Source organism: Rarobacter incanus, assembly GCF_006715765.1.
Lineage (GTDB): Bacteria > Actinomycetota > Actinomycetes > Actinomycetales > Cellulomonadaceae > Rarobacter > Rarobacter incanus.
Map to the genome: position 1 here is coordinate 1325820 of NZ_VFNV01000001.1, position 57671 is coordinate 1383490.

40 protein-coding genes, 2 tRNA genes, 2 pseudogenes and 2 riboswitches (2 of these 46 cut by a window edge) are annotated in these 57671 nt (G+C 63.6%); of the genes and pseudogenes, 16 read left to right on the top strand and 28 right to left on the bottom strand.

Translation table 11 applies throughout. The annotated features are described in order from the left end of the window. On the top strand, positions 1 to 157 hold the end of the coding sequence (locus FB389_RS05685) for a DEAD/DEAH box helicase (protein ID WP_142111794.1). Its footprint begins 3209 nt before the window's first position; the window shows 157 of its 3366 coding nt (coding positions 3210-3366); the start codon falls outside the window, past its left edge; the stop codon is at positions 155 to 157. A gap of 149 nt (positions 158 to 306) precedes the next feature. On the opposite strand, the gene FB389_RS05690 is transcribed toward FB389_RS05685, so the two are convergent. The 5 genes from FB389_RS05690 to FB389_RS05710 all read right to left on the bottom strand — a co-directional run bounded on the left by FB389_RS05690 (position 307) and on the right by FB389_RS05710 (position 6990). Further along, on the bottom strand, positions 307 to 1464 hold the full coding sequence (locus FB389_RS05690; RefSeq protein ID WP_142111796.1) for a hypothetical protein: 1158 nt from the start codon (positions 1462 to 1464) through the stop codon (positions 307 to 309). Continuing rightward, the gene (locus tag FB389_RS05695) at positions 1451 to 2986 is read right to left on the bottom strand and encodes a glycosyltransferase family 2 protein (protein WP_246043540.1); all 1536 of its coding nucleotides are present in this window, start codon (positions 2984 to 2986) and stop codon (positions 1451 to 1453) included. Before FB389_RS05695 ends, FB389_RS05690 begins: the two co-directional genes overlap by 14 nt. Before the next feature lie 122 nt (positions 2987 to 3108). Next, a complete protein-coding gene (locus FB389_RS05700; RefSeq protein WP_142111798.1) occupies positions 3109 to 5010 on the bottom strand; it encodes a DUF4914 family protein in 1902 nt (633 codons plus the stop codon). Between the two features lie 268 nt (positions 5011 to 5278). Next, positions 5279 to 6505 (bottom strand): L,D-transpeptidase family protein, encoded by a 1227-nt coding sequence (locus FB389_RS05705; RefSeq protein WP_246043674.1) that lies wholly within the window; start codon positions 6503 to 6505, stop codon positions 5279 to 5281. Positions 6506 to 6609: 104 nt separating this feature from the next. Then, positions 6610 to 6990, bottom strand: a complete 381-nt coding sequence (locus FB389_RS05710) for an RNA-binding S4 domain-containing protein (RefSeq protein WP_142111802.1) — start codon at positions 6988 to 6990, stop codon at positions 6610 to 6612. A gap of 353 nt (positions 6991 to 7343) precedes the next feature. Here FB389_RS05710 and ddaH point away from each other — a divergent pair, with 353 nt between their 5' ends. Continuing rightward, positions 7344 to 8165 (top strand): dimethylargininase, encoded by an 822-nt coding sequence (ddaH, locus tag FB389_RS05715; protein WP_246043541.1) that lies wholly within the window; start codon positions 7344 to 7346, stop codon positions 8163 to 8165. Here ddaH and FB389_RS05720 read toward each other — a convergent pair. The 3 genes from FB389_RS05720 to FB389_RS05730 are packed head-to-tail and all read right to left on the bottom strand — an operon-like array spanning position 8162 to position 11698. Further along, positions 8162 to 8938 (bottom strand): ABC transporter ATP-binding protein, encoded by a 777-nt coding sequence (locus FB389_RS05720; protein ID WP_142111806.1) that lies wholly within the window; start codon positions 8936 to 8938, stop codon positions 8162 to 8164. The two genes, ddaH and FB389_RS05720, sit on opposite strands and share 4 nt — an antisense overlap. Continuing rightward, a complete protein-coding gene (locus tag FB389_RS05725) occupies positions 8938 to 10620 on the bottom strand; it encodes an ABC transporter permease (protein ID WP_142111808.1) in 1683 nt (560 codons plus the stop codon). Before FB389_RS05725 ends, FB389_RS05720 begins: the two co-directional genes overlap by 1 nt. A gap of 16 nt (positions 10621 to 10636) precedes the next feature. Then, entirely contained in the window at positions 10637 to 11698 is a 1062-nt protein-coding gene (locus FB389_RS05730; protein WP_142111810.1) for a thiamine ABC transporter substrate-binding protein, read from the bottom strand. 65 nt (positions 11699 to 11763) lie between these two features. Next, a riboswitch (TPP riboswitch) is annotated at positions 11764 to 11868 on the bottom strand. 65 nt (positions 11869 to 11933) lie between these two features. On the opposite strand from FB389_RS05730, the gene FB389_RS05735 reads away from it, so the two are divergent. Next, entirely contained in the window at positions 11934 to 12221 is a 288-nt protein-coding gene (locus FB389_RS05735) for a DUF4235 domain-containing protein (RefSeq protein ID WP_246043542.1), read from the top strand. A 721-nt stretch (positions 12222 to 12942) separates the two neighbouring features. On the opposite strand, the gene FB389_RS05740 is transcribed toward FB389_RS05735, so the two are convergent. Then, positions 12943 to 14268, bottom strand: coding sequence for an NAD(P)/FAD-dependent oxidoreductase (locus tag FB389_RS05740; RefSeq protein ID WP_246043543.1), 1326 nt, complete (start codon positions 14266 to 14268; stop codon positions 12943 to 12945). A gap of 267 nt (positions 14269 to 14535) precedes the next feature. On the opposite strand from FB389_RS05740, the gene FB389_RS05745 reads away from it, so the two are divergent. After that, the gene (locus FB389_RS05745) at positions 14536 to 14739 is read left to right on the top strand and encodes a cold-shock protein (RefSeq protein WP_142111812.1); all 204 of its coding nucleotides are present in this window, start codon (positions 14536 to 14538) and stop codon (positions 14737 to 14739) included. Between the two features lie 84 nt (positions 14740 to 14823). Here FB389_RS05745 and ppdK read toward each other — a convergent pair whose 3' ends face one another. Beyond that, positions 14824 to 17538 carry a pyruvate, phosphate dikinase gene (ppdK, locus tag FB389_RS05750; protein WP_142111814.1) on the bottom strand — a complete coding sequence of 905 codons (2715 nt, stop codon included), beginning with the start codon at positions 17536 to 17538 and terminating at the stop codon, positions 14824 to 14826. Between the two features lie 161 nt (positions 17539 to 17699). On the opposite strand from ppdK, the gene FB389_RS05755 reads away from it, so the two are divergent. The 6 genes from FB389_RS05755 (at position 17700) to FB389_RS05780 (ending at position 29630) form a co-directional block, all read left to right on the top strand. Further along, positions 17700 to 20315, top strand: coding sequence for a sodium-translocating pyrophosphatase (locus FB389_RS05755; RefSeq protein ID WP_344296085.1), 2616 nt, complete (start codon positions 17700 to 17702; stop codon positions 20313 to 20315). Positions 20316 to 20319: 4 nt separating this feature from the next. Further along, positions 20320 to 21399, top strand: coding sequence for a glycosyltransferase family protein (locus tag FB389_RS05760; protein WP_142111818.1), 1080 nt, complete (start codon positions 20320 to 20322; stop codon positions 21397 to 21399). Between the two features lie 194 nt (positions 21400 to 21593). Continuing rightward, a riboswitch (SAM riboswitch) is annotated at positions 21594 to 21734 on the top strand. Positions 21735 to 21768: 34 nt separating this feature from the next. After that, entirely contained in the window at positions 21769 to 23244 is a 1476-nt protein-coding gene (locus FB389_RS05765) for an aminotransferase class V-fold PLP-dependent enzyme (protein WP_425467246.1), read from the top strand. Between the two features lie 293 nt (positions 23245 to 23537). Further along, complete coding sequence (locus FB389_RS05770; RefSeq protein WP_170207893.1) at positions 23538 to 25016, top strand: dicarboxylate/amino acid:cation symporter; 1479 nt, start codon at positions 23538 to 23540, stop codon at positions 25014 to 25016. Between the two features lie 49 nt (positions 25017 to 25065). Continuing rightward, positions 25066 to 26733: a fibronectin type III domain-containing protein gene (locus FB389_RS05775; protein ID WP_170207894.1), complete on the top strand. Its 1668-nt coding sequence runs from the start codon at positions 25066 to 25068 to the stop codon at positions 26731 to 26733. Positions 26734 to 26864: 131 nt separating this feature from the next. Further along, entirely contained in the window at positions 26865 to 29630 is a 2766-nt protein-coding gene (locus FB389_RS05780; RefSeq protein WP_142111824.1) for an Ig-like domain-containing protein, read from the top strand. Positions 29631 to 29703: 73 nt separating this feature from the next. Here FB389_RS05780 and FB389_RS05785 read toward each other — a convergent pair whose 3' ends face one another. From FB389_RS05785 to FB389_RS05815, 7 genes are all read right to left on the bottom strand, one after another. Continuing rightward, positions 29704 to 30798 (bottom strand): glycoside hydrolase family 130 protein, encoded by a 1095-nt coding sequence (locus tag FB389_RS05785; protein WP_142111826.1) that lies wholly within the window; start codon positions 30796 to 30798, stop codon positions 29704 to 29706. Positions 30799 to 30837: 39 nt separating this feature from the next. Continuing rightward, positions 30838 to 31728 (bottom strand): carbohydrate ABC transporter permease, encoded by an 891-nt coding sequence (locus FB389_RS05790; RefSeq protein ID WP_246043545.1) that lies wholly within the window; start codon positions 31726 to 31728, stop codon positions 30838 to 30840. A gap of 5 nt (positions 31729 to 31733) precedes the next feature. Beyond that, the gene (locus FB389_RS05795; protein WP_142111828.1) at positions 31734 to 32654 is read right to left on the bottom strand and encodes a carbohydrate ABC transporter permease; all 921 of its coding nucleotides are present in this window, start codon (positions 32652 to 32654) and stop codon (positions 31734 to 31736) included. Between the two features lie 137 nt (positions 32655 to 32791). Then, positions 32792 to 34153, bottom strand: a complete 1362-nt coding sequence (locus FB389_RS05800) for an ABC transporter substrate-binding protein (protein ID WP_142111831.1) — start codon at positions 34151 to 34153, stop codon at positions 32792 to 32794. A 172-nt stretch (positions 34154 to 34325) separates the two neighbouring features. After that, positions 34326 to 35357, bottom strand: a complete 1032-nt coding sequence (locus tag FB389_RS05805) for a LacI family DNA-binding transcriptional regulator (RefSeq protein ID WP_142111833.1) — start codon at positions 35355 to 35357, stop codon at positions 34326 to 34328. 143 nt (positions 35358 to 35500) lie between these two features. After that, complete coding sequence (manA, locus tag FB389_RS05810) at positions 35501 to 36739, bottom strand: mannose-6-phosphate isomerase, class I (RefSeq protein ID WP_142111835.1); 1239 nt, start codon at positions 36737 to 36739, stop codon at positions 35501 to 35503. Between the two features lie 144 nt (positions 36740 to 36883). Beyond that, positions 36884 to 38086, bottom strand: a complete 1203-nt coding sequence (locus FB389_RS05815; protein ID WP_142111837.1) for an ROK family transcriptional regulator — start codon at positions 38084 to 38086, stop codon at positions 36884 to 36886. Positions 38087 to 38724: 638 nt separating this feature from the next. Here FB389_RS05815 and FB389_RS05820 point away from each other — a divergent pair. Further along, positions 38725 to 39917: pseudogene (locus tag FB389_RS05820) on the top strand (IS3 family transposase). A gap of 183 nt (positions 39918 to 40100) precedes the next feature. Here the strand turns inward: FB389_RS05820 and FB389_RS05825 are convergent. From FB389_RS05825 to FB389_RS05835, 3 genes are all read right to left on the bottom strand, one after another. Then, positions 40101 to 44042 carry an alpha-L-rhamnosidase-related protein gene (locus tag FB389_RS05825; RefSeq protein ID WP_142111839.1) on the bottom strand — a complete coding sequence of 1314 codons (3942 nt, stop codon included), beginning with the start codon at positions 44040 to 44042 and terminating at the stop codon, positions 40101 to 40103. 366 nt (positions 44043 to 44408) lie between these two features. Continuing rightward, positions 44409 to 44481 (bottom strand) — tRNA-Arg (locus tag FB389_RS05830). A gap of 275 nt (positions 44482 to 44756) precedes the next feature. Then, positions 44757 to 44845: transfer RNA gene (locus tag FB389_RS05835), tRNA-Ser, on the bottom strand. Between the two features lie 164 nt (positions 44846 to 45009). On the opposite strand from FB389_RS05835, the gene FB389_RS05840 reads away from it, so the two are divergent. Continuing rightward, positions 45010 to 46362 carry a lactate/malate family dehydrogenase gene (locus FB389_RS05840; protein WP_142111841.1) on the top strand — a complete coding sequence of 451 codons (1353 nt, stop codon included), beginning with the start codon at positions 45010 to 45012 and terminating at the stop codon, positions 46360 to 46362. 166 nt (positions 46363 to 46528) lie between these two features. On the opposite strand, the gene FB389_RS05845 is transcribed toward FB389_RS05840, so the two are convergent. The 6 genes from FB389_RS05845 to FB389_RS05870 form a co-directional block, all read right to left on the bottom strand. Further along, complete coding sequence (locus FB389_RS05845; protein WP_246043546.1) at positions 46529 to 47959, bottom strand: threonine/serine exporter family protein; 1431 nt, start codon at positions 47957 to 47959, stop codon at positions 46529 to 46531. A gap of 60 nt (positions 47960 to 48019) precedes the next feature. Further along, on the bottom strand, positions 48020 to 48940 hold the full coding sequence (locus FB389_RS05850) for a SipW-dependent-type signal peptide-containing protein (RefSeq protein WP_170207895.1): 921 nt from the start codon (positions 48938 to 48940) through the stop codon (positions 48020 to 48022). A gap of 40 nt (positions 48941 to 48980) precedes the next feature. After that, the gene (locus FB389_RS05855; protein WP_170207896.1) at positions 48981 to 49688 is read right to left on the bottom strand and encodes a signal peptidase I; all 708 of its coding nucleotides are present in this window, start codon (positions 49686 to 49688) and stop codon (positions 48981 to 48983) included. A gap of 154 nt (positions 49689 to 49842) precedes the next feature. Then, on the bottom strand, positions 49843 to 50385 hold the full coding sequence (locus FB389_RS05860; protein WP_142111847.1) for a hypothetical protein: 543 nt from the start codon (positions 50383 to 50385) through the stop codon (positions 49843 to 49845). Between the two features lie 378 nt (positions 50386 to 50763). Continuing rightward, positions 50764 to 51438, bottom strand: a complete 675-nt coding sequence (locus FB389_RS05865) for a hypothetical protein (protein ID WP_142111848.1) — start codon at positions 51436 to 51438, stop codon at positions 50764 to 50766. A 111-nt stretch (positions 51439 to 51549) separates the two neighbouring features. Beyond that, positions 51550 to 52053, bottom strand: a complete 504-nt coding sequence (locus FB389_RS05870; RefSeq protein WP_142111850.1) for a hypothetical protein — start codon at positions 52051 to 52053, stop codon at positions 51550 to 51552. Between the two features lie 258 nt (positions 52054 to 52311). Here FB389_RS05870 and FB389_RS05875 point away from each other — a divergent pair, with 258 nt between their 5' ends. The 4 genes from FB389_RS05875 (at position 52312) to FB389_RS05890 (ending at position 55774) form a co-directional block, all read left to right on the top strand. Further along, positions 52312 to 52695 carry a hypothetical protein gene (locus tag FB389_RS05875; RefSeq protein ID WP_142111852.1) on the top strand — a complete coding sequence of 128 codons (384 nt, stop codon included), beginning with the start codon at positions 52312 to 52314 and terminating at the stop codon, positions 52693 to 52695. 247 nt (positions 52696 to 52942) lie between these two features. Next, on the top strand, positions 52943 to 54115 hold the full coding sequence (locus FB389_RS05880; RefSeq protein ID WP_142111854.1) for an efflux RND transporter periplasmic adaptor subunit: 1173 nt from the start codon (positions 52943 to 52945) through the stop codon (positions 54113 to 54115). Continuing rightward, positions 54106 to 54738: an ATP-binding cassette domain-containing protein gene (locus FB389_RS05885; RefSeq protein ID WP_142111856.1), complete on the top strand. Its 633-nt coding sequence runs from the start codon at positions 54106 to 54108 to the stop codon at positions 54736 to 54738. The genes FB389_RS05880 and FB389_RS05885 overlap by 10 nt, the downstream gene beginning before the upstream one ends. Then, a complete protein-coding gene (locus FB389_RS05890; protein ID WP_142111858.1) occupies positions 54728 to 55774 on the top strand; it encodes a hypothetical protein in 1047 nt (348 codons plus the stop codon). The genes FB389_RS05885 and FB389_RS05890 overlap by 11 nt, the downstream gene beginning before the upstream one ends. A gap of 131 nt (positions 55775 to 55905) precedes the next feature. On the opposite strand, the pseudogene FB389_RS05895 reads toward FB389_RS05890, so the two are convergent. Beyond that, a pseudogene (locus tag FB389_RS05895) lies at positions 55906 to 56382 on the bottom strand (transposase); the annotation flags it as partial. A 107-nt stretch (positions 56383 to 56489) separates the two neighbouring features. After that, a protein-coding gene (gene ltrA, locus FB389_RS05900) for a group II intron reverse transcriptase/maturase (RefSeq protein WP_142111860.1) crosses the window boundary here: on the bottom strand, positions 56490 to 57671 show its 3' portion. The gene runs 303 nt beyond the window's last position; the window shows 1182 of its 1485 coding nt (coding positions 304-1485); the start codon falls outside the window, past its right edge; it ends in the stop codon at positions 56490 to 56492.

Genomic DNA, 57671 nt, shown 5'->3' on the forward strand with positions numbered 1-57671 from the left:
CTATCGTCTTGTTTCGGTGGGGACGATCGAACAGAAGGTCATGGCGCTGAAGGCCGACAAATCGGCTCTGTTTTCGGCGGTTGTGGACGGCGGCGATCCGGGGGAGCAGAGCAAGGTTGCGCTGAGCAAGGACGATATCCGGGCGCTGATCGAGTAGCGCCGCGCACCCGCCGATCGAGTAGCGCCGCAGGCGCATATCGCTGATCGAGTAGCGCCAAAGGCGCATATCGAGATCACCAACCGAATAGCGCCGCGCACCCGCCGATCGAGTAGCGCCAAAGGCGCATATCGAGATCACCGGCCCGATCAGACCAAGGCCCGCGTCATGGTGATGATCCACTGGCCAATGATCGACCCCTCGCGCAGCAGCGGGATGGCCCATGCAAGCACAAGTTGGATCGCTGCCGCCGTGCATATGACGACCCGGCGCCGCTTGGACGGCGATTGCGGCCCCATCATGACCAAGTACAGCAGGATCGCAACGATGTACGAGTGACCGCTTGCCGTCCGCACACCTAGCCACACTGAGACCGCCATGCCGGTCATGGCAATAGTCGGGGCGATCAGTCGGCGAACTTGGCCCCCAATCACCCGGATGACGTACGCCGATACGAACAGCGGTGAAGCCAGCAAGGTGAGCGCCACCGAAATCAGGGCAGCCCGCCCGGACTCGACAACACCCCCCGGGAACCATGGGTTCGCAAACCCAGTCACGACCGATACGGGATCGGCCGTGAACCACCACGAGACGAATATCCAAAAAAGCAGGGCTGCCGCGGCGGGGAACGCCAAGACCACGGCGGTAGCCGTGTGGGCGCCGCGCCCCAGGTGCCCCGAGCGATCCGCGATGAAGGGACCGACCGCGGCGATGATCAGCGCGTAGATCCACATCGAGGGATCGACCATCACCGCAACGCCCAGTGAAATTCCCGCCAAAAATCCTTGCTCGGTCGCCCGCTTGACGACAAATGTCTCCAAGCTATCGAGGGCAAGCATCAGCAGCGCCAAACCGAGAATCGACTGCAAGTCGCGGGACGCAAGGAAGAACAGCTGCGGGCTCAGCAGGTAGGTTCCCATGACCAATGCGGTCGCAAGGTTGCCGAATTTACGGCGATGCAGAACGCCTAGTGCACGCTGCCCGGTCATTCCAATAACGGCCGCCGCAATGGCTATGAAGGCGACCTGATGTCCGCCTACCAACGCCGACAGAGCTGCCGATAGGGGTGGGTACACGCCAGCGATCCAGGACAGGTCGCTGGAGCCCCAGTCGATCAGAGCACCCCGGGCGGCCAGAGCGGTGTTGCTGGTTGCGGCGTCCGGATCGTAAATGTGAATCAGCCACAGACCCACGAATACGGGGACCGCAATGGCGAGCCTCAGCAGCCACCGTTCGGTGGAGGTGGGTGGCCAGCTATCGATCGGTTGCAGTTTGCGCGGCCTGGCGGCGTGCTTAGCTATTGTCACCGGCCGGCCCCTCACTCCCGTGCGCCGACGCGGCGGTTAGTCCGTGCTCGGTTTTCTCCCAATAGTGCGGTTTCGTGATGAGTTGCCACAGGGCCTTGTACGCGGCAATCGAATGCAGCAGCCAATACAGCGGATTCAGGATCGCCCACGGGACCAGGCTGTAGCGGTGGCGCCGAAATGCCCCCATCATAGACACGTAGACCATCATGGCGCTGCCGAATCCCAGGTTGAACAGGTTGAGCCACAGCAGCCACCCCGGGAAAAATGCCTCGAGCACATCGGGACCAACGCATAGTGAGATGAGGAAGGCCAGATACAGGATCGGGACCGTAAGGAACGTTGCCGGCGTGCCCGCAACCAAGAAAAGGAAAGAAATTGCCTGACGAGGCCCCGCAACCCGAACCAGGTCGGCTGGATGGCGGATGTGAACCAAGACGGTTTGCAGGTAGCCCTTGATCCACCGCGATCGCTGACGCACAAAGTTCGGTATGGAGGTGTTGGCCTCTTCCATTGTGGTGGAGTCAATGACACCAACCCGCATCCCTTCCGCCGACGTCCTAATGCCCAGGTCCGCATCCTCCGTGACGTTGAACGGATCCCAACCACCGAGCTTGCGCAATCCGGACATCCGGAAATGGTTGGATGTTCCGCCAAGCGGGATGGGGAGTCGTTCGAAGTCGAGCCCGGGCAGCATGTAGTCGAACCAGAATGAGTATTCCAGCGTGAACATTCGGGTCAGCACGTTTTCGGAGGAGTTGAAGTAGTTAAGCGCGGCCTGCACGCACACTAGGTCGTCTCCGTGCGCGCGGAAGGCGGAGACGGCTTTGCGTAGCTGGTCAGGATCCGGCTTGTCTTCGGCATCGTAAATGACCAAGAATTCGCCCGTCGCAAGCTGCAATCCGACGTTGCACGCCTTCGGCTTGGTCTGCGGTTGCGACGCCGGCACCACGACGAACGAGAAGTTGGTCGGCGGGTCCGCGCGCAACGCCGCCTGGAGCGTTTCGGGGTCGGCTTCTTCGACAAGGACCAGGATCTCGAGTTTGTCGGCCGGGTAATCGATGCCTCCCAGGTTGTCGACAAGTTGCCCGACGATGTTTGCTTCCTTGAATACCGGGACCAAGACCGTGTACTTCGGTAATTCGCAATCCGGCATTCGCGCGGGTTGAACTGCCGTGCGGAAGTGAGATTCGACCCGCGCGCCGCGCATGGAGCTCCAGAATTTGAAGCCGACCGAAACAAGGAAGCTGAGCCCAACTGCCCCGAACGCGGCAATCGCCACCGGCCTGGGCCACACGATCACGACGACGACGGCGACGACCAGCATCAGCGTACCGACGACCTTTTGCCGCTTGTCCAGCACGACCCTTGCGGAAAGCGAGGGGTTCTTGCGCCACAGCCCATAGATTGCCTCGTCAACAAGTCCGTCGCGATAGGAGCGACCGGAGGCGGGCTCCATGTCCTCACCGAGCCTGATGACGCGGGCGCTGCCGGCGGTACGCCCGTGATCGGTGAATTCGGTCAAGGTCGCACTCCTAGCATGCCTGCCACAACGGAACGGCACACAGGAAGGGCCGCTGGGTAAACATTATCCCAGCGGCCCTTCTCGCCACCCCGCAGGCGGGGCGCTCGTCCTTGTTGTTTGCTCTACTCGTGCAACGGGGTCAGCGCGAGGTAGTCCTCCAGGGTGCCGTCGTTCAGGCAGACCTCGATGATTGCGCGTCCGCGCGGATCCAGCTCCGGTGTCAGGAACTGCTTGAGCTCCGACTTGAAGAATTCGGTGAGGATCTTGGCGCCCTTGTCGTATGCCTCGACGCCGACCTTCGACTGGAACTCGGGCGTGAGCAGTGTCGGACGCACCTGCTGCCCGTCGATCTTGAGTTCCTTGAGCGCGTAACCGAACAGCGGGCAGCGCGCGGGGGTCAACAGGTCGTCGCGGATCTTGCCCTGCCCGCGGCGGGCCAGGTATTCGCGCGTGAGCCATTCGGCGGCAAAGCCGACCTTGTAGGCGCCGATGTGCTGGTTCGGGGTCAGCACGTAGCGGGTGCGCGGCGCGTTGAGGATCTGCTCAAGCTGCAGGTTGGCTGCCCGCACCTTGGTCCCGGTCGAGAACGGCCAGAACGAACCGACACCCTCCGCGACCATGCCGCCGCTCTTGATCGTTTCGGCCTCGGCAGCGGTTGCGCCGATCGACGGGTTCTTGTCGCCGCGGGGCGCGATGAGCCGCCACAGCCAGGCCAGCGCCGGCGGGATCACGTGGCAGATGCCCATGATGCCGTAGCTCGGGTTGTCGGTGGTGCAGGCGGGCATCCGCACGCCGAAGGTGCGCACGTCAACCTGCTGCGGCTCGTTGATGATGTTCTGGATCTGGTTGCGCGGGATGACGACGCGCGGGTTGGAGCAAGGCTTGCCATTGGAGTCCGGGGTGTGTTCCCACGGCAGGCAGGTTGCGCCCGGAACGCCGTGGATGTTGAAGAACACCAGCGGTTCGGCCGGGTGGATGCATTCGCGCTCGAAGGTGGGGTCTTCGCCGTACTGCGTGAGCCCATCGACGCGCACGAACCAACCTTCTTCGGCGTCCGCGACCGTGAGCAGGCCGTCGGATCGCTGCAGGTCGCGGTGGCACAGCGTCATGTCGTCGGTGATCGGGGCCAGTTTCGAGGTTTCCGACAAGGTGATCGCGTACGGCTCGTCGGTGACGATGTTGTATCCGAGCAGGACACGCCCGTCGTCTTCGCGCCGAATCTCCTGGCACATTTCCGACTTACCGCCGCCGGAAGCGCCCTCGTGCATGATGACGGTTTCGTTTTCGTACGGCGTCGTAACGCGCACCGAGGACGCGTGGGCCGTCAGCCAACCCTCTTGGTCGCCGATGTCGAGCAGGGCCGAGAAAACGCCCTTCTTCGCGCTGGGTCCGGGGTAAAGGTTGTAGGCAAAGATCTCGTGCAGCGACTCTGTGCGGTCGTGCACCACGATCTGCTTGCCGTCGAAGTGCGTGTGGCGGAAGGGCGGCGCGACGTACAGGATCGAACGCGGCGAGAATTCCGGCAGTTCATCCAGCGTGACAAAACCCTGCAGGTCAACCAGCGCGGTCGCGAAGAATGCAGCGTTGCGGGGCATGACGGCAAGCGAGGCGTAGCCAAACCGCAGCGAGCCGGCCTTGAAGGGGACAACCAGCAGTTCCTGCTCGGACAGCCATGCGAGCGTCTCCGCCTTGGTCTGCGCGAATTCCTCGCCGTGGCGGTCCTTGAACCGGGGCTTGTCGCTGGGCAGGTTGTCGGCGATCCGCATGCAGTCGGGATCGCGGCGGCGAATGTAGTCTTCGGGGTAGTTGACGGCGATGCCGTTGGTGCAACGCACTACGTCGGCTTCCTTGACCAGTCCCTTGCCTGGCACTTCGTATTCGACGTCGAACCGGTCGACCCCGGGTGCGCCGAGGCTGAGCTCGTAAAGGTCGCGGCGGGTGGCGGGGATGGTGATGCTGTTACAAGCCTCCAGCGCAGCGGCCAGGTCGGCCGGCAGGTGCACCTTCTTCAGCAGATCGTTCATGAGGGCTCCTTTGGAAACGATCGTTGTCGGTCGTTATCAACCGGAAGCGGCATCGTGCCAAAGTCGTGTTCCTTCGGCGCACGTTTTCCTGACCGCTTCTTTACCAAAAGACTAGGACGCATAGGACTCGCGAACTAGGACCTTTGGCCAAAAGTGGCCGAATTGCAACCTTCTCAAAAGCGGATAGGGGGACGAGGCCCCCGTTCCCGGCCGCCCCACTTGCCCTAAATGCGCGGTTTGCCGCTTATGTCCCTAGGACCTTCATCCCTTACTTGTGAATCACAATGGTGGAACCTTTACCTAGTCCGCCTCCGGCCCACAGGTAGTCCATCGCGGTGTTCGCGATCCGGATGCACCCGTGCGAAGCGGGGTAGGCGGGGATGCTCGACGAACCGTGAATTGCCCATCCCCCGGCCCGGAAATACTGCGGGCGGTACATCGGGCCCAGCGCGCCGATGTGCAGGCCGTTTGTCTTCATGAAGACGCTGAAGGTGCCCTTCGGCGTGTATGCCAGGATCCGGCGACCGTTGTGGGTGTAGTACCTATTGGATCCTGAGGAAATGTTGAACGTCCACAACACCTTGCCGTTCTTGACGATGTTGAGGGTCTGTTTGGACAAATCAATCTCGTAAACGCGCTTCCCACGCGATTTCTTCGCCGAGACTTCGGTGGTGACGGGGCTGCCGAGGTACAACTGATACCAAACGCCCTGGGTTGCTCTCCCGGTGCGCGAAATTCCGGTGGTCTTCTGCACTGCCATGACCGCTTGCTGGGTCGACTGGCCATACTTTCCATCTATCTTGCTCACCCAGTAGCCGCGCGAGCGCAGGAGCGTTTGCAGGCGCTTGACCGCGGTGCCACTCGATCCTGCACCGAGCGTGGGCTGCCCCGCGGCTTTCTTCTTGGCGCGCGCCTTCTTCGCCTTCAGCTTCTTTGCGGCCTTGGCTTTCGCCGCCTTAAGCTTCGCCGCCTTCGCGGCCTTCGCAGCCTTGCGCTTTTTCGCCTTGCTGAGCTTGGCGCGCTTCTTGGCCTTTTTCTTCTTTGCGGCCTGCGCCTTCGTGGAAGAGTTACTGGCCGTCTCAGCGGAGCCGCCGCTGTTCTGCTGCGTCGGCGTCGTGCCGGTGCCCGAACCAGAGCCCGTGCCCGAACCGGAGCCCGTACCCGTGTCGGAGCCCGCGCCAGAACCAGAACCCGTGCCCGAACCGGAGCCCGTACCGGTGCCAGAACCCGACCCCGTGCCCGTATCGGAGCCCGCGCCAGAACCAGAACCCGTACCCGTGCCGGTACCCGCATCCGAACCCGGGCCAGTACCCGCATCCGACCCCGTGCCCGTACCCGCATCAGGCGCAGACCCCGAGTTCCCCGCATCCGCGGCATCCAATGCGACAACTGCTGCGGTACGCGGCGCCGCCGTTGGCGCCGCCTGCGCGGGGAGCGCAGATACCGCCCCCGCCACTAGAACCGCAGTAATTGACAGCGCGCAGTGTCGCAACATTCGCACAGGTACATGCCCTTCGGAAGAGTTGAGATTGAAGATTTACACCAGTATTACAGAAACGGCTAACACGGATTGTGCCGCGGTGAGGCCGCAAACGTGCTTCACGCCCGTCCACGCAGCCTGTCGATCTCGCGCCGCTCGCGCTTCGTTGGCCTACCCGCGCCGCGATCCCGCAGGCCTGCCGGGGCGATGAATTCGCGCGGCGGCGGAGGCGGGCTGTGATCCTCGTAACAAGCCACGGCGATGGGCGCGCCGACCCGTTTCGCAATGACGCGCACCACGACCACGACTCTCTTGTCTCCCAACCCCGTAATTTCGACGGTTGCGCCGGGCTTGACCGGCGTTGCGGGCTTCGCGCGCACGCCCCCCACGGTGACGTGTCCGGCGTTACACGCAGCGGCCGCCGCCGCGCGAGTCTTGAGGAGCCGCACGGCCCACAACCAAGCATCGACCCGCCCGCTAGTTTTCCCGCTGGACTCCATACGCCTCCTCCTGCCCACGTTCCTCCCCATCACGGTACTCAACGCGGCCGCCACGGTGCCGATCGCCACAGCGCCCAACCCCGCACTCGCCCCCCGCGGTTACGCGGCCGCCACGGTGCCGATCGCCACAGCGCCCAACCCCGCACTCGCCCCCCGCGGTTACGCGGCCGCCACGGTGCCGATCGCCACAGCGCCCAACCCCGCACTCGCCCCCCGCGGTTACGCGGCATCCGCCGGCCCCGCCCCAAACCGACCGACATGCGCCGCGCCCCATTCGCACTGTCGCCGAGTTGTAACAAATGCGGCGTACCGTTGGACCGTACTATCACCCACCCACATCAGGGAGACGCTCCGTGACGCAACCCCAGTCGCAGTTCAAACCACGCCACTACTTGATGGCTCGGCCCACCTATTACACGGTCACCTACCAAATCAATCCGTGGATGCACCCCGAGATCCAGACCGACGGCGCGCTAGCGCTGGCGCAGTGGCAAGAACTCCACGACGTCTACGTCGAATTGGGGCACAGGGTGGATGTCATCGACGGTGCACCCGGCCTGCCCGACATGGTTTATGCCGCAAACGGTGGCCTCGTCGTTGATGGAAAGGCTATCGGCGCGAACTTCACCTATCCGCAAAGGCAACCAGAAACCCCGCTCTACAACGCCTGGTTCGAGCAGGCCGGTTTCCCCGTCTTCGAGACAAAGGCCCGCAACGAGGGCGAGGGCGACATCTTGACGGTCGGCGACACGATCCTCGCGGGAACCGGATTCCGCACGGACATCGCCGCGCACAAGGAAATCGCCGAGATCACCGGGTACCCCGTGGTTTCGCTGGAACTGGTGGACCCGCACTACTACCACCTCGACACGGCACTGTCGGTGTTCACGCCCGATTTGATTGCGTATTATCCGCCGGCGTTCTCCGCGGCCGCGCAGTCCGAACTGCGCGAACGTTTCCCCGACGCCATGATCGCGTCGGACAGCGACGCCGCCGCCCTGGGCCTCAACCTGGTCAGCGACGGAACGAATGCGATCATGGCCCCGCAGGCCACCGGTTTGGTGGCGCAGGCCCGCGAGCGCGGGTTCAACGTCATCACGGTTGACACATCGGAGCTCCTCAAGGGCGGCGGCGGCATCAAGTGCTGCACCCTCGAGTTGCGCCACGCGGCCTAAATCAGTCGCCCGTTTTCGATCAGCACGGTCGCGTCGGCCACCAAGTCGGCTTCGGCGCGATCGTGTGTGACGAAAACGGCCGTGGTGCCAGTGGCCCGCAAAATGTCGCGCAGTTCCGCGGCCAGGCGGCCCCGCAGGTCGGCGTCGAGCGCGGACAGCGGTTCGTCCAGGAGCAACAGTCGCGGAGTCGGGGCGAGCGACCGCGCCAAGGCGACCCGCTGGCGCTGCCCCCCGGACAGCGTGGCAACGTCCCGGTCGGCATACCCGGCCAGACCCACCAGGTCAAGAAGTTCATCGACGCGGCGGGCCCGCGCGCCCCGGGGAACTCGCCGCGCGACCAGGCCGTATTCGATGTTTCCGCGGACGTTCAGGTGCGCAAAGAGTTGCCCGTCTTGGAACATCAGCCCGAAGTTGCGGCGGTGGACCGGCACCCTTGTAATGTCCTCGCCGTCGAAGGTTATGGTGCCTGCGCGCAGCGGCTCTAACCCGGCGATGGCCCGCAGCAGGGTGGACTTGCCGCTGCCGCTCGCGCCCAGCAGGGCGGTGGTGGTGCCGCGGGGAACGTGCAGCGACACCGCGTCCACGGCCCGCACGGCGGGGGCCCCGCGCGTGCCGGGATAGTTAACCGTGACACCACGCAGGACCAAACCCGCGGGGTCTTTCGCTTCACACCCCGCGTTCGGGCCTCGGCTGCTGCCGCGAGGACGCTCGTTTCCGCCCCCGGCGGCGTTTGCGCTGCCGGACCCGCCGCCCGACACGCTACGCTCCGCCATCAAAATTCCCCCGCCCCGGGCGGACGGATCCGTTCAACCGCCACCACGATCATCGTCGTAACCAGCCCCAGCACCACCGCCGCGGCCATCGCCATTCCGAAGTGCTCTGCGCCCTGTTTCCCCAACAGTTGGTAGATGGCCACCGGAAGCGTCACTACCCCCGGGCGCACCAAGAACGAGCTCGCCCCGAACTCCCCCAGCGACGCCGCAAAGGCGAACCCCATCCCCAGCCCGATGGAGCGCGCCGCTATGGGAACGTCAATGGTGCGCAGGATGCGCCAAGGCCCCGCCCCCAGCACCGCAGCCGATTGCCGCAGCCTTGGATCGATTGCGCGCACCACCGGGGAAATGACGCGGACCACGAGCGGTAGTGCAACCAACCCCTGCGCTATCGCGATGAGCACCCCGCTAGAGCGCAGATCCACGTTGAGGCCAAGCGGGTTGTTCATCGTAATGAGGAGCCCGAAGCCGACAGTGACCGCCGAAACCCCGAGCGGCAACATCACGGCCCCGTCCACCACGGCGCCAATTCGGCGCCCTAGTCGGCTCTTGATGGGGCGGGCCAGCGTGCACACCAGCAGCAGCGCCACCACCATCGCGATGACGGTGGCGAACGTCGCAAGGCGCGCGGAGGTGGCCAACGCCTGCCACAGGGTCACGTTGAGTCCGCCGCGACCGCCCGTCGTTGCCAGCGCCGCGTAGTTTCCCCATCCCCAGCCGTCCTCCGTCCGGAAGGACCGCACCACCAGGGAACCAAGGGGTAAAACGTGCACCAGGCCGATCACGATGGCCGTGACCGCCAGCGCAAAAGCATCGGCCCGCCGCGGGCGGTGAGTGCCTGCCCCCGCGGCGGTGATGTTCAGGGCCCGCTCGCTGCGGCGGCGCAACCGCGCCACGGCCAGCAACGCCGCGGCGATCACCACCAGTTGCACCACCGACAAAACCGCCGCCACCCGCAGGTCCAAGAGTTGAGTGGTTTGCCGGTAAATCTCGGCCTCAAGATTGGCGTGGCGGCGCCCGCCTAACACCATGACCACGCCGAATGCGGTCGAACAGAACAGGAACACGATCCCGCCGGCCGCGGCGATCGACGGCCCAAGTTGCGGAAGCGTCACAGTGAAGAAGGCACGGGCCGGTGACGCGCCGAGCGTCCTGGCGGCCTGCACGGATCGAGGGTCCAGCCTCTCCCACATCGCACCCACAATGCGCACGACGACCGCGTAATTGAAGAACACCAGTCCCACCAACACCGCGATCGCGGTGCGGTCCCAACCCAGGAACCCGAGCGGCCCACCGGCCCCCAGCAAGGACCGAAATGCCGCACCCACCACCACTGTTGGCAGAACAAAGGGGACGGTCATCCAGGCGCGGAGCAGGCCTCGTCCCTGAAATTGCAAACGAGAGACCACGTACGCACCCGGCAAACCCACTACGATCGAGGCGATCGTGCCGGCGCCCGCCTGCGCAAACGTGCGGCCGATGACGGTCCACGTCGCGGGCCGCGAGAGCACGTCGGAAAACCCGCTCAGATCAAGCTGGCCGGCGGGGTCGACGAACCCTCGCCCGACCAGCGCAGCAACCGGCCAGGCGAAGAACACCCCAACAAATCCCGCGCCGGCCGCGAGCGCGAGCGCCCAACCGGCGGGGCCCGCCCACCGGTCAGTGAACGCGCGCGCTCGCATCCGGATCACCGCTACCTCACCCGGCCAGCTGCGTCCAAGCGTCGATCCACGTCGCGCGGTTCTTGGCGATATCGGCTGCCGGCAGATCCAGAGTTGTGGTCGGCACGGGCGCCCACTTCTTCCAGTCTTCGGGTACGTTGGCGGCGGCGTCGATCGGGTACATGTACATGTTTTCGGCGATGGTGTCCTGGAAGTCGCGGGCGGCAAGGAAGTCGATCAGCTTCTTTGCGCCTTCCGGGTTCTTTGCGCCAGCCAGAACGCCTGCATACTCCACCTGCCGCGTGCACGTGCCCAGCAACGCACGGGTCGTCGATTCGTCCTCACCCTTGGGGACGGTGTAGGCGGGCGAGGTGTTATACGAAACCGTGATCGGGAAGGTGCCGTTTTCCCCGCCGCCGGAGAAATCGGTGTAGTAGGCATCCGACCAGCCCTGGTCGATCTGGGCGTCGTTTGCGAGCAGGGAAGTCCACCACTGCTTGTAGCCGGCCTCGCCGTACTTCGCGATCGTGGCGAATAGGAAGGCCGCGCCGGGGCTCGAGGCCGCCGGGTCCATCACCACGGTGAGCCCCTTGTACTTGGCGTCGATCAGGTCGTCGAGGGTTTCGGGGGCCGAAATGCCCTTCTGTGCGAACCATGCGTCGTCGACGTTGACGCAGACGTAGCCGTAATCGATGGGCGTGGCCCCCGCCTGCGCATCCGTGGCTGCCGCGGCGGGCAGGTCGGCCGGTTGGTAATCTGCGATGGCCCCGGAATCGACAAGCGTGGAAATGAACGAATTGTCGACGCCGAAGAACGCATCGGCGACCGGCGCATCTTTGGTCAAAACTAGTTGGTTTGCTAGTTGGCCGCCGTCGCCCCCCGTGGTCACGGTGAGCTTGAGGCCTGTTTCCTTCTCGAATTCGGCCTTGAGGTCGTCGGGAAGGGTGAACGAGTCGTGGGTGATGAGCGTTAGTTCAGTGGTCTGCGCGGCGGATTGGGTCTGCGCGGTTGTGGTTTTAGGCGAAGCTGCGCAGGCGCCAAGGACGAGCGCGCCTGCGGCGCCCAGCGCAAACCATTGCAAGGCTTTCGATTTAGACATGTTTCCTCCGTTGTATCCCGCGGGTGCGGGTTCATTGGGAGGGGCACGGCGAACACTCATGTGATCGTCGTGTGAGCTCGACTTCCTCCACCGGTGCTAACCGGATCAGGTTCGAGGGTCTGCGGCCGGGCCGCACTCTCAGCGCTTGGCGCGCTCCCCTGTCGTAGGTCCACCATATCTCACCCGAACCTTGTACGGTGGTGTCTAACCGTTGTCGAAATCGGAAGGAACCGCCATGAGCGACGAAGACGCTATGGAAGACACCATCGGCTACCGCATCGTTACGTCGGTTGCCGCGCTGGCGGCGGGATGGTTGGCCCAGAAGATCCTGGTTTCGGCGTGGAAGGCCATCACCGGCAACGATGCCCCGCAGGATCCCGACGACGATTCAGCCACCTTGGTCGGTGTTGTGGGGTTCGCGGCTGCGACCGGGGCGGTCGCCGCGCTGGCGCGCGCCCTGGCATCACGCAGCGTCAAGTCGGTCGCCGCGCGCTCGGCGCAACGCCGCGGCATCGGCGCCTAGCACCCCACCCCGCCGGTCGCCGGTCGAGTAACCCGCATTCGCCGGTCGAGTAGCCCGCACAGCGGGCATATCGAGACCACCCAGTTCTTGATCTCGATACACGCCTACGGCGCACTCGACCAACGAAGCACACCCCGCCGGTCGAGTAGCCCGCACAGCGGGCATATCGAGACCACCCAGTTCTTGATCTCGATACACGCCTACGGCGCACTCGATCAACGAAGCACACCCCGCCGGTCGAGTAGCCCGCGCAGCGGGCATATCGAGACCACCCAGTTCTTGATCTCGATACACGCCTACGGCGCACTCGATCAACGGGGAGGCGTACTCGACCAACGGGAAACGGCACACTCGATCAACGAAGCACACCCCGCCGGTCGAGTAGCCCGCACAGCGGGCATATCGAGACCACCCAGTTCTTGATCTCGATACACGCCTACGGCGCACTCGATCAACGGGGAGGCGCACTCGACCAACGGGAAACGGCACACTCGATCAACGAAGCACACCCCGCCGGTCGAGTAGCCCGCACAGCGGGCATATCGAGACCACCCAGTTCTTGATCTCGATACACGCCTACGGCGCACTCGACCAACGGGAGGCGGCGCACTCGACCAACGGGAAACGGCACACTCGATCAACGGGAAACGGCACACTCGCCCGGCAGGAGGCGCCCAGCGCGCCGCTTCCAGCAAAACGCCCCGCGAAGTACGGGACGGCGTCAGTCGCTGGTGTCCGTGCGCGGAGCGCCCGGCTCGACGCCGTAGACCCGCGCCGGGCGTATCTCGCCGATGATCGGGTTGGGGTGGATCCGGTAGAACTGCCCGTACCGGGTTATCAAGTTCGCAAAGGTCGCGAGCCGGTTGCGGCCTCCGAGCAGCTGGAATACGTGGACCACCGCCCACGCGTACCAGGCAAGCGGCCCCGTCATGGCAGGCAGCCCGTGGATCTGCGCCACGGCGGATCGCCGCCCAATTGTCGCCATTGTGCCCTTGTCGGTATAGGAAAATGCGCCGCGGGTCGGCCGCCCCGCGACTTGCCGCGCAATGTTCTTGCCGACAAAGCGTCCCGCCTGCATGGCTGGCTGCGCCAGTTGCGGCAGGTCATCATCGTTGACCGCGATATCGCCGACGGCGTAGACGTTGCTCATCCCCTTGACCCGCATATCGGGGCCGACGACGATCCGCCCGCCCTCCCCCTGCGGGACCCCCCACTGCGCAACCTCTTCATGGGCGCTGACCCCGGCGGCCCAGATGACAACATCGGCGCGGATGGATTCTCCGTCGGTCAGCTCGACCTCGCGGGCGTGGACTTCCTTAACACCCGCCCCGAACCGCAACGTCACCCCGCGCTTGGCAAGCGCCTTCTTGGCGTACGTCCGCAGGTGTGGTTTGAAGGGTTTGAGCAGTTCGGAGCTGCGTTGGACCAGGGTGATCTGCATGTGGTCGTGCGAGATCTCCGGGTAAGCGAAATACAGGCCTTGGTTGCGTAGCTCGGCGAGCGCCCCGGCCATCTCGACCCCCGTGGCGCCACCCCCGACGATCACAACTTCCAGTCCCTCTGACCGGTCACCCCGGGAAGCTGCCTCTTCGAGCTGACGAAATACCGCGTCGCGGATCCGCAGGGCCTGGCTCCGCGTGTAGACGGCCTTGGCGTGTTCCTTCGCGCCCGGGGTCCCGAAGTAGTTCGTGGTCACACCGTTCGCCAGAACCAGGTAGTCGAAGGGGAGCGAGCTCCCGTCGCGCAGGCGGACTCGTCCCTGCTCCGCGTCGATGCCGGCAAGCAACCCCTGCCGGTAACGGACGTTGCCCTGCCGGTATCGCAGGGCCCGCAAGAAGTAGGTGACGTCACCCGGATTGAGTCCCGCGGTCGCAACCTGGTAGAGCAGCGGCTGGAACATGTTGTATATGTGTCGATCGACCAGTGTCACCTCGACCGGGGATTTCCGAAGCGCCCGAACCGTTGCGACTCCGGCGAATCCGCCACCAATGACTACCACCCGCGGGCGCGCACCCGGCGTGTCTAGACCACCGTTATTCAAGGCCATCCCCTATCGAAAGTGTCCATATCCAACCCTACCGGGCATTTTCCCCCGAATCGGACACCATTGCGCTCACTAGTTGAACTGGAAGTCCTAAAAATGTCTAGCGCAATGGGCCAGGCACGGCTAGGGTTATTTCCGTAGTTGCAGTGCCTCGCACGTCCACCCCGGCAATCCGGGCTTGATCCCTATCAAGAGTTGGCGAACGAACACCGTGACGAGCAGTCCCGAAGGCCGGGGCTGTCCGACCACTCTTGAGGGAGTAGTACGAAGATGGCAGAAGGAACCGTCAAGTGGTTCAGCGCCGAAAAGGGTTTCGGCTTCATCGCACCGGATGACGGTGGCGCGGACGTGTTCGCCCACTACAGCGCAATCGAGTCCAACGGTTATAAGACCCTGGAAAACGACCAGCGCGTGCAGTTCGACATCACGCAGGGCCCCAAGGGCCTACAGGCGGAAAACATCCGCGCACTGTGATGCTGTGATTATTAAGAACGAGGGCCCCGCCACGCGCGCCGCGCGGCGGGGCCCTCGCCTGTTCGGGGAGCCGCCTTCGGCCCGCTAGCGGGCATCCGATCCGGCGGTGCTGATCGCCGCCCGACCGGCTTCGAGCCGGGCAACCGGGACGCGGAACGGCGAGCAGGAGACGTAGTCGAGCCCGACGTTGTGGAAGAACCGGATGGATTCGGGGTCGCCACCGTGCTCCCCGCATACTCCCATGGGCATGCCGGGGCGCGCCGCGCGCCCCTCTGCGACCGCAATGCTCACCAGCCGCCCAACGCCGCGCGTATCAATTGTCTCAAATGGCGAGACGGCGAGCACGCCGTTCTCGGTGTATTCGGCAAAGAACGCCCCCTCGACGTCATCGCGGGAGAACCCCCAGGTCGTCTGCGTCAGGTCGTTCGTTCCGAACGAGAAGAACTGCGCCGCATCCGCGATCCGCCCGGCGGTCAGCGCCGCCCGGGGCAGCTCGATCATGCACCCCACCGGTATGTCCAATTCCGCACCCGACTCCGCGGCGACGTCCGCCATGATGCGCAGGGCCTCGTCCCGGACCAGGTGCAGCTCCTGCACGGATCCGACCAGCGGCACCATTATTTCGGGACGAGGGCTGCCGCCCGCCGCAAGGCGCGCGGCAGCGGCTTCGCAGATGGCCCTGATCTGTAGCGCGAACAGCCCCGGGATCACGAGCCCCAGGCGCACTCCGCGCAGACCCAGCATCGGGTTTGCCTCGTGCATCCGTTTGACCGCCGCCAGTAGTTCTTCGTCGTGCGGATCCAGGGCGCCTCGTTCCTTTTCGAGCGCGACCTTGACCGACAGGTCGGTGTAGTCGGGCAGGAATTCGTGCAACGGCGGGTCTATCAGTCGAATCGTGGTCGGCAGCCCATCCATTTCGGCCAGCAGCGCCGCGAAGTCCGCCCGTTGCAGCGGCAGCAGCGCGTCGAGTGCGAGTTGCCGCTCGGCATCCGTTTTCGCCAGGATCACCCGCTCGATCAACACGCGCCTATCGCCCAGGAACATGTGCTCCGTGCGGCACAACCCCACCCCTTGCGCGCCCAGCGACCTGGCGCGGGCCGCGTCCGCGGCCGTGTCGGCGTTGGCCTCGACCCGCAGGCGCCGAGCGTGGTCGGCATGCGTGAGGATGCGGTCGACGGCGCGCACCAATTCGCGCGTGTCCTGGTCGTCGTCGGCCTGGGTAAGAGCCGCGTCAAGCCCGTGCTCCAGATAGGTTGTGGCGGGCGACGGAACCACCCTGACCGCCCCCAAGAACACCTCACCTGTGGATCCGTCGATCGAGATGACCTGCCCCTCTTCGACGGTGATGTCACCGACGGTGAACGCACGCGCCACCGGATCCACGTCCACGTTTTCGGCACCGACCACGCACGTGCGCCCCATCCCGCGGGCCACCACCGCGGCGTGGGAAGTCTTGCCACCCCGCGCGGTCAGGATGCCCACCGAGGCGATCATTCCGCCCAGGTCGTCGGGATTGGTTTCACGTCGAACCAGCACCACGTCCTCGCCGGCGGCGGCGCGCCGCTGCGCTTCGACCGAGTCGAAAACGGCGGCCCCCACGGCCGCCCCCGGGGATGCGGCCATAGCCTTTGTGAGCAGGACCCGCGACGAGTCGGTCGTGTCGAACCGCGGGAACATCAATTGGCTCAGTTGGGCGCCCGTAACGCGGACGAGGGCCTCGTCCATTGTTATAAGGTGTTCATCGACCAACGCGCAGGCGATGCGGAATGCCGCGGGCGCGGTGCGCTTACCGACCCTCGTCTGGAGCATCCACAACTTGCCTCGCTCGACGGTGAATTCGACATCGCACAGGTCGCGGTAGTGCGTTTCGAGGCGGCGCATGGCCGCCATGAGGTCCGCGTAGCTTTGCGGATCGACCTGCTTCATGTCCGCGAGCGAGAGCGTGTTGCGGATCCCGGCCACGACATCCTCGCCCTGCGCGTTGACCAGGTAGTCGCCATACTGGCCAGGCTTTCCCGACGCCGGGTCACGCGTGAAGGCGACGCCGGTTCCAGAGGTCTCACCCAGGTTCCCAAAAACCATCGTGCAGACGTTGACGGCGGTGCCGAGGTCGTTGGGTATGCGTTCCTTGCGCCGGTAGAGGCGTGCCCTTTCGGTGTTCCAGGAATCAAATACGGCGACGATGGCCATGTCGAGTTGTTCGCGCGGGTGCTGCGGGAAAGGCTGCCCGGATTCAGCCAGGATTATTCCTTTGAACTCATCGACCAGTTCGTGCAGGTCGTCGGCGGTGAGCTCGGTGTCGAGGACGACGCCGCGGGCCCCCTTTTTCTCGTCGAGCGCGGCGGCGAAGATGTCGCCGTCTATATCCAAAACCGTCTTCCCAAACATCTGGATGAGGCGCCGGTACGAGTCCCACGCGAAGCGTTCATCCTCGCTGATCGCGGCCAGCCCCTTCACCGAGGCATCGTTCAGGCCGATGTTCAAAACCGTCTCCATCATGCCGGGCATGGAGAATTTTGCGCCGGATCTGACCGAGACAAGGAGCGGATCGTACGGGTCGCCAAGCTGGCGGCCCACCGCGTCCTCCAGCCGCCGCAGGGCCATGGTCACCTCGACACGCAATTCGGCGGGGACCAGCCCCGTCTGCATGTAAGACCGACACGCGGTCGTGGTGATCGTAAATCCGGGGGGCACCGGAAGCCCCAGTCGCGTCATTTCCGCGAGGTTGGCACCTTTGCCTCCCAGCAGATCTTTTTGGTCCTTGTCGCCCTCCGCGAAGTCTTGCACGTACTTTGCCATCGTGGCACCTCCGTCAGTAGGAACCACGCGCCGTTGCGTGGCCCGCCACCTTCTATTGTGACCCCGATCACATTTGACAGCTGGGACGAACGGCCCGGGAATGTGGTCCGGATCACGTCTAGCGTCGGGAGGTAATGGCAACGACGCCTAACGATTTTGAGGTGAGCCCCTTGAATCATCCACCACGACGCCGTATCGCGGCGAAACTTGGTCTTTCAACCGCAATCGCGACCGGTGCTGCGATCCTTGCAGCCGCACCCGCGCACGCATCCGAGATGGGCGGCGAGGCCAACCTCAAGCTGCCGGACCTGGGCCAGGTCGATATCGGCGGCATCGGCGGACGCACCCTTCTCGCGTGCGCGCTAATCGTCTGCCTTCTCGGCCTCGGTTTCGGAGTCATGACGTACGGGCAGTTGCAGAAGCTGCCGGTGCACCGCTCCATGCGGGAAATCTCGGAATTGATCTACGAGACCTGCAAGGAATACCTGGTCAAGCAGGGTAAGTTCCTGCTGGTCCTGTGGGCGTTCATCGCGGCGGTGATCCTGCTCTACTTCAAGGTCCTGGTGGGCTTCAGCTGGGGCAAGGTGGCGATCATCCTCGCCTTTTCGCTCATCGGCATGGCGGGATCCTTCGGCGTCGCCTGGTACGGGATCCGGTTGAACACGTTCGCCAATTCGCGAGCTGCCTTCGCCTCGCTGGACGGCAAGCCGCTTCCGCAGCACCGCATCCCGATGAAGTCAGGAATGTCGATCGGCATGGTCCTGATCAGCGTCGAGCTGCTCATCATGCTCGGCATCATGCTTGCCCTGCCCGGAGACATAGCGGGCTCGTGCTTCATCGGCTTCGCGATCGGTGAATCACTCGGCGCCGCGGCGCTTCGCATTGCGGGTGGCATCTTCACCAAAATTGCGGATATCGGCGCCGACCTGATGAAGATCGTCTTCAAGATCAAGGAAGACGACCCCCGCAACCCCGGCGTCATCGCCGACTGCACGGGTGACAACGCGGGCGACTCCGTCGGCCCCTCGGCCGATGGGTTCGAAACGTACGGGGTCACGGGCGTGGCGCTAATCACCTTCATTTTGCTGGGCGTCCACGATCCGGCGGTCCAGGCCACGCTCCTGATATGGATCTTTGTGGTGCGGGCGGTGATGCTCATCGCCTCGGGGGCCTCGTACTTCATCAACGACCTGGTCACCAAGCGGCGCTACGCGAAGGCGACCCGCATGAACTTCGAGGAACCGCTGACGGTGTTGGTGTGGCTGACATCGGGCGTGTCGATCGCGCTCACCTACCTGACGTCGTATCTGGTTCTGGGACACCTGACGCAGGCGCCCGGAATATGGTGGAAACTCTCCACGATCATTACCTGCGGCACGCTCGCGGGCGCGCTCATCCCCGAGCTGGTCAAGGCTTTCACCTCGACAAAGGCGCGGCACACCCAAGAAGTGGTCAAGAGCTCCCGGGAGGGAGGTGCGTCGCTCAACATCTTGTCGGGTCTGGTTGCGGGGAACTTCTCCGCGTACTGGCTCGGAATCGTTATCGTCGGGCTGATGTCGGGCGCATATCTCATTTCCGAGCACGGTATGGACGCCATCATGGCCGCACCGGCGGTGTTCGCGTTCGGCCTGGTCGCGTTCGGGTTCTTGGGCATGGGGCCGGTCACGATTGCGGTCGACTCGTACGGGCCGGTGACCGATAACGCGCAAAGCGTCTACGAGCTGTCGCAAATCGAGGAGATTCCGGGCATCGACGACGAACTGCGCCGCGACTTCGGCATCGACCCACAGTGGAGCCTGGCCAAGCGCATGCTCGAGGAGAACGATGGCGCTGGGAACACCTTCAAGGCAACGGCGAAGCCGGTCCTGATCGGCACGGCGGTTGTCGGGGCCACGACGATGATCTTCTCGATCATCATGTCGCTCACGAACGGTTTGACCACCGACATGTCCAACCTGTCTATCCTGCACCCGCCGTTCCTGCTCGGTTTCATTGTCGGGGGCGCCATCATCTACTGGTTCACGGGCGCTTCCACCCAAGCGGTGACGACCGGCGCCTACCGCGCCGTCGAGTTCATCAAGGAAACAATCAACCTGGACGACACCAACACCGAGCGCGCATCCGTCGAGGATTCGCGTAAGGTCGTCGGCATCTGCACTCAATACGCGCAACAGGGCATGTTGACGATGTTCCTGGCGGTGTTCTTTGCGACGCTATCGTTCGCGTTCGTCGAACCGTTCTTCTTCATCGGGTACCTGGTGTCGATCGCCGTCTTCGGCCTGTACCAGGCGATCTTCATGGCGAATGCGGGAGGCGCTTGGGATAACGCGAAGAAGATAGTCGAGGTGGACCTGCATGCCAAGGGAACCGCGTTACACGACGCCTCGGTGGTGGGCGACACGGTGGGCGACCCCTTCAAGGACACCTCGTCCGTGGCGCTCAACCCGATCATCAAGTTCACTACGCTGTTCGGCCTGCTTGCCGTCGAACTGGCCGTCACCATGACCAACCGCGGCCAAACCGGCTTGGTCCACGTGCTCGCGGCAGTATTCTTCGTGCTGACCTGCGTGTTCGTGTACCGGTCATTTTATGGGATGCGCATCAACACCTCACTCGACGACGTCGAGGATCTGCGCGTGCCCGAGAACCCGTCGCCGCTCGATGACACCAATTATTCCGACGAGGGCCCCCAGCTCGCCGCTCCACCCGTGACCGGGCCAGACGATGTCGTCGCGGAGCGCGATTCGCAACTCGCAGGACAGAAAGCAGGTGAGTAGTGCCATGAGGATCGCAATCAAGTACGACAACGTCTTCATCGACCCGAACGGCAACATTGGCGGCCACGAAACCGGGGACACGCTGGTCCGCCGGCTGTTGCGGTTGTTCCCCAACTCGATCGTGATCGGCCAGGGGCCGCGGAAGGGCAACGGGTTCGACGTGCTTCCGTTGGAATTCATCCAGGGGGACGACGTGATCGTTGTCAACATGGACGTGATCGATTCGGTGGATGTGTGGCGCACGCTCCACGCGAACTGCGAAAAGCCGAAGGTCATGAACTTCCTGTGGTGGCCGGTCGCCAGGTATTCGAGTCACATCGAAAAGGCCGCCCTGACCCTGGCGTGCGCGCTCTTCCCGACGTTCGCTAACTCCGAACGGACTGCCGGTGAGGCACGCGAAATTGTCTCAAAGTGGGATGCGCAACCGCTCGCCGAGCGGGCGATTATCGCGTGGGTGAACCTCGGGTTCCGCCACGAACACGTCCAGCCTCGCCGGGATGCCACGGAGCCGGTTGTTCTGTACCCCGCGATCTACCTGACGCGCGAGAAGCGGCCGCAGCTGTTCTTCGATGTCGTCGAGGCGGTGCATGAAACAACCCCACTGCAGGTGGAGGCGCGGCTCACCGAGTCGCAGCTCGTGAGCAGCCTGGCGATGCGGTATTCACGCAAGGACTGGATTTGGATCGGACCGCTCACTGCCGGACGCGATAGCTATTGGGAGGCGCTGAGTCGCACCACGGCGTTCTTGGCCACGGCGGAGACCGAGTCGTACGGGCTGATGTATGTCGAGGCACTGGCGGCCGGGGCAATAGGAATCTTCCCGAACCTGCCGTGGGCGCATGCCCTGGTTCCCGATAGGTACCCGTTCTTCTACGACACACCCGAACAGGCCGCCGAGATGTTGCGGCGCGCGGTTGTGGACCCGGATACATGTCTGGCCGAGATGGATACCGCAGCCGGGTCGGGGTTCCAGTCGTGGCTGCGGTCGCGCCACGATGACGACATTTTCGAACGCGTGATCGTCGCTCGTATCAATCAGTGGTTCGACACCGCGTTCGAGTTGCCGCAGCAACTCGACGTCTAGGAGGTTGCGGGGCGGGCGGGCAAAGGGCGGTGTCGCGCGGTGCGCGGCACCGCCCTTTGTGCGTCCTAACGACCCGCCCGCCGCGCCGCGGCATCACCCGCCCTAGCGCGTGCGCAACGAAACGCCCACAGCGCGCCGTCCCACATTGTGAACCGCCCTTTTCGCTTCCTTCGCCACACTGCAAGATGGTTGCAGGTCATGAGTGCCAGCACCGCGCAATCCCCGGATTGCCGCGAACCGAGCCCCGGCTTGCTGGCCGACAACCCTCCATCGCGGCGGGGTGCCCCGGGTGACGACCTGGCCGTTGCCGACTCGCGCAACGGCAAGCGCGCATGGGGGTAATACCCCGGTAATGTGAGGAGTCGTATCGTGACATACGTGGGATATGTTTCGGAGTCTTGTACGCCGCTGGAAGCTTCGGCGCCGGCGTGCGGCTTTGCCGCAAAGCCGCGCGCCGCGGAGCAGGGACCCGCCCTGCTGGAGGCCGTGGGAGCGTCCACATCCGTTCCGCTGGCAAACGGCACCTGGGCCACCTATGCAAACCTGGACCTCGCTGCCAGCGCCCCCGCCCTGCGCGCGGTCGCCGATCGCGTCAACACGACCTTGCAGTGGTACGCCAGCGTTCACCGGGGTGCGGGCTACCTTTCTCAGGTCTCGACCTCGCTCTACGAAGCGGCCCGCCTATCTCTTGGCGCATTCGTCGGGGCGCGCCCGGACGATGAGGTCCTCATTACCCGCAACACCACCGACTCGATCAACCTCCTGGCGCGCTCGGTGCCCGGAAGGATCCTGGTGCTCGATATCGAGCACCACGCGAATCTGCTTCCCTGGCAGGCGGCAGCGGGTGGCGCGACCGTCCTGAACGCGTTGCCGACGCAGGCCGCGACGATCGCAGCCCTGGAAGACGAGCTCGCTGTCGGTGACTACGCACTGCTCGCCGTGACCGGCGCCTCCAACGTCACCGGCGAGATTCTGCCTTTGGCGCAGGTCGCCGAGATAGCGCACTCGCACGGCGCCCGGCTGTTTGTGGATGCAGCGCAGTTGGCGCCGCACCGCCCGATCGACATCGCCGCCACCGGCGTCGACTACGTCGCCTTGTCGGGGCACAAGCTCTACGCTCCCTACGGGGCCGGCGCCTTGATCGGACGCATCGACTGGCTCGACGACGCCGAGCCGTACCTGCGCGGAGGCGGCGCGGTCACAAACGTTACGACCCGCGGCGCCGAATGGCAGCGGGGCGTCGCGCGGCACGAGGCCGGATCCCCGAACGTCATCGGCGCGGTGGCCCTGGCTACCGCCGCCGAAACGTTGCAGGCGGTGGGGTTTGCCGCCCTGCAGGCGCACGAGGCCGCCCTGGTGGGACGGCTCCACCAGGGGCTCGCAACGATTCCCGGTGTTCGAGTCGCCCGGATCTGGGAAGACTCCGCCGACAGGGTGGCCGTCGTCACGTTCGCGCTTGCGGGATTGGAGCCCGGGTTCGTGGCCGCCTACCTTTCGGCAGAACACGGCATAGGCGTGCGCGACGGGCGATTCTGCGCCCACCCGCTGCTTCGCAAGCTGGGCCTTGACCAGGGCGCCGTTCGCGCCAGCGTCGGCGCCTCCACAACTGGCGAACACGTCGAGCGCCTCATCGCGGCGGTGCGGTGGCTCGCCACCGGCCAGCCGATTCGCGAATACGAGGTGCGCGACGGAGCGTGGACGCTGCGCCACGACACCCGCCCCATACCCAGCGGCCTTCACCTCGATCACCTGATCGACACGGCGGCGGCAGGTTGCACACCCGCCGTTGCACCCGCCGTTGCACCCGCCGCAGGGTGTACGCCGGCGACGGAGCCCGCCAGCTAATTCGTCCCGGTTCGCGCCGACCGCGGCGCCCAACAATACGACCGCTTCCAGGCCCGGCGCCCCGTCGCCCAAACGTACGCAATCGCGCCCCCGCCGTAGACAGGCGCACCGGCTATCGCGCACACGACCCGCACCCCTTCACGACGAGGAACGCTCGACCCATTTCCCTACTGCCCCGGTCGGCATAGTAGGGTTTGGGGCCGAACGGCCACCGCACAACCGCACAACCGCACCCACGGCATAACCACCAACACCAAGATCAGCAAACCAACAGCACCGGCAAGGAGTTAGACGTGAACATATGGGATGTCGCTGCCCTCGCAGTGACAATCGGGCTCGCAGCGGGGATCTTCTCCCTGCACCGACGCAAAGTGAACTTCAGCGTGCTCACGTTCATCGCGCTGTTCGTTGGGATCGCAGTCGGCATCGTCTTTCGCGGACATACCGACTACATTCAGCCCATCGGTCGCGTCTACGTCAATCTCCTGCTCACCATCGTTGCCCCGCTGATCATCGTCTCCATCCTCTCGAGCATCGTCTCGCTGGGTTCGATCAGCCAGCTCAAAACTATCGGCGGACGATCTCTCGGATGGTTGCTCTGGCTCAACCTGATCGCGATTTTCCTGTCCCTGGGCGTCGCCCTGCAGATGGGCCTCGGAAAGGGCGCCGACCTCGCCACCGCTGGGATCGACACCCGTTCCCTCGACACGATTCGTAAACCATTCAGTGAAGTGTTCATCGGATTCTTCCCCACGAACGTCGTCAACGACATCGCCAACGACAACATCATCCCCATCATCGTTTTCACGATCCTGATCGCCGTCGCCTACGCCCTCGTCGCGGAGCGCGCCCCGCGCAAAGTCGAGCCCTTCAAGCGCCTGGTCGAAGCCCTACGCGAAATCATCTACCGCGCCGTGGGCTTCATAATCGCGCTCACCCCCTACGCGGTGCTGGCCCTCACATCGTCATTCGCCTCATCGGTATCCGGCAATGCCAGCCAGCTGTGGGCACTGTTCGCCCTGTTGGCAGCCACTTTCATTGTCTGCTTCACCGATGCTTTTATCGTCAACGCGGTCGTGCTGAAGGTCTCGGCGCGCCTCAGCCCGGTCGCATTCTTCCGCAAAATTGCCCCGGCGCAGCTCGCGGCGTTCACCACCCAGAGCAGCGCGGGAACGCTTCCGCTCACCACCACGCTCTTGCGCAACCGCGTCGGCGTGCCGGCGGAGATCGCCGGTTTCACGGCCCCGCTCGGCACGACCATCGGGATGCCGGGCTGCGCGGGAGTCTGGCCCATCCTCTTGGCGGTATACGCGGTCAACGGGCTCGGCATTCCATACGGGTTCGGCGACTACGCGCTGCTGGTCGTCCTGGGCCTGGTCGTGTCCGTGGGCACCGCCGGTGTGCCCGGAACCGCCACCGTCACGGCCACCACGGTGATGGCCGCGGCCGGACTGCCCATCGAAGTGGTGATCCTGACGCTGCCTATCAGCGCGGTTGCAGACATGGCCCGCACCATGACGAATGTGACCGCGGCGGCCGTGGCCGCGACAGTCGTGGCACGCAAGGAGCACAAGCTGGACGACACCGTGTTCGCGAGCGAATCCAGCGCGTTTGACCTCGTGGTCGAGGACGTCGCGGACACGGAGCGCTCGTCCGCACCTATCGACAGCAATACCGACGAGGCCCCCGCTTTCCCGTACGGCGGTGTTCCGATCGGCGCCTGTGGCCTCGATTCCAAACCCGCCCGCCGCGAGCGCGTACCCGTGGCATGAACGCCCGGCGATTATCCCCATGCATGTAGCAAGAGAAAGTGAAATTCCCGTGAAATTGCAGCTATCCCCCGCATCCTGCGGATTCGCCCGCCGCGCCGTCTCGTTCGTGGCCGCCGGCGTTGCGGGCCTGGCGGTGACTCTCGCCGCCGCCGCACCCGCACAAGCCAGTTCGGTCGAATGGGTCGATGGCGGCGACGACTCGCCGTGCGTCCAAGATGACGTCGGTGCCGCGCTCACCAAACTCGACTCGAGCCTGTGGTGCCAGCCCATTCCCGGTTGCTACGAATACGACGGCAACAACCCGAAGTACAAGGGCAGGATCGTGCAGCCGAGCGCCAGCACGGGCATTTGGCAGGGCGCGGCCTCCGAGGTCCTGTACGCCGACGCGCTACCCACCGACTACACCTTGACCTCCTCCGGGAGCGGGTCGGCGGGTTCTAGCGGGTCCGGAAGCGGGTCGTCCTCCACCGGGTCATCGGGTTCGGCGGGTTCTTCATCGTCATCGGGCACCAAGTCGTCCGCGAGCGGATCGAAGAAGACGTCCTCGTCCTCCGGCGCGGCGGCGAAGTCATCTACCTCATCGACCAAGAAGTCGACGAAGAAGTCCGCCGCATCGACATCTACGACAACGGGTTCCAAATCGAGCACCGCAACCGGTTCCACGCAGGCCGATGACGACCTTACCGGGGGCGCGGACGAGGTAGCGACCGTTGGCGCGCCTTCGGCGCCGGGTCAACCCACCCTCACCGTGGACGGCACCTCGATCACCGTGACGTGGGAGGCGTCCGCCGACGTAGAGCTGGATTCCGTCACTAGCTACACCGTGCAGTTGTCCGGCGGAAACAAGGTATCGGTGGCCGCCGACACGCTGACCTACACGTTCACCGACCTGCCCGACGGTTCCTATCGGGCGGCCGTGCGGGCCGTCAATGACACCGGCGAATCGGTCGCGTCGACCCCCTCGGACGCAGTCGTCGTCGGCGATCCCGTCGACGATGTGCAGGGGACGCTGTCCTGGGACGGCGACGTTACCCCCGGCGGTACGGTCACCATTACCGGCGCCGGTTACGAACCGAACACGGCGCTCGTCATCGAGCTGCACTCGGACCCGGTCACGCTCGGCACGGTCACAACCGACGCCGCGGGCGCCTTCACGCTGGATGCCGCGATTCCCGCCGACACCCCCGCGGGCGATCACACCTTCGTCGTTGCCACGGACTCCGACATCATCACGGAGACCGCGGTGACCGTCATCGCATCGGCGCCAACCGCGGTGCAGGCTGAGGCATCGGCGGCGGATGCGACCGCCGCCGCCGAGACCGAAACAGTGCCGCCGTTTACAGGGGCCATCATCTTGATCGCCCTGGCTGCCATTGGGGTGCTGTCGCTGTTTGTCGGTTCCCTGCGGCGCCGCCCCGCCGCGGGCGCACAGGCGAATGAAGTCACGGAAGCGAAGCGGGCCGCGGGGCCCGCAGCGTCCCCGTTCGCGAATGAGGAACCGGCCCCGCTCCGGTCCGCCTCATCCCGGGCGGCCGGAACCCGCTCAGATTCTCCGGTCCTGCCAGAATTTGCCCTCACACCGGCCCGCTTCATTCCGCCGATCGGCACGGATCCCGCCCGCCCGGCGCCCACACCGCGCCCGGCGACCGCCACCGTGCACAGGCCACTGGAACCGGTGGCTGGTGCTCACTCTCGACCAGCAGCGGAGGTGAGCTAGTGAAGGAATCCATCCGGGTTGGGCCGCCGCCCATCCGCCAAGAAGTCGGCGACCCAACCCCATCGAGACGCAGGAACGTAACCACCCGCAAACCCGATCTGCCCATAGTGGCAGGAGAAAGTGAAAAACACATGACAACCTCATTCCGGGCACGGAAATCCCCTGCCCTGCGGCGAGTTGCAGCGGCCGTTGCCGGGGCACTCCTTGTCGGCGCGCTCGGCGCGGGCGTACCGACCGGGGCCGCCGCCGATTCCCCGACGCCCACAACTAGTTCAACAGTCGACTTTGACTATTTCGCCGACGTGTTCCCGGCGCTGGCGGATCAGCGCGGGTCGCACGTATTCGAATCCGTGACGATTGAGCGCTTGAAGTACATCCTGCGGTTCAAAGAGGGGAATTTCGCGATACTCATCGGCGACCCGACGGACGCGAAGCTGCAAGCAAAGATCGGCCTGATCAACCAGGCGGCGAAGGCGGCTGACGTCAAGAAGATCTACGTCTTCAATCCTCGCATCGACGGTGCGAAGCTGAACATCTTCGATTGGTCGGAGTTGGAGACGCAGCTGGGCGGCGACGGGCTCACCTATTGGGAGGACGAGGGCCCGGCGGCCACCACCGGCGGCACCCTATTGAGCCTGCTGAACGGCGACAACCCCGAGCCGCAGTTCGTGCGCGATGAGGACGGCAAGGTCACGGCACCCTATCTGTTCGTCGCGAACAAGGATCGCAAGAACGGTCAGGACCAGGATGATCGCATCGTCGCTTCCCTATCGGATTCGCAAGGCGCTGCGGTCCTCGCGACGGCGAACGCCCAGGACGCCTACAAGGCACAGGTGACGTCCGTCCTTGCCTCCGCCCCCCTGTCCGTGAATTCGCAGTTCGACTTCTACAAGGACGAGGTCAACCGCCGCCACCTGGACCGCTACACCGACGCGACGAAGTACGGCGCGCAGATTCTCGATGACGCCGACAACCAGGACGGCTGGCGCATCGAATCGCTCACGTACCCGGAAACCATCGACCTGCTAACCAATCCGCTGTACGCCGACAGCGACGTGCCGCTGCTGTTCGGTGGAACGTGGTGCCACAACACCCGCGCCGTCATCAAGACCGTCAACGAGACGGCGCAGGCGGCTAACGTTTCCACGGTCTACAACCTCGACTTCTCGCTGTTCTCCACCTCAAACGGTCGCGCAAACTACGACCACATCCGCACCTCCGGGCAGCCAGTGCTGGCGGACGGCAAGCTGGTGGCACCGGGACACCTTTACGGGGACCTTTTCAACAAGTACTTGGACGGCGCGGTCGCCGAATACGCTGCCGACGGGGAAGAAGGCGCAAGCCCCAACTTCTACTACCCGGGCGGCGACGTGAGCGGTGAAGTGAAGTCGGCACGCCGCCTCCAGGTGCCCGCACTGCTTGTCTACAACAAGAACCACAAGGACGCTCAGGGCAACGCGCAACCGGTCGTTGATCAGGCGATTCGCTACAACGATAACGGCACGTACACGGAGTACATGAGCGAATGGTGGTACGTCGCCGGACGCGATTTGCCGAACACGGCCGACACCACCTTGCAAGGCACGCTCGCACCCGGCGGCAACCGGCTGGGCAGCCAGCGTGCATTCGCCCGCGAGGCGGTAGACGAATACCGCCGAGTCCTTGGTTCGCTCACCACGGCGGCCGCTGCCAGCAACGTATCCGTTGCGGAAAGCGATTCTGCGATTTCTGCCCTGCCCGTCGGGGCCACCACGACGCTGTCCGTGACGGTGACGGCGCCGACGTATTCGTCCTACATTTCGTTGAACACGGCCGGGCAGGACGACGCACTGGTTGATGGTACGGGCGCCCCGCTCGGCAAGGTCATCGTCTCAAACCAGGACGGCGACGTCATTGCCGGACCGGTCCAGCTTCCACGCGCAACAGGCTCGGTTTCGATCGATGTGCCTGCCAGGTCGGCCAGCGACATCGGCTCCGTGTGGACGGTGTCTTACCTGGGGCACGGCTACGCGATTGCGCCCGCAAGCACCCCGATCACGATCGGCAAGACGGCGACGGTGACGCTGAACGAACTGCCACAGGTTTCCTATGAGCAGGAGGCTCAGATCACCGCCCAGGTCACCGCGGGGGCAACCGGAACGGCCACGATCACCGGGCTGCCGGGGCAACCACTAACGGCGACGATCAGCGAAGGCGCGGTAGCGTTCCCGCTGGCCAGCGGGATTGCCGCCGGTTCATACCCGGTCAAGGTCACCTACAGCGGCGATTCCGAATACGCCAGCGCCCAGTCAGAAACCAAGACCCTGGTAATCGCGAAGGCCAAGCCCGTCGTCACGGTGACAGCGGCCGCCTACGCCTACGGCAAGGCCGGCGCGTCCGCGGTCACCGTTACGACGGCAAAGAAGACCCCCGCAACGGGCAATGTCACGCTGACCGTGGCAGGCAACACGCTGTCCGGAAAGTTGAATTCCGCGGGCGCCGTGACCTTCGCCTTGCCGGCGAACCTCGCGGTCAAGACGCAGTCGGTCACTGTCGCCTATGCCGGGGATGCCAATATCGCTGCGGCCAGTTCCACGGCTTCGGTGACGGTCACCAAAGGAAAGGTCACGAAGGTGGGGGCAAAGGTGACTAAGACGCCCACCTCCAAGAAGAAGGGAAAGGTGCGGGTTACGGTGTCGACCGCCAAGGGCCTTGCGGCGGCCTCGGGCAAGGTCACGGTGACTGCCAAGAAGGGCAAGAAGTCGATAACCGTCAAGGGGACCGTGAAGTCGCAGAGGGTCAGCCTCACCCTGCCCAAACTCGCCAAGGGCAAGTGGAAGATCACGGCAAAGTATGCGGGCAACGGAACCTACTCGTCTGCTAGCTCCGCCAAGGTCACGGTGAAGATCAAGAAGTAACCACACTTCACCGCACCGACGACGGCGGGGCGCGTACCGGCATTCCGGTACGCGCCCCGCCTCCGTTCCAGTGCTACACGCGGTCCAACCGCGCCACGCCGATCTTGGAGTCGGCCATTCCGTAGAACACGAAATAGTTACCCTCGATCTTCTCGATGGCGGTCGGGAACACCACGTTGGAAACGGTCCCGGAGGTTTCCTCGGCGGTGGCGGGTTCCAGGAGCGGCTGGGGCGTGCGCGCAATGACCTGCGACGGATCGTTCGCATCCAGAATCAAGGCGCCCGCGACGTACCGGACGTTTTGCTGCGGGGTGAACCCGCCGGCCTCGATCGTTCCGGTCACCCCGTGGTGCAGCACCAGCCACCCTTCGGGTATCCGCAGCGGGGCGGGCCCACCGCCGACCTTGAGCGCTTCCCAGTCGTACACCGAGCCCGCCACGAACGTGTGCCCCGACAGGCGAGTGAGCGCCGAGATGTCCTTCGCGACCTCGGCCGCGTCGATGTACGAGATCCAGATCGAGGCCCGGTCGTCGGTCGTTCCCGCGGGAAGCGGCGCGGGTTCGCCCGGCCGCACAAACGAGAAGTCCCACATCGGCCGGTGCAACACGGCATACGATGGCTTGCCGCCGGGTCCCGGCACGATCTCCGGGAAGTAGACGACGTCCTTGTTCGGGAACAGGTTCAGATCCGTATCCAGGTCATCCTCGTATCCGAAGAGCAGCGGACCGAGCCGGTCCCAGACCTTCCCATCGCGCGACACGGCCAAAGCGGGACGAGGCCCAAGCGGGCCGTAGGCAACATACGTCATGACGTGCGTGCCCAACGATGGCACCCAGGTGATGCGCGGATCCTCAACGCCGCCGTGATCGGAGCCGTGTTCCCAACCGCGGTCGGGGGTCAGCACCACGTCCTCGCGGACCACTCCGACCGGCACGCCCTGGTCGATGACGACCCTGGCCCGGCCAATGCGCGAGACATTCCCTTTCGCCACCAGGCGCGGGTACAGGTAGAGATTACCGTCGCCATCCCATCCGGTTGCCGGATTCAGGACGCCCTCTGCTTCAAGTTCGTTACCTGGCTCCGGGCTCATAATGACGCCCAAGCGTGTCAGCTTGTACGGAACAGTTTCCGTAGCTTCGGCTACCGCGGCCTGCTGAGGCGAGTTCATGTTTACTCCTGTTTATTGTGTTGAAAATTGCCGGTGGCGTCAGCCCTTGACGGCACCGACTACGCCGTTCACTAAGTACTTCTGGATGAAGATGTAACCAATGATCAGTGGCCCGGCAACGATCATGGTTGCGGCCGCAAGCAGGGTCCAGTTGTTCGAGTACGTTCCCTTGAAGGCGTTGAGACCGGTCGCGATCGGCCACTTCGAGGAATCCGAAAGCAAAACTGTGGCGAGGATGATCTCGTTCCAAATCCACACCGCTTGCAGGATGAAGATCGTCGCCAAGGCGGGCCGCGCCAGCGGGAACACAAACGTAAACAGGTACCGCCAGTAGCCGATGCCGTCGATCGCGGCGGCCTCGTCCAATTCCGTCGGAATGGACTTCACAAATCCGCTGAACAGCAGGGGGCCGATCCCCACGCCGACTCCGACCATCAATATGTACCCGATGCGAGTGTCGTACAGGTGCAGATTGAGCAGCAGGTGGAACTGCGTCATCAGCGCATTCGGCAAGAACAGAACCAGCACAAAAAGCGCGTTCCACAGCTTGCCGCCGCGAATGTACTTGCGTGCCACCGGAAAGCCCATCACCAGGGCAATGAAGGTTCCGATCGACGCGCCCGCAAACGTGTACAGCGCTGTATTGAGGATGTAGTCGCCGAAGGCTCCGAGCCTCCAGGCTTCAGCGAAGTTGCTCCACTGCGGGTGTTCAACCAAACCGACGGGGTTCGTGATGAATTCTTGGCTGCTCTTGAGAGCCGTGTTGAACAGGTAGAGGAGCGGAAACAGGAAGATGATCATGATCACGGCGACCGCAATGTACGCGCCGATCGGTCGGTGCTTCTTGTGCAGCTTGCGCGTGGCGAAGTCGTCCGGCTTCGCCGCCAGAGTCAGGATCGGATCGCTGGCGGATTTCGCGGATGAAGTCACGGCATTCACAGCTTGGCCTCCCGTCGGCGCAGGTACCACAGCGTTGCGAACGTGATGGCACCGACCAATACGAACTGGATCATTGAAATCGCGGCAGCATACCCCTGGGTCGCCCCCGGCATCTGGCGGCCCTGCGCATTGCCGAAGGCCTGCTCGTATACCTGGAGCGAGAGAAGTTGCGTCGCCTTGTTGCTCTGGCCAGTCAACACGTACGTCAACTGGTACGACTGCATGGCGTTGACGATGCCGAGCAGCACGTTCGCGGTGATGGAGGGGGCCAGCATCGGAATCGTGACGTAGCGGAATCGCTGCCAACTGTTGGCGCCGTCGATCCCGGCCACCTCGTACAGATCCGAGGGGATCGCTTGCAGTCCCGACAGGAAGATGATCACGGTCACACCGAGTTGCATCCAAACCTGGCAGAACACCACGAGATACAGGGCGATATTGTCGTCTCCGAAGAACGCCGATTCGGTTCCGAATGCATTCAGGATGCTTTGGATTGGGCCACCCGATGTGTTGAACATCAGGCTCCATATCAGCGCCGTGACGGTGACACCCAGCACGGTCGGCATGAAGACGATCGAGCGGTAGAAGTTGCGGCCCTTCAGCGGCCGGTTCAGCAGGATCGCCACGGCCAAGCCGATGCCGATCTGAAACACGGTTGCGAGCGTCGCGAAGACGAGCGTGTTCGTCAGGGCGTTGATGTTGTCCGAGCGCCGCGCGGGGCCGAAGTACCGCGCATAGTTTTCAATGCCGATCCAGTCGACCGGCAGGTTCGGCAAGCCCTTCAGGTTTGTGAACGAAACGACGACGACTGCTATCGCAGGCACAAACGCGAAGACGATGAGGACTATGGCACCGACGGAGAAGGAGGTCCTGACGGGGTGCCTGCTCGGGAAGGGAAAAGAGGATGACGCAGCCATCTTTCACACTTTCATTAAGAGCTCAGGCTTGCACCCGCGAGTTGGGAGGGGCGCGAATGCAAGCCTGAGCGCGTTTCTTGCACGCGACCGGGCCTAGGTATGTCTTGCGAACCCTGGGCTCGGCCGGATGACTGCTGCTAGAACGCCTTGGTCCACGCAGATTCAGCGGCGGCCGCGGCGCCCGCGGCATCGCTCGATCCGAGCGGCTTGAGCGCAGGGTAGTTGAACGGGAAGGATGCGTCGTCGCCCGCATTCGGGTTGGCGATCCACAAGGACTCCCACACCGGCTCAAACTGCGAGGTCTGGTCGGCGATGCTGTTCAGGAAGTCGCTCTGGTCGATGTCGGGCTGAGCCGAGCTGAATCCGGACGTCTCGACGAACTTGGTGTAGGTGTCCTTTTGCGAGAACAAGTCCAGGAAGGCCAGCGCCGCAGCCTGGTTCTTCGAGGAGGCCGACACGGCGAGTTGCAGTTCGATCTTTCCGTTCAGGTACTTGTTGTCGGCGGCGTTGTCCGACCCCGGGAACGGGAAGTAGCCGATCTCGAACTGGTCGTTCACAGCAGTGGCAATGGTCGGTTGGTTCCACGTGCCGTCGGGCAGCATCGCGAACTCGCCGCGCGCAAACGCCGCCGGCATGTCGTCGTAGCCCGCACCCGAGAAGTTCTTCTGCGCGTGCTCGAAGACCCACTGCGTCTTCTTCAAGACGTCGAGGGGCTTGCCGGAGGTCAGGGACACGCTCTGGTTCCACAGCCCGTCAATCGTTGCCTGCTTGTCGGCGGCCGTCGGGTACTCCGAGCCGACCGCGCCGAGCATGACCAGGCCTGCGGGCCAGGTGTCCTTGCCGCCGATGCCGAAGGCGGTGACGCCCGCCTTTTCTAGCTTTTCCGTGGCAGCTTGCAGCTCGCTCCACGTGGTCGGGGCCTCAATTCCGTTGTCCGAGAAGATCTTCTTGTTGTAGTACACGCCGGTGACGTAGGACGTTCCGGTGGGAACCGCGTACTGCTTGCCGCCGATCGCCTGCGAATCCAGGACCGACTGCGTGTAGTTCTTCATGAACGCCTGGTCGGTCAGGTCGACGAGGCCACCCGACTGAGCCAGCTGGACGTCTTCGGAAACCGAATCCTGCGCGTAGTCGGGCATTTCGCGGAACGTCTTGACGACGAATACGTCAACCTTGCCCGCGGTAAGCTGCGCCGACTTTGTGGTCGGGTACGTGTCGTTGGGTACGGAGTTGAGCGTCGCCTTTGCGTTCGGGTACTTCGCGTTGAACGCGTCAATGACCTCGCCGAATGCCTTGTCCGACGCGTCCGCGCTCGAAACGAGGATGTTCAGGTCGCCGGTGACGTCGGATGCTGATGGGCTGCCGGATCCGCCCGTCGATGTCGCCGTGTCAGATGAACCACCGCCACAAGCCGCCAGCCCTGCGACCAGACCGAGCGTTGCTGTTGCCGCAACAATGCGGCCGATTGCCGTCGAACGGCGCAACTTCTTCGTTGCCATGTTGACTCCTGTTGGATCGTGAGACCGAAACGTTTCGGTTGCCTGTGACTCTAGCATTGAACGGCCCGTGACCGCCAACGGCCGCAACCGTTCGTTATCGTTTCGTTATCTGCCTCGCCGGGATTTTGTTGGCATTTCATCGATTCATTTCAAACCGATTTAGCAGATTCGCCTATTTGGGGCACTTTCCCGTCGAGTGTCGCACTATCAGCTGCCCCGGGGCCAGGTCAACGACGCGCCCGGCCGATCCGGCCGGGTCCTCGATCACGTCCAGCAGCAGGTTGGCCGCGGCCGCCGCCACGCGCCGCGGGGCGGCCTGCACGGTCGACAGAGTAGGCCTGATGTACGTTCCCATCGCGATACCGTCATAGCCCCCGACGGACAGGTCACCCGGCACGTCCCAACCCAGTTCCTGCGCCCGTATTATCAGGCCCACCGCCGCAAGATCGTTGGCGCAGACCACCGCGGTCGGCCGATCAACCATCTGCGAAATCGCATCGGCCGCCGCCCGACCGCCCTGGTACGTAAAGTCGCCGGGGATGAGCGTATCGGCACGCAACCCGTGCCGCGCCATCTCCGCCCTCCACGCTTCGACGCGCTCCCTGGCATGCACAAACCGCGCGGGGCCGGAGACATGCGCGATGTTCGTGTGCCCCTGGTCGACCAGGTGGCGGACCATCGCCGCGACACCCGGCGCGCTCGGCTGCCGCACGCATGGCAGCTCGAATCCCTCGGCACTGGGAACGATCCCAACCGCAGGCATTCCAATTTCATTCATGAGCGGGAGCCGTGGATCATCGACCCGCAATTCGTTGAGCAAGACCCCGTCCACGCGCCGATTTGCTGCTAACTCCCGGTACCTGTTCTCGGTGTCGCGTTCGTTGGTCCCCATGTGGAGCACTAGCGCGTAGCCACGCGGCGATAGCGCCTGTTCGATCCCGCCGATGAAGGAGGCGAAGAAGGGATCCGACTCCAGGACATCCAGGCTGCGCTGCAACACAAATCCGATAGCGAATGCGCGCTTGGTTGACAGGCTCCGGCCGCGCAGGGAGGGCACGTAGCCAAGCTCGCTCGCCGCCCGCTGCACGCGTGCGCGCGTTGCCTCCGAAACGCCCGGCCGCCCATTGAGCGCCGCCGAGGCTGAACTAATCGCAACCCCGGCGCGCGCCGCGACATCGACGATTGTGACGCGATCCGTCTCCACTGAAACTCCCCGATTCTGGCCCTGCGACGCGCGTACCCACTGACGCTGGCGCCCTTATAGCCTACGGCGATTGCGCGCGCAGGGTCCTGCATCTGCGCGCACCACCATTATCCGGGATGCAATTGGCTACCGATCGCCCACGGTCACGGCACGCCGACGACCGCCACCCGCCCGTGCCCCGACAGCTCCAGGGACTCGCCGGCGCCTAAAAATACGGCGTCACCAGCGACTAGGGCGGCTCGTCCATCGGGGCAATTCGCCCTGGTCTGCCCGTCCAACGCTATCGCGACACGCGCCCCGTGCGCGCCTTTCGTTTCAACGCTGGCACCGGCGATCCCGTAGATGGTGACCTGGTATTCGCTAAAATGCGCCGGGTAGGACTGCACAGTCGCATTGGCGCCACCTTCCGCTCGTGGATGATCGACGAGCGCCCCGCCCGCCGTGAAATCCACGATCGCCAGGAGTTCGTCGATGTCGACCCGCTTCGAGGTGAGGCCGGCCCGGATCACGTTGTCCGAACTGGCCATGACCTCCAGGCCCAGCCCGTCGAGGTAGCAGTGCACAACCCCCGCGCCGACGCTCAGCGCCGCTCCCGGTTCGAGCGATCTAGGTTGCAGGAAGATCGTGGCCAAAACGCCCACGTCGCCGGGGTAGAACTCCAGGACCTCCCGCGCAACCGCCAGGGAATCCTGCCCCCAGGTGCCATCGGCCGGCGCGCTGCCGCCGCTGCCGCCGCTGCCTGCCAGGGGAATGCCTTGCAGCGCGGTCAGCGCCGAATCTATGGCGCCGCGATCCAGGCGCAGAACCGTTTCGAATGCGTCCCGCAGCCCGTTCGCGGGCTGTCGCAACTGCGAAATTGCCGCCCGCAGCACGTCCGGCGCGAGCCTTTCGAGGTCCGCCGCGACGGATTCCGCGTCCCGGAAGCCGGCCAGGGCGCGCGTCGGAACCAGTGCCAGCAGGGTTTCGGGTTTGTGCTTGTCGTCGGCGTAGTTGCGGCTCGCCGGCGGCGTGCGGTCGGCGCCCTCCCGCGCAAATCCCCGCGCGGCCTGGTCGCTGTTGGGATGCACCTGGAGCGAAAGTGGCCTCGCCGCCGCGAGCAGCTTCACCAGGTACGGCAGGGCGCGTCCGTTCGGCTCGCGCAGCGCGCGGGGGTTTTCGGCAAGCCATCGGTCGAGGCGCTCGGATCTGGGGCCCAAGTCCGCGTCGACGCCCGCGGCCGGCACGCACGGCGACACGGAGCTGGCGAGTGCCGGAGCCGATGGGTGCGCGCCGTACCAGATTTCCGCCCAGGGCCTGCCGTCACCTGGAAGGCCCAGGAAGGCCGGAAGCGCCTCACGCGATCCCCAATCGTATGCCTGGAGTCGGCCCTGCAACCTCAGCATGTCACTTCCTTCGCTCGCGACGGCGGCTCTGCGCCCGCTCCCTCGCGCCAATCAAACCGGTTTGATAACCGTAGTCGGGCACCGCGGCCGGGTCAAGCCGCGCGACGCCCGGGCCGGGGACAGGAACAGCATTGGTCACCGAGTCTATTGAAGGACGAGTTCCGCCCGCTCCGTGGCAACACCTAGTGAGACAAGTTGGGCCGCCCGCTCGGCGGCCAGCATCACCGCCCCGACGATCTCACTGCGATCGGTGAGTTGCGAATGAACGACGGTAAGGTCGTCAATGACTCCCGGCTGCGCGTAGCGCGCGATAGACTGCTCGACCCCTTGCAGGAAGGTTGACGAATAGGCGCCCAGGGCGCCCCCCAGCACGACTCGCTGCGGATTGAGGCAGTTGCACAGGTCCGCCAGGAGTCTACCCAGCGTCCACCCCGCCTCCGAGAGAATCCGCACCCCGGCCGCGTCGGTCACCTCGCGGACGTCGAACGAATCGGCCGCAAATTCCCGCCCCGCCGAGAGTCCCAGCTGGCGGCGGATCGTGTCGGCCGACACCACAGATTCCAGGCACCCCCTGTTTCCACACCGGCACAGCTCCGTGGAGCCTTGCAGCGGCGCGTGCCCGATCTCGCCTGCGAGCCCGCTGGTTCCCATGTACGGGCGCCCATTCAAGATCATCGCCGCGCCCACCCCGCCGGACACCTTTATATACAAAACATTGCTCAGTCCCCGGGCGGCCCCGCGGGTCGATTCGCCGTAGGCGCCCAGCATCGCATCGTGGGACATGGTGACCGGAAGGCCAAAGACTCGTTCGAATTCCGCCTGCGGACTCAGTCCCCGCCACTCGGCCAACACTGTGGGAACCCGCATGAGTCCCGTGCGCGGATCGATCGGTCCCGGGATGCCGACGACGACGTGCTGGATTTGCGGGCCCCCGACCTGCGCCACGAGCCCGTCGAAGACCTCTTTACCCACCTCCATGGCACCGCTCGGGTCGTGGTCGACGTCGACCCGCGCCGTGCTCTCGGCGAGCACTTCACCGTTGAGGTTAGCGATAGCAACCGTCACGTGCCCGTGACCGTAATCCAAGCCGGCCACGTGACCACTTTCGCCGCGGTAGACAAGGTAGGTGGAGGGCCTGCCCCGGCGCGCCGGCTTTTCGGGGCCTTCCGTTTGGGTCTCAATGATGCCCTCGTCGAGCAGAGCGCTTACGAGGTGATTGACGCCGCTCCGCGACAACCCCAGCTCCCGCATGATTTCGCTGCGCGAACAACCACCGGTCCGACGGATGAATTCGAGCGCCAGCTGCCGGTTCCGCAGTCGCGAACCGACCGAATCTTCTACCTCCATAGGTAACTTCTGCCCCTTTACATCTTGAACGCTTTAAGACCCGAGAGCACCGATCCGCCGCCGAACACGGCGCACACGGACATGAAATCCGGTGGACACCGGGTCAATTATGGTCAACACTGACACAAATGCCGGTGGGCGAAATGCTACCACAGGATGACACGGCCGGGAGCGTGCCGGAACTCCGCGGATTTCGGTTTGGAGTTGGCCTCCACCTCGATGTATTTATTACTTAAACTATCGCGATTGGTTTCTCAGGTCTACTGCCCTCTCGCCTTCGGGTAACGTGGTCAACTCCGACCTCACGCAAAGCGACAGCACGGTTGTTCGCGGTCGCTATTGGATGTGCGACAGGTTCGGCCACACCGATGTCCGGCGGACCGGCCGTGCACGAGGATGCCCAGTGGCTTCCACGCGCGGCTACAGTGGGCCGCGCAAGCGTGGCCCTGTGGCGTATGTCCACCCGATCACTGCTTCGCTCACATAAAGTCGCTTGAAATGCCTAGATGTCGACCCTGGCGAACGAGATTGAAATGCTTCGAGTTCGCCAGCGCATCGACATCCTTAAGGGGACTGCTGCATGAGTAGGTGACATCTGATCTGGCTTGCCCGGGAGGGCGGTCTGGAAGGATGTTGCTGTGCCTAAGCCCTACCCGTCCGAATTCCATGATGACGTCGTGCGCGTCGCCCGCAACCGTGAGCCCGCAGTGACGATCGAGCAGATCGGATAAGACTTCGGGGTCCACCCGATGACGCTGCACAAGTGGCTGCGTCGCGCCGACATCGACGAGAGCGCCAAGCCCGGCCAGTCTCGGACCGAGGCGGCGGAGATCCGTGAGGCGCGCAAGCGGATCCGACTCCTCGAGCAGGAGAACGAGGTCCTTTGGCGGGCGGCGGCGTATCTGTCGCAGGCGAACCTGCCGGGAAAAGGCTCTACCCGCTCGTGACAGAGCTCGCCGCTGACGGAGTCCCCGTCGCGGTGACGCGCCGGGTTCTCAAGCTCTCCCGCCAGCCCTACTACCTGTGGCTGGCTGACCCCATCACGCCCAGCGAGGTGGTGGAGGCGTATCGCACGAACGCGCTGTTCGACGCCCACCAGGACGACCCCGAGCTCGGGCACCGGCTCCTCGCCGACGAGGCCCGTGATGAGGGCGAAGCAATGTCGGACCGGACCGCGTGGCGGATCGCCGCGAGCAACGGCTGGTGGAGCGCGTTCGGGAAACCCAAGCGCGGCAAGCACCGCAAGCCGGGCCCGCCCGTCCACGACGACCTCTGCGCCGTCGTCGACGAGCACGGCAGGACCCGGCAGGTGTTCGCCGCCGACGCGCCGAACGAACTCTGGCTCGTGGACATCACGGAGCACAAGACCGCGGAGGGCAAGCTCTACTGTTGCGCGATCAAAGACGCGTTCTCAGGTCGGATCGTCGCGTACTCAATCGACTCCCGAATGAAGTCTCGTTTGGCTGTTCAGGCGCTCGAGAACGCCGTCGCCATGCGCGGTGACGTCGCAGGCTGCGTGGTCCATTCGCACCGAGGATCTCAATTCCGAAGCAGGAAATTCCTGCGCGCGCTGACCCGTCACCGCATGATCGGGTCCATGGGCCGAGTCGGCTCCAGCGGAGACAACGCGGCCATGGAGAGCTTCTTCGCGCTCCTGCAGAACAACGTCCTCGACCGCCAGTCCTGGACCACGCGTGAGCAGTTGCGCATCGCGATCGGGACCTGGATCGAACCGACCTACCACCGCCGACGTCGACAGGCCCGCCTGGGCCGTTTGACGCCCATCGAGTTCGAGACCATCATGAACACGACCGTCACACTGGCGGCGTGACTAGAAACTGTCACCTATCCGTGCAGCAGTCCCGCGATTGGGTGCAGTCATAATCAGGCACGACAAACCCAACCCAGGTATCGCTTAACCGCAATCAATCACCACGCACGACGCCACCTCGACGCTAGGCAACCGCCCCCGCTGAGGGCCCACTCGGGGCACACGCTGACAGGCCAGCCACCGTCACAGACGGAACTTAACCGACTTCTTAGCTGCGCTGTAGCCCGCGTTCCCCTTATACCGAACGATGACTTTGTGACGCGCATTCGCCGCCGCGCGGACTGACACCGTCACCTTGCCAGACCGCCCGATACGCGCCTTCGTCGCCTTGCGCCCATCCACGCGCACGGTCAGCTTGCCAGCGACAGATACGCCGCCCACCTTCTTCACTCTGATGGCGATTTTCGCCCGGTGACTGCCATGCTTCCGCTTTGCCGAAACCTTCAGACGGGCCTTCGCCTTGACCACACGAACCACAACTGTGTTGCTAGTTGCATTCCATTTTTCAGAGCCAGCAAACGAGCCACGGATTGCAACCGAGCCCGCGCGCGTACGCGCAGGCACCGTCACCGTTGCCACCTTGTTTGCGGGTACGTAGATCCTCCTGACCTTGTCGGACGCAACCTGCAAGTCAAGCCATCCACCGGTCCAAGTGCGATTGGTCACAAGCCGAACAACAACGCTTGCCTTCTTGCCAACCGTGAAGCCCTTCGCGGGCTTTGTGAGGGTAATCGAGATTGTTCCCTTATCGGTACCGCTCGGGGGCTGCTGAGTTCCCCCAGTACCCGTCCCCCCGTCACCGGGATCCGTCCCCCCATCACCGGGATCCGGCACGTCGCTCTTCGTGACAGTGACATCAATGGACGCAGTCGAATACGCACCGGTCGATTCAAGATGGTAGGAACCGGCATCAGCCGGAGCAGTCACCTTGAGCACGAATGCACCGTTTGCATCTGCGACGACCGCACCTGCCGAAGCCCCATTCGACCAGCGCAAGGCGATCTCGTCCTTGGGAACAAACCCTGCCCCGGTGACCTCAACCTCGCCGCCTTGTACTACTGATGAGGGATTGACAGTGATGGCGGCCTGGTCGCCGACGCATCCGTCAAGGCCAGCCGTGCCACTCGCAGTCAGCGCGATGAAGCGGCAGCCAGAATCGGTCAAGCCGCTCAAAGCGACACCGCCGTCGACTAAATCTATGTCAAAGGTCGTGCCGCCATGCGAAAGCCCCGAGATGCCTCCCGTATGAGTTGAATCGAGCCTAATAGCAGCGACGTCGCCCTGGTCCATGCGGTAGCCATTATTAATCCACACGTCTTCGATCAGGTTAGTAACCCCGAAGATCGATGGCCTGACCCCGCTCACCTGGGGCGTCTTATCGCGGCCTGATCCACCTTCGCGATAAACCTCAGCAAACCACTTCGAGAGCACAGTATCCCTAATCGTGGCGTTGATGAAGGTGGCTGCCCTATCGCTATCGCCGCGGGAAAGCAGTCCGTATGTGACCAGCTGCGCGTCGGGTGCCTTTTGCGCCACGCGCGCCAATCCGGCGAACTGCCTATTCGCGTCGTACTCACTATTGAACCGATCGACAACCCACCCCATGTGTTGCGCATCGAGTTGATCGACGACCATGGCGGTCGAGGTGTAGAACTGGTGGCCCGCATCGGTCCATCTGCCGGTTGCCGGGTCCTTGAACACGGTGATCCCTGCGGGGGCTGAAGTACGCGACGTGTCAAGGTAGACCTTTTGCACGGTCGTGAATCCACGATCGCGTCCTGCTTCCGGGAAGAATAGGTCCTGATACGTGGCCGCCAGCCGCGTACGCCCTTGCACCCATTCTTCAGCATCGGCGGTCTTGCCGAGCACTCGCGATATCTTTTCGGCGTACGCAAGGTCGTAGTAGAGCGAGGCCGTGAACTCGCTGTCCACCTCGTCGGTTTCATCGTGATCCGTTGACATCCAGCGCATGTTCTCTTCTTCCCACCGCATGTGGCGGGCCAATGGGTCATACACCGCGGCTAGCCGATTTTTGTCGCCGGTCGCCTGGTACAGGATCCAGGCGGTCTGCGCCTTGCGACTGGGCAGGGATTCGCCCGCTAGCTTTCCATCCGGTGCAACCAGCGCCATCATTCCCTCGAAGGTTTGCCACGCATTCTCCGGATCGACATGGACGAGTTGCTGCGCCCCCAGTAGGGAGTCCCAGCTAGCAGAGTTTGAAACGCCGATCGTGCCGGTGTCATACAGTGACGCCATACCCGTCCCGACGCTTGCGAACTTGTTGCCTGTTTCTGGGGTGGCGGGCATGACATTCATCTCCAGCGTGACCCAGCCCAGGTAGTACATAGATCGGATTTGGTCTGCGGTGACGCCATCGGTGTCGACCCCATGCAACGAATAGTCCTGCGCAGCCGGCACGCGAGCCAGATAGTCGTCCCACCATTGGTGTTGGGTGGCCAAGTCAGCCGTCGGATCCTTGATCGCCACAACGGCCTGTGCCTTCGCCGCCGCAACCGCATCCTCCACGGTACCCGTGCGAGCGATCATAGCGACACCAACGGCCGCTGAAGTGCCGGCGGGAATGGAAATATGCCACTGTCCGCTGCTGCCGCTGGGCACCGCGGCGCCACCATCGAATACTGGTGTAGCACCGACCGGCAACGCGATAGCGGTGACCATGGCGTCGGGGTAGGTGGTGTTGCTTATAGACACACTGTCAGCGGTGAAGGTGATGAGGTTCTTTGCCGCATCGTAGGCTGCGTCTTGACCGTATTCACCACCGATTGTGGCGTTGCCTTTCAGCAGTTGCGATGCGTCCACAACACGTGTCATTGCGTCGGCGGTGGCGAACTGATCGCGCCCGTTGATGACGCCGTCGTTGCCATAGGTACCAGTGAATGTGAGCGCGTACGGCGACCAGGTGGTAGTCAGCACCGAGGCATTGCGATAAGGAGTGGCTCCAGTATGAATACTCACCGAGTTGAACGTGGTGGTCGAGCCCTGGGTGCCCACCTGGAACAGGCGAATTTCGAATGTTTGCGATCCGCTCAACCCGTAGGTTTCCGCCAGGTTCACCGTTATCTTCCCGGTCTTGTCCGTGTCGGCGATCAGGTTGGGGCTCAAGTCGCTACCGCTCGATCCCTTACGTATCTTGAGGGCCCACTTCGCGGAGGTCTGCGCGACGTCAACTGTCAGTAGTGGCGTGGCGGCAATATCTGCGACGGTCACGGTCTTTGCCACCGCGCCCCATCCGTCACCGCTCGGAATCGTGAGTGTGTTGCCTGACATCGTCGCGCCATTTGTTGACGAGGCCCACCCTCCCTGCGCAAAGTTGTCCACGAAGGGCTGCGCCCACCCGCTCACAGTGACAGAGTCGAAGGTTGCGCTAGCTCCCGATCCGCCGGTTGCCCACAGGCGGACGCGGAACGAGTGCGCACCGGACCAGCCAAGCGTCTTCGCGATGTCGAAAGTGAACGTCCCCGTTTTAGCGCTATCCGCTTGGAACAACGTGTCGAAGTCGGCACCAGTTGCCGGGTCGTTGATTTTGACGTTCCATTTCTTTGTCACGGATGTCACCTTCACGGTGAGGTATCGCGCATCGGAAATGTCGTTGACCTTGATCGTGGGGCTTTTGATGCTGCCCCACTCTTTGCCGTCATCGGTAGCGATCGTGGCAAGACCGCCTGTGGTCGCCACTGAAACCTGATCGATATCCCATCCCTGCGCATCGTTGAAGTCTTCAGTGAACGCAGTAACGTGGTTATCTTCGGTCTGTGCGGTCACGGTTGTCTCTTGCTGAACCCGCAAGACATTGTTCAGCCTTATCGCGTCGTCATGTGCGAAGAATCCGACGTCAAGTGCCGCGTCACCGGAATCGTGCTGCGACAATTCCGTGCCGCCGCGCGGGTAATCATATGGCTGAAGGACCATGCGTGAATTGGGTGCAGATAGCCAACGCTGCTGGTCCGAATCTGTCTGCTTCAAACCATCCGCATTCATTGCGGCGGGCGAGGAGGTTGCCGCCTGAACCGCCGACTGTCGAGCCGGATCATTGCCTGCAGCTGATGCGCTTGTGGCACCGCCAATGCCAACAGCGAGTGCGATCGCGGAAATGAATGCGATCAAGCGTCGAGCGTGCCTAGGACTAACTGAAGCCATCGTGGGGTTCCTCACCGTCGAGAAATCGATGATTTGTCGTACTGCTTGCTGCAGCCACCGCGTCGTTGCCACAGCGCATCACCGTGCGCACTAAACCGATTTAGTAATGTGAGAATACGCCATGTGGCGCGGATGTTCCACCCTGTGGCGAACCGAATGCATATTGATCACGTTACCCGCGCAGCGCCCCACACCGCTCGATCGGGTTGGCCGAGCAGCGCCGCACATCGCCTGATCGCAATGCGGGGCTATAGGGTTACTGGACAAAACGCGCGGACGGAATTAGTAAAGCCCTCTGACCGACGTTTTCGCAGGTCAGAGGGCTTTTCCTTGTGCGCCCGAAGGGATTCGAACCCCCAACCTTCTGATCCGTAGTCAGATGCTCTATCCGTTGAGCTACGGGCGCATGGCCGCTTGAGCCAGAAAAGACTCTACCCCGTTTTGGCCTTAACCCAAAATCGGCGCGAATGGGGACCGCACCCTCCGACCGCACATGCCCGCCAGGACCCCGTAGGGCGGCCCCAGCTCACCATGGGTGCCGACGGCCCGCGGACACGAACCCGGAGTTGGCCATCTCAGGAGGGAGAGTCGCTTCTACGGCGCCAGGACCCGATAGCGTGCAGCGCAGAAGGTGATCAGGGTCGCATGGAGGTTGAAACCTCAACAAATTCGAGCTTGCGGCGGAGACGGAGGGATTCGAACCCTCGAACGGGTTGCCCCGTTACCACCTTAGCAGGGTGGCGCACTAGACCTGACTATGCGACGTCTCCTTTGTTCCGTCACGGAACGACCCAAGCGTAGCGGCATACCCCGCCTGTCTCCAAACCGGCATCGCCCGAGACCCGCATCGATTCCTCGTCGCGCCCCTGCGCCCCGGCCTCGACACGCGCGCCTCTCTAACACCCCCGAAACCTGCACGCATTACGCTGACCCCATGGACGTTGCAGTGCTCGGCGCGACAGGTGACGTGGGTCGGCAGATTTGTGCGCAACTCATCGAACGGCGCGTACTGCCGCCGACCTCGCGGCTGCAGCTTGTAGGCAGATCGGGTGGCGCATCTGCGTCGGCCACGCACGGCCTGCGGGCGGACCTGATCGACGCCTACGACGAGCACGCGCCCCTGATCGATGCCGCCCTGCGGCCCGAGGACGTGGTCGCCGATGTCGTGGTGATGGCGGCCGGGCTGACGGCCCCCGCGCGCGCAGGCGGATCAGTTGACCGCAACGCCCTGGCCGCCGCAAACGCCCGCGTCTTCGCATCGTACGCGGACGCAATTGCCCGCTACGGTTCCGGCCACGAGGTCGTCATCGTGGTCTCCAATCCCGTCGAATTGGGCGTCGATGTGGTCGCCCGCAGGCTCGATCGCCACCGCGTGATCGGCATGGGAGCTTGGCTCGACACGCTGCGCTTCCGGCGCGAGATCGCCGCATCCCTTGGCGTGCGCCGCCAGCGCGTCGGCGGCTTTGTCGTCGGTCAGCACGGCAACGGCGCGGTACCGCTGTGGTCGTCGGTACGCATCCGCGGCCTGGACACCGCGGAGCGGATCGCCGCTATGGCAACCCTGCGGGGTGATCGCACGTTTGCAACATTCGTGGACGAGATCCGCCAGGCCACCCACACTCTCGACGATATTGCGACCCTCGACGTGGAACAGGCATTCGCGACGATTGACTCCTGGCCACCGGACCTGCGAGTAGTCGCGCGGCCGTGGATGACGCACCAGTCCGGCTCAAAGACGGCGAATGGGACCGCGGGAGCGGCCGTCGATCTGGTCGACACGGTGCTGGACGGCCGCGACATAGTCGTCGCGGGCCAGGTGCGGCTGGAGGGCGAGATTTCCCTACTCGGCTCCCCGGTCGCCGGGGTTCTCGGGGTTCCCGTGGTCTTGGGTCCGGAAGGATGGCGGCGCGTGCTGCTCGATCCGCTTGCGGCGGACGAAGAGGCCCTGCTTGCCGCCTCCGCCCGCAGCATCGCTGCGGTCGTCGATTCGGTGGCAGCAACCGTCGAGCCCGTCGTCTGCGCGCGGCGGGAGGAAGATGATTACGCCGAACAAATCGAGTGGATCGCCGACGTGCGCGGCGCCGACCAGACGGGCACCCTAACCGCATTGGCGTCCGTGTTTTCCAGCCGCGGCGTGAACTTCGAATCGTTCGCCACGCTCGACGTCGCAGACGGGGTCGGCGCCATGCGAATCGCGTTCACATCGTCGCCGCGCCTACAACGCGTCCTGGCGCGCACCATCGACCGACTGGCCGTCATCGAATCGGTGACGATGCGCCGCGCGTAAACAAAAAGCTATCGGCTAGTTACCAACGGAATCGCCAGACCGGGCTTGACCACGACGGACTCCAGTTGCTAGTCCCAGTCCACATGCACCAGTAGCCCCAAACCGCATGCATATTTTCGAGGACGCGCGAACGGGAGGGGCGGCCTCGTCGGCAATACGGCGATTCCTAGCGCGGGGCCCTACCGCTGCGGAACCACGCAACCGAACCCCAATCGCGGTCCGTGACCGTGCGGGCAAGCATCAAGCCAATGGCCAGGGCCAGAACGACAAAGGCGGCCTGGACGCCCCAGGCCATGGCCTCGAGCGTCTGGGAGTCGTTCAGGTAGTAGATGGCGCGGTACACCGCGGCACCCGGGACCATGATGACGACCGCGGGGACGCATAGGGTCAGCCGCGGCACCTTGATTCGCGGCGCAATGATGTTTGCCAGGATTCCCACCAACAGCCCGCCTATACCAGCGGCCGCCTGCGCGATCATGCCCGCGTCGAACGCCTCGAGCCGCACGCTGTTGGCGATGGCCCCGATCAGTGCCGCCCACAGCGCCAACCGCACCGGGCTATTGAACAATATGGCGAATCCGAAAGCGGCCAGCGCCGAGGCGATGACCCGCAGCGCCAAAAGGAGCTGCCAGGGCATGTGTGGCAGCACGGATTCGTTGGGCGCTAAGCCGAATAATGCCGATACGACCCACACGCTGATCGCGGCGCACGTCAGCAGCATCAGGGCGTAGGCAAGCCTTGATATGCCCGCGGTAAAGTCCATGCGGGACAGGTCCAATGCCGCCGTTATCAGCGGAAATCCGGGGACCAGGAACAGCACCGCCGACACGTAGCCGCTGGCGTGCACATCCGCCAGCACCCCCGCGCTGTAGAGGCCCCTGGCCACCAGCAGGTACGCGCTCGCGGCGACCAGCCCCGCGAAGAGCGTCACCGCGAACTGGTTGAACCGGCGTTCCAGCATGACCCGCCGGACAATGTGCCCCAGCATCGCGGCGACGAAAACGATGGCGCATTCAATGGCGCCGCCCTTGTTCAGGAACGCGAACCCCGCGCATGCCAGGCCGGAAAACGCGCCGGATACGAAGGTTGAATACAGGTGGGGGCGGGCCTCGACCTCATCGAGGAACTGATCGACTTCCTCAACCGTGGCGTCGGTGAGGTTGCTGGTGTAGTTTTCGAGTTCGACAATGCGGGCGGAATTGACGCCGATCCCGCGGCCCTGGACCACCTCGGTGCGGAAAATCTCACCCTTCCAGGCGGTGGCCGTAATGTCCGTGACGGACACCTGCGATTCGACGCGGTCCAGTCCCAGAGCCTTGGCGGTGTGATTCATCGCCGACCGCACGCGGTAGCTGCCGCACCCGGCGGCAAGCATCAGGCGGCCCGCGCGCAGCGCCGTGCTGGCCTGCCGGATCAACTGCACCGGTTCGAGCAGGTGCTCCTGTTCAGGTGCGGCCTGTGCTTGCCCGCATGGGCAGGCGGCGGGCGACTGCCCGGGCTCCGCCGTCGCGGGCGACTGCCCCGTCGTGGCGGCCGGTGTCGTGTCCCGCGCAGACAAGGAAGCCGCGGGGTCGGGCAGCGGATTATCCATGCTCATTGTTCGATTGTGGCCCATGTTTGCCCCCGCGCGCACGGTCCTGGGTCCCGCATCCCCGGCTCACCACCCGTACACGCAGGCCGTCACGGTGACAGTGCCCGTCCCGCGCACGGCCGTAGTCCTCTTCGAGGTGACCGTGTAGGTGTTCGCGACGGGATTGTTGTGCGCGGGCGCCAACCCAATCGACCAATCATTCCCGCCGTCCCCGACGGACGGAACCCACCCAACATAGTTGACGGTTTTACCCGCCCCCGTAATCCGCTGCTTGGCCGGGGTCATGTCTAGCGCGTACGTCCACCCGAAGTAGAAAGGGTTGGCGTCGGTATCGGTGACGGTGCCCGTTACAGTGACAACCAGGCACGCCTGAGTATCAGTCCAGGTACCGTGGGTTACCGCTATCGTTGTCCAGTTTGAATTACCCTGCGCCGGGACGGGCAGGCTGGAGCTACATATCTTGACGTTGATGGTTTGCGATGAGGTCAAGTACTTGTTGTTATATTCCGCGTTCCACGTCGATCCGCCGTTACTCACGCCCCTAAGGACTAGCGTGGTTGAATCGCCCGGTAGCGTCCCTATGGTCGTCTGCACCGGGCCCGGATTATAGAAACCGCCCGATCCGCTCATTCCCGCAAAGGGCGGTTTAGTCAGGTCGGCGTGGACTTCCCATACTTCGGGAGTTGCGGACGTTCCGGTGACGTTGAATTGCACGCATCCTTCGTGGGAACTCTCGGGCGCAGCGGGCACCGTCCAGGCGCCGGGTCCGGTCTGCGTATTGGAGTTCCCCGGTTGCATCACGTCCGCCGCGCGAATCGTATCCCAGGTGCCTGCCGTAACCGGCGCCGCAAAATGGGCTTGATCGTTCCACGCCGCACTGGTCGTCCGCACACCCACAACGACGGCGACGATCGCGGCCAGCGCACTAAGCGAGATGACGATGGTGCGCCACGAGGGGATGCCGGTCGCGGGCCTGTTCGACCACATGTCCTGCTCCCTCCGTCTCTTTTCACCGCGAATCGCTGCCTTACCTATCGTCGCACCGATCGGTTGCGCTAACCCGCCCTGCAGCCATATAGGCGACGAGGTCCCCGTCACCCCTTCCGCCAGCATATTCCGGCGCGCTGCGCGCCCCCGGCGCCGCCGCAGCGGCTCCGCGCATTGACGCCGTTAGCGCCTGGCCGGAACCGATGGCCGTTGCGGTCCCGTTGGGATCGGGGTCGGAGGACTCGTTCTCACTGTCATCCTCATCGCGCGGGATCAACGAAAATGCGAGCATCGCAAGCAATGCTAAGACGGCTGGGGCAATGACGGACGAATGGGTGAGCGCCATGAACAACCTGCCCACCTGCGGGATGCGCAGCGCCGGCGTCCACGCGGTTTCGCCCGGGTAATAGGGCCCGCCGTCGGCGCTTTGATTTGCATCACCCTTCATGGAAACCGCTATGGTGCCGTCGCCTTGCTTTTCGATGGCGACGATGCGGTGCGTGACCGTTTTGTCGATCACCGGAGTGTAAATCGAGGCCGTCTGGCCGACGTGCAGCTCTGTCGATGCGATGGGGCGGTCGATCAGCAGGTCCCCGACCTTGTATTCCGGGTCCATCGAACCCGATACGACGATGAGTGGCTTAATCAGCCCGACCGTGGTCGCTATCCACACCAGACCAAAAATCAAGCCCAAGGCGGCCACGACCCACAGCAGCCCGCTGCCGATCCGCCTTAGTACTGTGAACATTTCCATCACCGCCTTGTGCCTGGGCGGGGATAGGCGTCGATCATGATCGCCTATCCCCGCCCCTATGTCATCTTGTGTTGTGCTGCCCAGTTGCCGGGCGGGCGCGCTGCGCTGCCTATCGGCCCGCCCCTGTTAAGGCTGCAACGCGCCCCTATTAGGACGAAGTGCCCGTGAAGTGGAGCGTGATCGTTCCGGCAGTCCCCTGATAGGTGTCGGGCCAGTTTGCGTCCGTTGTCAAGGTGACGGTGAACGAGGTTTCCGCGCCCGCTGCCAGAGTCGCGGACGCGGGGGCGCTGACGGTGACGTCGGCGGGGTCGGCCCCGGCGAAAATCGCACCACTCAAAGTGGGGTCGCTGGCACCGCCTGACAGGGTCACCGGCACGCTACCCGTGTTCTTGAGGTAAAGGGTCACCGACTTGTTGGCACCTTGGTTGATGTCCTTAAATGCTGTGGTCGGGATCGCCACTGCGCCACCCGATGTGTCAGCGTCGATAAACCCGCTGCCCGTTTGCAGGCTGCCTTGCAGTTCGACGGTGGCAGCCTCAGCGTTGCCGGTGAACCATGCGTCGTCCGTCCACGCCGCGGACGTCATTGCAGCGCCGATTCCCAGAAGCGCTACCCCTGCTAATCCGAACTTTGCGATCGCCCTGCGCTTGCGGCGCCTCTCGCGGTCATTGGTCTTGTCATTGGCGTTCATTTTGACCCCTCCCGATCATAATTGGGCGCTGTAATGAGACAGGAGCCGCCCGCGCCTGCTGCGACACTAGTAGCCAATGTGACTCAACTCACGACTATTGCGCGTTGTTCACTTCGCCTATTTCCATAGTCCATCGTCAGCATTGAGATGAAAAGTTTCGCTTAGGTGATTTCACCCCTGGACATCGTTGTCAGTTCGATTTGTCCGGTTGTTATAATCGCGAGTTGCGTTTCGCAACTTTTAAAGCGCGGTGGCCCAGGCTTTGGATTAACACGAGGCACCATACTGCCGCGCGTGTGCCCGGACGCAGCCGCTCAAACGGAACTGAATCACACTCACGGCATTAGCCGCGTCTGCCCATTCAATCCCAGGTGTTGATCACTGGCCCGACGTGGGATTCTGTGGCGTGACGGGCTCAGCGGTGGCGTTCGGTCCTTGATTCAGTTTCGGGTCGATGCACTCGCTCTGTGGGTCCACACCGAGTTGCTCCAACTGATCGATCTTCTCCAAGATCAACAGACGCGGCTCCTCACCCTTCTCGCGGATACACCCCGCCAGAGCGGCCGCCTGGGGGCCGAATTCCTCTCTATACCCTTGCCACACAATACTCAGCGCGCCAAATTCACTTTCATAACATGCGTCGAATTTGGCATCCAGCGGCCCACCGTCAGACTCGGTCCGGTACTGGATGACTTGGTTCTCGTCGCCTGTGAACTCGAATTTCACCCCCGCCGCGTCGGCACAGGCCTTCAGGCGTTGGGCGGCCTTTTGGTATTCGTCGTAGGTGACTTCGCCATCTGCTAGGGCTTCGAGTTGCTGTTCGGATAGTTGGACGCCCATATTTTCGGCTGCGGCTACTGGGTCGTAGGTGCTGTCCTTGCCTTGAACGACTGTGCCAGCCGCAGTCGGCATGGCCGTGGCATAGGTGGCCTCCGCACCCCCTCCAGCGGAACAAGCGCTGAGCATCGAAGGGCCAACGAGAAAGAGCGATACGACGGCAAACCACTTGCCTGGGCGTGGGTGGGAGTGAGGGAAGGTGTCAGCGTGGACCATGGCATTTACTCCATACGTTTTGAGTAATGAATCCTGAACCAACCCAGGTTTGATGCCGTTTCCTTTTGAGTCGAAAGGACGGCGTCATGTCGAAGAAGAGGGAGCCCGTGCTCAGGGATTGGCGGTGGCGTTCGGTCCTTGGTTGAGTTTAGGGTCGATGCACTCGCTCTGTGGGTCCATGCCGAGTTGTTCCAATTGCTCGATCTTCTCCATAATCAGCAGACGCGGCTCCTCACCCTTCGCGCGGATACAGTCTGCGAGCACCGCGGCTTCTGGTCCCCAGTTCATCCGGTAGCCCTGCCACAGGTCGTCGAGTGCCGCGAATTGTGTGTCGTAGCAGTTGTTGAATTTCTTGTCGAAGGCTTCGTCGCCGGCCTCCACCTGGTATTGGATGACCTGGTTTTCTTCGCCCATGAACTCGAATTTCACCCCCGCCGCGTCGGCACAGGCCTTCATGCGTTGCGCGGCTTCTTGGTATTCGTCGTAGGTGACTTCGCCATCTGCTAGGGCTTCGAGTTGCTGTTCGGATAGTTGGATGCCCATGTTGTTGGCCACGGCTACCGGGTCGTAGGTGTTGTCTTTGCCTTCAAGGACTGTGCCAGCCGCGGTCGGCATGGCCGTGGCATAGGTAGCCTCTGCACCCCCTCCAGCGGAGCAAGCACTGAGCATCAAAGGACCAACAAGAAGGAGGGTTACGGCGGCAAGCCACTTGCCTGGGCGTGGCAAGGAGTGAGGGTAGGCAACAGAGCGAACCATGTCATTTACTCCATACATCTTGAGTACTGAATCCTGTGAACCATGCTACCGTGGAAGCGGTTCTACAGATTGTAGACCTCAACACCGATGGTGTTGATCAGGATCAGGAGAAAATCGATGCAACGACGCACGAGGCTTGCCACACTACTGGCAGCGCTGGTCATGATGGGTGCGGTATTGGGTGGGGCACCCGCGCAGGCAACCCAAACCATCAACGAGTTGTACTGCGGCACGGCCGGCATCTACGGTCAGTTCCAGGCGTGGAACAACAACTCCACACACAAGGCCGGTACGCAACACACCACAGGACCGACGTGTCCGCCATATAAGGTCAGGATCAAGTATGAAACCTCTGGGGGCGGCCAGACTTGGATGACCTGGAAATCGAGTGGGCCCACCGGTTTGAGCGTTGTACAAACCAGCACCGGAAATTACACGATTGTTCAAGCGCAACATAGCGTCCCGAAGAACGGTGCAACGTACACCGTTAACACGTACTGAGATGATGGGGTGTGGTGGGCCGCGTTATCGCGGCCCACCACTTTTGTCAGTTCTCAGATCGCTCACTCGTAGGGGCGTTTGCTAGATCCTGCAAGTTCAGGCTGTGTTACTCGTGTTCCGCCAAGAGGGCGGTTGGCGTGTGTAGACTCAGAATCTGACCGGCTCTTGTAGGCCAGAAAGCCAAGAGGCCGGGCGCGCGACTGTCACCGTCGACATTCGTGCAATCCGAAGGTAAGGATGTGTCTTAATGAGTAAGCATGAATCGTCGGGGCGGCAGGGTCGTGGGTGGTGGCGTTCTGCGTGGTTCGTGTTGCCGCTTGTCGTGGCGTGGTTGGTGCCGCTTGCGGTCCTGTATGTCGTTAATCCCGCAATTAGTCGGGCTGAGGAGCGCAGTGTTGCGGCTCCTCAACCCGAACTAGTGCCAGTCGGTTCGCGCTCCAACGACCTGCGCACTGAGGTTTCAGCCCTGGTGAGTTACGGGCGCGCGGCCACAGTGACAACGCGCGCGAGCGGATTGGTGACGTCCGTAGATGTGGCACCGGGTGACAAGGTTAAGCAGTGCCGGACGCTGTTTCGGGTGAACGCACGCCCGGTCCTTGCGTATCGAGCCGATTCGCCCTTGTATCGCGATCTAGCGCTCAAAGACAAAGGAGCGGATGTGAAGGCACTTGCGACATACCTCGTAGCGTGCGGGGTCCTGAGCGATTCACATGTCTCAGATGAATACACCACCCAGATCGAGGCGGGAGTGAAAAAGCTCCAAAAGGATGTCCTCGCGGTCAAGGACACGGGTGCTTTTTCACTCGATTACGTGGCCTTCATCCCCCGGGACGTGTCGATCGTGAAGTCCACTGCTTTGGTGGTCGGCCAGGAGGTGACCCCGGGCACGGAAGTCGCAACGGTCAGCGGCCCGCCCGCAGCGATTTCGCTAGTGTCCCCAGATAGCGGTCAGGTAGTAACCCTTGATGAGACTCAAAGTTATGTTCTGCGGGTCGGTGACCAAAGTTTTGCTGTGACGAACGCGGTGATCCCGGAAGACCAGATCTCGTCCTTCTATAAGTTTTTGACAACAGCTGTCACAGACGGGCTAATGTCCACTCACCAACCTACGGATGATGGCAGCGGCAACGCCGCAGGCACAACGACCTCGCAGGAGTATTTCAACGGTGCATCCATCGGCGCTAAGCAGGTCACCGAAACCGGCGCGGTCCCTGCAACGGCTATCTACGCGAGCCTTAACGGGACAACCTGCGTCTTCACCTCTAGTGGTGGCGCGTCATATGACCCGATTCGTTTGGATTCGGTCTCGCTCATCCGCGGCGAATTAGGGAGCATCGGCGTACCCAAGGACCTCATTGGTCAGCAGGTGGTGCGTGATCCCAGTGCCCTGACCGAGCAGGTGTTGACGACATGCGGGTAGAGGTGCGGGGCGCGAGCCTGGGTTTTGGCAAACGCATTGTTTTCGAGGGCCTGGATGCCGATTTTCCGGACGGCAAGGTGACCGCTCTTGTGGGTCCGTCGGGGTCGGGTAAATCGTCCCTACTTGCGGCGATGGCCGGCTACATCAACCTCAAGGCGGGCACTATCACTGGCGTCGATGAACGCGGTTCCGTGCCATTGGATGCGTCGATGGTCGCCTGGGTTCCCCAGGGGTCCAACGCATTGGGTGGACGCACTGCCCTTGAAAACGTCATGATCGGATCGCTCGCCGACGGCGCCCGCTGGAGCCAAGCAAAACGCGACGCCCTGCACGCGCTCGATCAGGTTGGGCTGAGTGATTTGGCGCATAAGGTGGCTCGTTCACTATCGGGCGGGGAGTTGCAGCGGGTGAACTTTGCGCGCGCGCTGGCCACCCACAAACCTTTGGTTTTTGCCGACGAGCCCTCCGCATCCCTTGACGCGACAAATACCCGGCGGGTTGCCGAACTCCTTTTTGAACTACGCTCACGCGCAACCATCATTGTGGCGACCCACGATCCATTACTCGTGGAAGCCGCCGAACACGAGATCAACCTACGCCAGGACGTGCTCCATGCAGCGTGACAAGTGGCGGATCGGCCCGCTGATACACGAGGCAGTGCGGAACGTCTTCGACATTCGCGCGAAGTTGTTTCCGGCCCTGGTACTAGCGGCCCTTGCTGGATCGGGCCTAGCGACCATCAGCGCTATCGAAGCATCCGGACTGCAAACCCAACTTGCCGACCTTCAATTAGATGGTCGGCTGGTCTATAACTACACGTCCCAGGACCCGGAGATACCGGTAAAGATAGACCGTCAATCGTGCGAAGCGCTGACCAACCAGGCAGGCGTCGAACGCGCAGGCTTAGTCATCAATTCCGGATTCTTCGATGTCCCTCAACTCGGAACAGGAGTCATGATTTCGCGGGCCTCAGCCACGCTCTTCCCCGAACTGCACCAGGCGGGAGCATTGGTCGGCTCAGCACTACGCGATCCAGGACCCGACTTCAACCTGCAACTACCCGACGGATTCGTCTCCACGGCCACCATCATGCCCGAACAGCCCAAAGGGATCGACACGAACTCATCCGTCATCGTCCCACTCGACGTGCTTGACACCACCGGCGGCAGCTGCCGAGTCATCTTCAACTCATACAGCGACACTAAAGAAGCCGCAGACCGGGCGCTGGCCTCCCTCCGCGTGGAGGGCTCGGCCCCACTCGCCGCTAACTCGGCATACCAAGAAAACATCAACCCCATCACCACCTACCTCTCCCGCGTGTCACGCTTCTTGCCGCTCCTCATCGGCCTGCTGGGCGGGTTCGCGGCTGCGGTGATCGACCGAGTGCGGCTCAGCGAGTTCGCCGCCTATCGCCTCTCCGGCACATCCGGACGCACGCTCGCAGCACTAATCTTGACCGAACAAGCGCTCCTGGGCGGCACCCTCGCCTCGGCCGCCGCTGCGGGTTCGGTCGTAACGGGACTGCTCGGATACCCGATCAGTCCCGATGCCGTAGTACTTTCCGGTCTGGCCAGCGGCCTGACGTGGACGATCGCCGGCTGCCTGTTCACCATCGACATCCCCTGGCGCCAACCAACAAACCTAGCCAAAGACCGTTAGCCAACGCACACTGAAGCGCCCTGGGTTTAGTGGAGACTCAGCTCATTTGATTTCAACCAGTTCTTGGGCGCTGGTAACCCCAGCTTAGAACGATTCCTGGGACTGCTGCACGGATAGGTGACAGGTTGTAGTCACGCCGCCTGTGTGACGGTCGTGTTCATGATGGTCTCGAACTCGATGGGCGTCAAACGCCCCAGGCGCACCTGTCGGCGGCGCCGGTGGTAGGTCCGCTCGATCCAGGTCACCATCGCGATGCGCAGCTGCTCACGGGTGGTCCAGGTTCGGCGGTCGAGAACGTTCTTCTGCAGCAGCGCGAAGAATGACTCCATGGCGGCGTTGTCCCCGCTCGAGCCGACTCTTCCCATGGATCCGACCATGTGGTAGCGGGCCAGGGCGCGGAGCATCTTCCGGCTGCGGAACTAAGATCCGCGGTCGGAGTGGACGACGCAGCCGGCGACGTCGCCGCGCATCGAGGCGGCGTTCTCGAGCGCCTGAACGGCCAGACGGGACTTCATCTGCGAGTCGATCGAGTACCCCACGATCCGCCCCGAGAACACGTCCTTGATCGCGCACAGGTAGAGCTTGCCTTCCGCGGTCTTGTGCTCGGTGTAGGGTCGGCCAGCAGCGCCCTGCCCGCGTTGCCGCTGGATGGGTTTCTGCTGGCCGCCCTCCGAACCGGACGTGCCCATTCCTGAGCATCCGGCTCTCCACGTGATCACGCCGTGACGCTCGCCCAGGGGTTTGGGATGCGGGTTCCTCGGTAGCGGTAGCGGGTCACGGGAACCTGCCAGGCGCGGAAGAACTCGATCCCTTCGGCGCGGATCTGCCACCGGGGCAGAAGTCGCCTGACGAGGGTGCGCATGTTCAGCTTCGGGTGCCGCTTCTTCAGCCAGCCCACGATCCGCCAGAAGGCGAACCGGTCGAGATAGCTGAAGAGGTGTTTGACGACGCCGTGCTGGAAGTAGGCGCACCAGCCCCGCAGCGTCGGGTTGAGTCGGCGCAGCAGGTCTGCGAGCGTTCGATGGGATGCCCGGCGGGTCAGCGTCCGCACCTTGTCCCGGATGGAAGCCAGCGACTTCCGTGAGGGGTAGGTGTAGATCGCGGTCTTCCCACCGTGACCTCTGATCCGGCGGCGCTGGATGTGCCACCCGAGGAAGTCGAACCCGGTGTCTATGTGCGTGACCGTCGTCTTCTCGGCCGACAGGCGCAAACCCATCGGCGCGAGCACCGCGGCGACTTCGTCCCAGAGCGCGTCGGCATCCTCGCGGGTGCCTCGGACGAGGACGACGAAGTCGTCCGCGTAGCGGACCAGCTTCATCGTCGCGCCCCCGGCGCGTTGATGCTTCGTGCGCGACCATTGCGGGCCGAGCGCATCCCACTTGCGTTGGAAGTGCTCGTCCACCACGGACAGGGCGATGTTCGCCAGTAGCGGCGACAGGATCCCGCCTTGCGGGGTGCCGGTGTAGGTGTCCCTGTTCACGCCGTCCTCACTGAGGACACCCGCTCTCAGGAACCCGCGGACCAGGCGCAACACGCGCTTGTCGACGATCCTCGCCCGGACGCGCTGCATGAGCGCGTCGTGATCGATCTCGTCGAAGCACGCGGTGATGTCCGCTTCAAACACCTGCACGTAGCCACGTGAGGCGTAGAAGTGGATCTCCGCGATCGCGTCCTGCGCCCGCCTGCGCGGCCGGAACCCATACGAGGACGGCTGGAAGTCGGCCTCGAATATTGGTTCCAACACCAGCTTCAGAGAGGCTTGAACGATCCGGTCCGTCATCGTCGGAATCCCGAGCTTGCGGACCTTGCCGTTCGCTTTCGGGATCGACTTCTGACGCACCCGTTCGGGGACGAACTCGCCGCGCTTGACGCTCTCGCGCAGCTCGGCGAGCATCCC

What these genes read in the sequence shown, in the direction of transcription:
- FB389_RS05700 (WP_142111798.1), bottom strand. Translation starts at nt 5,010, where the DNA reads ATGAACGATCTGCTGAAGAAGGTGCACCTGCCGGCCGACCTGGCCGCT.
- FB389_RS05705 (WP_246043674.1), bottom strand. Translation starts at nt 6,505, where the DNA reads ATGTTGCGACACTGCGCGCTGTCAATTACTGCGGTTCTAGTGGCGGGG.
- FB389_RS05710 (WP_142111802.1), bottom strand. Translation starts at nt 6,990, where the DNA reads ATGGAGTCCAGCGGGAAAACTAGCGGGCGGGTCGATGCTTGGTTGTGG.
- FB389_RS05720 (WP_142111806.1), bottom strand. Translation starts at nt 8,938, where the DNA reads ATGGCGGAGCGTAGCGTGTCGGGCGGCGGGTCCGGCAGCGCAAACGCC.
- FB389_RS05725 (WP_142111808.1), bottom strand. Translation starts at nt 10,620, where the DNA reads ATGCGAGCGCGCGCGTTCACTGACCGGTGGGCGGGCCCCGCCGGTTGG.
- FB389_RS05730 (WP_142111810.1), bottom strand. Translation starts at nt 11,698, where the DNA reads ATGTCTAAATCGAAAGCCTTGCAATGGTTTGCGCTGGGCGCCGCAGGC.
- FB389_RS05735 (WP_246043542.1), top strand. Translation starts at nt 11,934, where the DNA reads ATGAGCGACGAAGACGCTATGGAAGACACCATCGGCTACCGCATCGTT.
- FB389_RS05740 (WP_246043543.1), bottom strand. Translation starts at nt 14,268, where the DNA reads ATGGCCTTGAATAACGGTGGTCTAGACACGCCGGGTGCGCGCCCGCGG.
- FB389_RS05745 (WP_142111812.1), top strand. Translation starts at nt 14,536, where the DNA reads ATGGCAGAAGGAACCGTCAAGTGGTTCAGCGCCGAAAAGGGTTTCGGC.
- ppdK (WP_142111814.1), bottom strand. Translation starts at nt 17,538, where the DNA reads ATGGCAAAGTACGTGCAAGACTTCGCGGAGGGCGACAAGGACCAAAAA.
- FB389_RS05760 (WP_142111818.1), top strand. Translation starts at nt 20,320, where the DNA reads ATGAGGATCGCAATCAAGTACGACAACGTCTTCATCGACCCGAACGGC.
- FB389_RS05780 (WP_142111824.1), top strand. Translation starts at nt 26,865, where the DNA reads ATGACAACCTCATTCCGGGCACGGAAATCCCCTGCCCTGCGGCGAGTT.
- FB389_RS05785 (WP_142111826.1), bottom strand. Translation starts at nt 30,798, where the DNA reads ATGAACTCGCCTCAGCAGGCCGCGGTAGCCGAAGCTACGGAAACTGTT.
- FB389_RS05795 (WP_142111828.1), bottom strand. Translation starts at nt 32,654, where the DNA reads ATGGCTGCGTCATCCTCTTTTCCCTTCCCGAGCAGGCACCCCGTCAGG.
- FB389_RS05800 (WP_142111831.1), bottom strand. Translation starts at nt 34,153, where the DNA reads ATGGCAACGAAGAAGTTGCGCCGTTCGACGGCAATCGGCCGCATTGTT.
- manA (WP_142111835.1), bottom strand. Translation starts at nt 36,739, where the DNA reads ATGCTGAGGTTGCAGGGCCGACTCCAGGCATACGATTGGGGATCGCGT.
- FB389_RS05815 (WP_142111837.1), bottom strand. Translation starts at nt 38,086, where the DNA reads ATGGAGGTAGAAGATTCGGTCGGTTCGCGACTGCGGAACCGGCAGCTG.
- FB389_RS05840 (WP_142111841.1), top strand. Translation starts at nt 45,010, where the DNA reads ATGGACGTTGCAGTGCTCGGCGCGACAGGTGACGTGGGTCGGCAGATT.
- FB389_RS05845 (WP_246043546.1), bottom strand. Translation starts at nt 47,959, where the DNA reads ATGAGCATGGATAATCCGCTGCCCGACCCCGCGGCTTCCTTGTCTGCG.
- FB389_RS05850 (WP_170207895.1), bottom strand. Translation starts at nt 48,940, where the DNA reads ATGTGGTCGAACAGGCCCGCGACCGGCATCCCCTCGTGGCGCACCATC.
- FB389_RS05855 (WP_170207896.1), bottom strand. Translation starts at nt 49,688, where the DNA reads ATGTTCACAGTACTAAGGCGGATCGGCAGCGGGCTGCTGTGGGTCGTG.
- FB389_RS05860 (WP_142111847.1), bottom strand. Translation starts at nt 50,385, where the DNA reads ATGAACGCCAATGACAAGACCAATGACCGCGAGAGGCGCCGCAAGCGC.
- FB389_RS05865 (WP_142111848.1), bottom strand. Translation starts at nt 51,438, where the DNA reads ATGGTCCACGCTGACACCTTCCCTCACTCCCACCCACGCCCAGGCAAG.
- FB389_RS05870 (WP_142111850.1), bottom strand. Translation starts at nt 52,053, where the DNA reads ATGCCGACCGCGGCTGGCACAGTCCTTGAAGGCAAAGACAACACCTAC.
- FB389_RS05875 (WP_142111852.1), top strand. Translation starts at nt 52,312, where the DNA reads ATGCAACGACGCACGAGGCTTGCCACACTACTGGCAGCGCTGGTCATG.
- FB389_RS05880 (WP_142111854.1), top strand. Translation starts at nt 52,943, where the DNA reads ATGAGTAAGCATGAATCGTCGGGGCGGCAGGGTCGTGGGTGGTGGCGT.
- FB389_RS05885 (WP_142111856.1), top strand. Translation starts at nt 54,106, where the DNA reads ATGCGGGTAGAGGTGCGGGGCGCGAGCCTGGGTTTTGGCAAACGCATT.
- FB389_RS05890 (WP_142111858.1), top strand. Translation starts at nt 54,728, where the DNA reads ATGCAGCGTGACAAGTGGCGGATCGGCCCGCTGATACACGAGGCAGTG.